Genomic DNA, 57671 nt, shown 5'->3' with positions numbered 1-57671 from the left:
TAAGATCAAAGACGCCATAGAAAAAGACGGTAGCGGAAACCGTACCGGCTGGATCGTAAACCTAAAGAGCCGCAAACAGGCAGTTATCCGGCAGGATACGGAATACGACTTTATGCAGGAGATTATGGGCGGTACCAACAAGAACCTGCCTATCTTGCTGGTTGATGCGATGAACTGTAAAGAAATGGTTAGTTCCGTAGAAAAGGCAAAGGCTGAAATCAAATACCGGGGTAATTCTAAGGTAGTGTTCAAGGTGAAGAAGTCCGAAAAGCTGGCACCGAAAAAACTACCGATGTTATCCACCAATTTCTCCGACGCTTTCAAATACTTACTGATGCGCCCCGGCTGGATAGCTTTAGTACGAGGCAAGCGGACGCTGCAGGCCGACTCGTTTGTGGATCAATGGATAGAGAACAGGCATAAAAGGTAATTGCCTTGTAACGCTGGAAAATCGGTTTTCCGGCGTTTTTTGTGTTACCAGGTTACGGGTACCCCTCCGGGAGAGGTCATATTTCACCTTTTAGGGGGAGGGCAACTGCTTTCCGACTTCTGAGCGGCTCGGTCTTCGGAAGGTGTCATTTTTTTAGTTTTTGAAATTTTCTTTGGTTTTTGGCTGTTTTTCAGTTGTTTATCTGCATTTAGACCAAAATTTTACGCGAAAAAGCGCGTTTTTTATGCGTTTTTGTTTCATTTTTTGCCCATTTTTGGGTGAATTACCGTGTATTTTGGGGCGGTTGCCTTTCATTTTTGATTGATTTTGGGGTAATATTTTTTATAAATGTATATATTTAAGTACTTTTGCAATCGTCAAAATTACACTGCATATATACCGTCAGGACTTACGGGTGGTACAAACTAAAGTACACACTAATTTTAAGTTACTGATATGAAAAGATTTTTTTTAGTTATTGTATTGGCCATACTAACAATGGCAGCCATTGCACAAGAACCGTATAAGGCTTATTGTGAAATCGTGGGTACTGGAAATATAACCGGTACAAAAGTAAAAATAGAAGTAGATTTCGGCCAGAAGGCAAAATGGGCAACACCAAATGCTCGTTTTTTAGTAGATGAAAACGGTGAAAAGATGAATTTTAATTCAATGATAGACGCCGTTAACTATTTGGCTAAATTGGGTTGGGAACTAATACTGGCTTATCCGGTTACACCTACACAAGGAATGAGCAAAGACCCTGTTTATCACTATATTCTTTGTAAAAAGGTAACTTCTGATGAACAGATAAAAGAGGGAATTAATTTAAAAGACAAATAGAATATTAATTATAGTGTGTAACGCTCACCCTTAATCAGGTGGGCGTTTTTTGTTACGAAGTAACGAATCGTAGAGTCGAGAAACTTTCTTTCCTAATAAACTTTTATTAACGTTTTTTTTTTTTTGTTCAGAATTTAATGCCGACATTTGCCCCTGTCAAAGTTAACACCGCTGGTGCGGTCCGGTGAGTCTCGGTTATTGGCTCGAATAAATAACGGGCTTTTTTTATGCCCGATAAGTGCTTGTTTAATACAAGGCGGTTGCCTTTCCCTAAACTTATAACCCGATCTTCGGACGGTTTGCGGTGTTAATTTTGACGAATTAGGGGAAATGGTAACCGCCTTTCCCATGTAAAATAGTCAAAATTAACACCGTTATGAAAAATGAATTTCAATCCGGTACAAGCTATGTACCTTCGTTCCGTACTGGTAGCACGGACGTAAACACAATCCAACATCGTTATTTTCAGGAACCGAAACATGAATGTACTGTTTGTTCAACTTCTGGGGCTTATTACTTATCTGCTATCGCTTGTTTCTGTCTTACTTTTATCTATCCACCGGCTGTCATTGGTGCAGTTATATGTGTGTGTCGTGCCAAGAAAGCGAGGAAAGGAGGCCGAAAATGATATCTTATTTTATAGAGCTTAACGAATATAAACCACAGAATCGAAAATGTGCTGAAATGGCAGAGTTTGCAAACCAGTTTGGTAACACGCTTTGCCCTGATAAAATTTCCTTTGATGCTTTTAAAACTGAACTGGAAGCAAAGGTAAAGGAGCTGAACGAGAAATACCCTAAAACAATGCCGCTGAAAATATCTTCCGGTAGCGGGTTTATTCATATAGATCAGGACACTAAAACACATAATAACGGCTGTGACAAGCCTGTAGCCTATTTTTTCATTTATCGGGTTAAAAGAATATATAGGTTTTCAGAGCGTCCCCAGATAGAAAAGAAAGGAGGTGCCGAATGATATATACTGAATATCAGCAAGTGTTACTTACTCAATTACAAAACAATGATAAAAGGATTGAGGAAATAAAGAAGGAAAAGGAAGAAATACAGGAAATGTTTCTACAAGAAAGTAAATTTAAACCGGGTGATCTGATACAGATTGATTATAAAATAAGCAATGCTACTTTTAAAGTTCGTGGCTGGATTTTCCGGATTACATTCTGGAGGAATCGCCCGTATTATCACCTGAATTTACCCAAGAAAGACGGTTCCCGCGGATTAAGGGTTAAAAGTGTATGCGACGGGGTACTGGAAAGTATAACAAGTATTTCACATATTAAATTAGAAGACTTAAAAGGAGGTGCCAAATGAATACAAATAATCCTGATATCCTATTTTTCGTTAGACGTGAATACGGCGCGCCTTCCATTGAATTAAGAGCCTATAAGGTGGAGAAGGTTAACAATGAGTTTGCTTTCCTTGAACTTGAACGTTTGCGGTTGGTTGTTTTCTCCGGTGATTTTCAGTCTGTATCACTTCATCACGAGTACGGTAAAAACAACTGTCTGTATAATAGTGCCAATAATATACCGGATTTGATGAAAGACATGAAGAGGTGGCAGTTATCGCCCATTGACAAACGTAATTACGAACGGTTTAGGAAAGTCGCCCTCGGGATATACCGGCAGGCCGGAATAATTGATTTCACTACCTTAGAGACTACACCGATTAAAAACGTTTAATGAAAGATTTGTTATGAAAGATATAGAAGTAAACGGCGCACATATAACAGATGAAAGTGCCGAGATTTTGACACAGTGGCAAACTAAGACGGAACCGGTTTCCGCTTGTTACATCGAAGTTATTGAGGACCTAATCGATTTCCTAATAGAGAAAGGAGATGAAAGTACACCAACAAATGAGGTGTTAAGAAGGATTCAATTATTACGTATGATGAAAAAAGACATCGAAAAGTTGTCTAATCCTTAATATTAACAATTTAGCATACCGGCTGAAAAGGCAGCCGTTGGGTTTAAGTCCCAGGTTAGGGTTTGTTTGTGCCGGGGTGGTTCCCGGCACTCTTTTTTATGTCCTTTTCGTCCGTTTCCGTTCTTCCCACCTTTGCAGTAACCAATGATTCAAATTATGAAAATAGGAACGGACAAATGGAAGCATTTCGGAATTAATTACGCTATATGTGCCCTGTTGGGTGATTATGGTGTTCCCTTTGCCCTGGGTGCTTCACTGGGTAAGGAATACGGGGATGAAATGTCCCCCTGTAATAAATGGGACTGGAAGGATATTCTGGCAGACCTGGCCGGGATCGTGGCGGGTTATTTGACGCATGTATGTATCGTCCGGACTATAATGTAACATTTTCAACTCTACTAATATGACGGAAACGATAATTACAGCGATTATTACAGCTCTTTGCACGGGTGGCCTGACTTGGTTATTCACTCTCCGGTATACCCGTAAACAGGCGGAAGCTGACGCCATGAAGTCAGTACAGGAGGTTTACCAGGAACTGATTGAGGATATGAAGAATGACCGTAAGGAATTGAAACAGCGGATCGACGATGTAGAGAGCCAGTACCGGGAACTCCAGCAGAAATGTAACGAAATGGAAAAGGATATCAGGCAGAACGCCCGCGTAATGGATATCATGAAACCGTTTCTTTGCGGGGTGAAAAATTGCCTGAACCGTAAATCTATCACTTTCGACACTAATAACTAAAATCAATTATGAGACATGGAATCGTACACCTACTTATTCTTATTTGTTTTGCAGCTTGTTTTTACGGTTGTCGTTCTCCTCGCTCTGTTACACGAAAAACGGTTACAGAAGCAACTGGAGAAGAAAAACAAACAACTACTGACGGAGTTATTGAACTTGCGCGGAGAGATTCGAGCCATGAGGAGCACGTACTTGACGTTTACCGGGAAGATAGTACGCATATCCGTATCGACTACGACAGCCTCGGAAGAATTAAAGAAATTGATTTCAGTAACCGAAAAACTGAAAAAAGAACTGGAAAGAATCAAAGCAGTTCCCTCCGGGATCATAAGGAAACTACCAGTCAAACGGAAACAGCCGTTACCCGTAAATCCGACGTTAAGCAACAAAGCCAGGAAAAAGAAAAGACTACAAACGGGTGTAGCCTATGGACGTTCCTAAAATTCATGTTTTTCTTTCTATCCTTCTGCTTGGTACATGATAACTGGGCCAGTATTAAAAACTTTATCCGCCGGCTATGGAAAAAATAAACCTTTATGTAGCGGTAGAACAGATGAAGCGGATTACCATTTCCGGGGGTACCTTTTCTATCAAGTTCCGGAAATGGAACCGTCAGACGCGGGACGGCGGCGACATGGTGATACTTACTGCCGCCCGTTTGAGGAAAAAGGCGACGGATGAAAGCATCGAAAATTCAAGCTATAAACTATTCCTGACGGACACCACAACGGGCCGGCCGCTGAATTGCTGGGAATGTCTGGTAATGGAGTTCAACGGGAAAAGAATAACGATTTAAGATTATGGAAATAAGACGAAGTGGCAACTTTGGAATTATAGATACCGGCACCGACAAGGGTTTGATCTCCTTTTCTATCGGTGGCCGCGGTAAAGGTTGGGAACCTTCCAGCATCCAGTTAAACCGGCGGGGGGCTTTCTTTTCGCGAAAGATCAGCGTAAACGGTACCTTTATCGTTCCCATGGGTGACAATAACGACATGCCGGGCGAGGTCATGCGTTTACTGGATAAATTCTACGCCGGTGAAGGTATTATGGGTAAAATAGCCGGTTTACAGTGGGGAGAAGGCCCGCGGCTGTATGAGGATGCGATCGACGAAGAGAATAACCGTTTTTACCGGCGTTGGAAACTCGATCCGGAAATAACCGCCGACCTGGAGTCGTGGGATTACACGACGGTTCTTCACCGCTCACTCGTAGACTTAACACACATGCAGGGCTTTTTTATAAAGTTTGTCCGGAACCGTGCGCCGCGTGTAGGCAATCCCGGGCGTTTGGTACGGCTGGAACATATTCCCTACCAGAAGGCCCGCCTGGTATATCCTCCCGACGGCGAGGATGAACCGCAGGAAGTACTTGTGGGCGACTTTCCTTATCCTGATCCGGCCTATACTTACCGTTACCCGGTCTTTGATCCGGCCCACCCGTTCAAATATCCGGTTTCTGTGAAATATTATAATATCTATTCCTTTTGCAAGGATTTTATGAGTACACCGCGTTTTTTGGGTGCGCTTGACTGGCTGGAGCTTGCCGGCGGTCTGGCCGCTATCCTGATCGCCTATAACGAAAACGCTTCGGCCATTTCCCTGCATATCGAATCGCCGCAGTCTTACTGGGACCGCGCGGAAGCACGTATAAAACAGGTTTGCGAGCGTACGGGCGAGAAATACACGGCCCAGATGCTGGAAGATTTCAAGGACGAAGCTATGGAGAAATTCGCCTCCAACATTACCGGAAGGCAGAACGCCGGAAAATACATGCACACGACCAAATTCTGGAATCCGGAAGCGAATAACTTTGAGGGCTGGACGGTGGAACCACTGGATAAGAAGATAAAGGATTATGTGGACGCCCAGATTAAGATATCCAATAAGGCGGACGCTGCCGCCACTTCCGGCTTCGGTCTTGATCCGGTACTTTCAAATCTGATTATAGAAAACAAACTTTCTTCCGGATCGGAGAAATTATACAGCCTGAAAGTGTATAACGCTTCTGAAACGGCTATTCCGGACATGATCCTTTGTAAGCCGTTACAGCAGTATATTAATGCCAACTTTCCGGGTACCGCAACGAAAGTAGGGCTTTATCGTACCATAGTGGAAGCGGAACAGAACGTTTCACCCTCTAACCGTATGAAAGAAAATGCGTAGTCTGTTTTTTACACCGAAACCGGAAGATGTGCCGGAAGAACCGGTAAGCGACCGGCAACCGGAAGAGAACCGGGCCGATAACACCCCGGATAAGCATATAAAGGCCCGCCGGACGAAAAACGTTCATTTTGACCGGCGGATAAAATCGGAGCTGCACCTGGAAGAGTGTTTGCCCTGGCATTTTGAGAAAGGGGCGTCTTATCACTGTATCAGTCATGGGGACGTTGACAGCCTTACTTATCTTCGTGTGATCGTGAAGCAACAACCGGTGGAATATGTTCTGATTTCTATCTGGTGTATGGCAATTACCGATGTTAAGGAGGTGGAGAAATGGCTGGAGAGAAAAGACATAGGGCACGCGGATTTTTATGTAGGTGAAATCTTTCAAGGTTCCTACGCGGATGTTTATTTATACCTAAAGAAGGTGGCGGAACGTTTCGGATCACGTGTCTGCATCTTCCGTAATCATGCTAAAGTAATGGCCGGTTTTGGTAACGCTTTTGATTTTGTAATAGAAAGCTCGGCCAATGTGAACACCAATCCGCGCACGGAGCAGACCTGTATAACGATAGATACCGGGCTGGCCCGCTTTTATAAGGAGTTCTACGATGAAATAAACAATTTCACAAAGGATTTTGATAATTGGAAACCATATACATTAAAAAGAGACCGAGCAAATGACGAAGTTATTTAATAAAGGCGGTGACGGTGCCGGTGAAATAGTCCGTGTTCTGGGATTGATCGATAATGATCTTGATTTTACCAAGTGGGAACCTATCTTACCGCTGGGTATTCGGGATTTACAGGCTATCATCGGAACGGAACCCATAGACGCGGTAGATAAGTATTACCGTGAAGATCATGCGGACGGTACGGAACCGGACGGCATGGCGGAAACTTTGCGGCTGATGCAGCAGGCGGTGGCAATGTTTACCTGGTTAAAGGTCATTCCCACTTTAGACGCACAACACGGAACGGCCGGACGTGGCAAACACCTTGGAGAGAATGAAACGGGTATGACCGCCTTACAGGAGTTCAAGGATGAAGAGAATATCCGGAACCTGGCTTATGAAGCCGTAGACGCGTTGGTGGAGTTAATGGACCGCGAAAAGTTTGATTTCTGGATGAACGGCATTAAGAAAAAGGCTATAAACCGGCTTCTAATCCAGAATAAGGAAACGTTCGATGAATATTATAATATCGGAAGTCACCGGCTTTTCTTGGTGCTTATTCCTATGATCCGGGAAGTCCAGGACGGGCAGATAATACCTGTTATCACCCGGAACCGTTATAATGAACTGATTGAAGGCGATACCGTTTTAACGGAGAAATTGCTGGAGTATGTACGCCGCCCGCTTGCACTTCTCACCATAAAAAAGGCCGTTGAACGTTTACCGGTGGAAGTTCTGCCAAGTGGAATCGTACAGGTACAGCAGAGCACAACCGTACGGGATAAATTGCGGGCGGAAAAAGAGGCCCGGCAATCGGTTGCTAACAGTCTGGAGCAGGACGCGGCGGCTTATCTGGATGTATTGCAGGATATCATCAGGGAACTGGATGCGCAGTCGGAAACGATGGATTACTATATACCGGGTGTTACCGTACAATCCAAAGGAATAACCTTTTAATGTCCGGACATGGAGAAGTTTACATATAATAGTAAGACGGTGGAGGTTCCTTCCTGTCTGGATGAAGTCAGCAGTGAGCAGTACCGGCAGTTTCTTATATTGTCGGTACTGATGAACCGCGGTACGATCAGCCCCGGACAGTTCCGCGTAAAATGGCTTTCTTTCCTTCTGGGCATGAAAGCGGATTACACCATGTACCGGCGTGAGATCATCCGAGAGCTGGACGGTCAACTGGAAAAGCTGGACGGCTTTTTCTCTTATACAACCGGTAAGGAGGGCGAGCGGATCGTTACGCCTATTCTGAAAACCGGTCGTAACCTGATGCAGGATTTCGGGGGCTGGCATGGTGTCGGTGACATGCTGAACGGTCTTACTTTCGGTAACTTTTGTGATTGCCTGGATTTGTTGCAGCAAAGCAAACAGGCGGCAGCAGAAAAAGACGATCCGGCTATAAATGAATTCTTCCAGGATATCACGTTAAAGCTTTACCGGTACAAGGACCCGGAGAAGACGCCGGCCGTTCCTTCCTTGCTTGCCATTCATGCGGTAAACTTCTTTTCCGCCGTTTGGGAAATGGTTCTTTCCGGACCGGTTTATATCGGTGGTGAAGCTATCGACTTTCGGATATTGTTCCAGAAGCTGGCATCCGAGGACCGGAAGGCGGACGATAAAACCGGCTGGACCGGGATAGTCTTTGAGGTGGCGGCTTCCGGCGTGTTCGGAAATAAGAAGGAGGTGGACGATACACCCTTTTGGGATGTATTGCTTTATCTGTATAAATGTAAGTTTGAGTATTTACACCAAAAACGTAACAAGAAATGAGAACGACAACAGGAACAAAAAACAAGATCAAGAAATTCGAGGGGTTACGCCTGAAAGCGTATGTATGTGCCGCGGGAGTATGTACGATCGGTTACGGTCACACGATCGGCGTAAAACCGGGTGATGTTATCACCGAGGCCCAGGCCGATGCTTTCTTTGAATCGGATATCAGGGCGGTAGAAAACCAGGTAAACGCGCTTCCCCTTCATTTGGGACAGTACCAGTTTGACGCGGTAGTAAGCTTTTGCTTTAATGTAGGTATCGGAAAATTCAAGAAATCAACGCTTTATAAGAAGATCAGAGCAGATGCGTATGATTCATCCATACCGGCAGAGTTTAAAAAGTGGATATACGGGGGCGGTAAGATTCTTCCGGGGCTTGTTACCCGCCGTGAATGGGAGGCGAAACGTTATCAGGGATTGACAATATGATAGATATAAAGGTTTACCGTGAATACTGGGAAGGCGTGCAAAAACGTATTCCTGAAATAAAGAAGGTGCTGCCCGTTACCATTGACGAGGAAATGAGTAAGACGATACAGGGACTATCTAAAGAAGAATGTCCGGTGCTCTTTATTCTGATCCCGTCGGGAACGGGTGCCAGCCTTTCGGCTGACAATGTGAGGGAAAATAATTTATGCGTTATTTTCCTTATGAGCAAGTACGATCCCCAACGGAAAGGGGCTTATGAGACTATCGAAGAGGTACAGCCGGTTATGGAACGTATCAAACAAATGCTGATAGAAGATTCTGCCACCGGTTGCCCTGTCACTAAGGAACTGGATTTAACCAGCCTTTCCACTCTTCCGGAATCCGGCTTTTACCGGACGTTTGCAGGGTGGAGCCTGGCTTTCTCATTTAAAACAAGATTCTAATGGATGCTTTTGCGTGGTTCTGGTTAACTGTCATAATAGGTATTATTACAATAGGTGTAAATGATGTGCTATGTACCTATTGGAAATATAAATATACCTCAAACAAGAAAAATGAAACTGTTAAGGATGAATCCGGGGAAAGGCACATTATTTCCGGATTCTCAAAAAATGAATAACTGAATGGCCGAGAATTTTAAAACGGATTTCTTTACCGACCGGATCGGGCGTGGAATACAGGACATATTTCAAGCCCAATTGGATATCGCTACCAAACGGATTTACCAGAAAGGCCGTGAACGTAAGAAAGTACAGGGAACCGGGGAGATCATCCAAGGGCGATCCGGTGCATTAATGGCCGCACTACAGAACCCGAATTATTCGGTCGTTCCGGACGGCGAGGGGGTAATTGCACATTCTAACCTTCCATTATATACCCGCTTCCTGGATATGAAGAAACACGGTAATTACCAGATTTATAACCGACAGATATACGGGATTCTGTATCATGACACACTCGGGAAGATTAAATATGAATATCAGGATTATGTAAGGGAAAGGATAAAAGAAATGTTTGCCAGTTCGCTAAAATAGGTAATAAAATTAATACCTAAATATTTGTAGGTAATGATTTTATTACCTATCTTTGTTTCAGTAACCAATAAAACAAAGTTTATGCCTGAAATTTGTAGATTCTTCGGTATTATTATATTCCTCTATTGGAAAGATCATAATCCGCCACATATTCATTTTACTTATGGTGATTATGAATGTTCTATTAGCGTATTGGATCGGATTGTAGACGGTCAGGCTCCAGCTAAAGTTATTGCAAAAGTAAATGAGTGGATTAACTTGCACGAGGCAGAAATACTTTCTCTTTGGGAAAAGGCCCAAAAAGGGGAAAAAATAGATAAAATTGAACCATTAAAATAAACGCTTATGTTACGAGTTATAGATGTGGATTATATTAGGAATTACGAGCTTCTTGTTACTTTCAGCGACGGGAGTAAAAAGATCGTAAATTTGGAACCTTATCTTACAGGTGAGGTTTTCGGGGAGTTATTGGATAAGGAAAAATTTGTTCAATATGGTTTAACCCGTGCTACTATTGAATGGGCCAATGGTGCCGACCTTGCACCGGAGTTTTTATATGAAATTGGTATAGCTGCATATTTTTAGACCCTATGAATGATTGTTTAGCTATTCAAGATAAGAAGGAAGAAACTTTCTTATATCGGATTTTTATTTCTCACCCGGAACTAAATGCTTCTGCGGTGGCTCGACGTATGGGAATAAGTCAAAGCCTTATGTCTCAATATATAAGTGGAATAAAAAAGCCCTCACAAGAACGGGAGGCCCTAATAGTAAATACTATTAAAGATATCGGTAAAGAACTAACGATGATTGTATGACATACGAAGATATTTTATTTTTGATCGGCTTTTTCCTGGTAATATTTTTTTTCGTAGGATGTAAGCATAAACCGGCTACTTTATCCGGGTGGCTTGCTTTTGCCTTTCTTTCCTTTATCGTGACGCCTCTTATATCGGTTCCTCTAACCTGGTACATTTGCTGGATGATAGATCGGGCAACAATTAAGGATAAAGAATGTTTTGATCCTTCGGATTTTACCTTTAAGAGATAAAATACTTTCTTCTTAGTATAATAAGCCTGTAGAATGGTTCTACGGGCTTTTTTTGTGTCCTTTTCCGCCACTTTACACCAGGATAATTTTGCCTTATAAAATTTACTCTTATGGCAAAATTAAAACCTGACTATATCGAATGGGTGTTAACCCTGAACGCCTCCGATGCGCAGAAGGAAATACATAATCTTTCAGAAAAGAACAAGGAGCTCCGGGATAGCAATAAGGAGATAAAAAAGGCTATGACCGATTTAATCGCCACAGGGAAAGCTGGTGGTAAACAGTGGAAAAGGCTTGATGAGCAACTGAAAGAAAATAATAAGACGCTCGGCGAGAATAACAAGAAGATTGCCGAATGTGAGAAACGGCTGGATAAAACCACCATGAGTGCCAACCAGCTGGCAAGGAAGGTAAACGCCTTGCGGAAAGAGCTTCGCGATACGGTGAAATCCTTGCAGCCGGAAAAATATGCCGCCCTGGAGAAGGAACTGAAAGAAGTTGAGAAAGCATACGGGCAGGCCACGAAAAAGGCGGAAGGTTTCGGCGGTTCCCTTCTTTCCCTGAATAAGATAAAAACGGTTCTGGCCGGTGTGTTTGTCACTATCGGCGCAATGATAACCGGACAGATTGTCGGCGGGCTAAGGGATGCGATCAGTACTATTATAGAGTTCGAGAAGAAAAACAGTACTTTGGCCGCTATTCTGGGAACCACGAAAAAGAGTATCAAGGATTTAACAGATGAAGCGCGCCGGCTGGGTGCTACTACTTCTTATACGGCCGCACAGGTAACGGAACTTCAGATAGAGCTTGCCAAGCTGGGATTTTTTAAAGAGGATATTAAAGCGATGACGCCTTCCGTGCTGAAATTCGCTAAGGCTGTGGACACTGATCTTGCCTCGGCTGCTACGCTTGCCGGTGCAACATTGCGTATTTTCAACCTTGATGCGGAAGATACGGAACGGGCACTTTCTACTATGGCAATAGGTACAACGTCTTCGGCCCTGAATTTTGAATACCTGAATAGTGCAATGTCTACCGTCGGCCCGGTTGCTAATTCTTTCGGATTCACAATCGAGGAAACGACCGCCCTTTTGGGAGCTTTGGCAAACAGCGGTTTCGACGCTTCATCGGCAGCGACGGCAACACGTAATATTTTGCTTAACCTGGCTGACAGTAGCGGCAAACTCGCGCTTGCTCTTGGCGGTCCGGTTAACAACCTGGATGATCTGGTAAAGGGACTTAAAAAACTAAACAGCGAAGGAATAGACTTGAACAAGGCCCTTGAACTGACCGATAAACGTTCCGTTGCAGCGTTTAACACTTTCCTTAACGGTACCGATACCGTGCTGGCACTTTGCGATGCGGTAACAGGTGCGGAAGACGCCTTTAATGCTATGTCCGAAGAAATGGGTGATAACGTTCAGGGTGCATTAAACCGGCTAAGTTCAACTATTGAAGGGGTAGTTTTACGTTTCTATGAATCAAAGGGTATTCTCCGGGATTTAATAGACCTTGTTACGCTTATGGTGGAAGGTGTGGGTGGTATGATCGACATGTTTAATAAATGGGGTGTTGTCACTTATACCGTTACCGCTTATTTGGTTTCCTACTATGGAGGACTGAAAATCGCTACCATGTGGCACGCCCGTTTTAAAACGGCGACCCTTGCTTCGGTCGTTGCAGAGAAAGCGCACGCCGTACAGCTTTATATCAGCCGGGCGGCTACTCTGGCTTATGCGGCGGCCCAGGCATTGCTGCACCTGAATATTAAAAGATGTACCGCCGCCCTTCGGTTAATGAGGATCGAACTTTTGAAGAATCCATATACGGCCCTGCTCGCGTTACTCGTGGCAGCCGGTGTTGCTATCTACCAGCTTGCAAAGAAGACGGAACAGGCTTCGGCGGCGATGAAGGCCCACCAGGAAGTCGTAAAGAAAGTGAATGAAGAATATGCCAGCCAGGAAGCAAAAATAAAAACTCTTGTAGCTGCTATCAATGACGAGAACCTTTCCAACTACACCCGTAAACAAAGGCTCGCTGAATTAAAAGAACTGATACCGGATTATAATGCGGAATTGAATGAAGAAGGCAGGCTCATAAACAACAACAAGGAGGCTATAGATCAATATTTAGTTTCCTTGGAAAAACAAATCAAGTTGAAAGCTTACCAGGAGGAACTGGAAGAATTGTACAAGAAAAAAAGGAATCTTGAAAGCCAGGAATCAGAGCAAAGCGACGCTTACTGGGACACCCGCCAGCAAAATACATTGTCAGGATATAACCGGAACAGTCTTACCGCTAAAATAAGCCGTTTATTTGGTACGGAAAAAGAGGCTAACCAGTTGAAAGCCCTACAGACGACACAGAAGGATTTGGCCGGTATAGAATCAGCAATCGCCCAGATCAATAATGATATCTTAAAAACAGAGGCGACGGCCACTTCATTAACCGGGACCAATAAAGAAAATATAAATACTGAAACATCCCTTATAAAGAAACTGGAGGCCGAAAAGAAAAAGGTTCAGGAGCAATGGGCGGAAGACAGCGAAGCGAATATCGCCAAGAAAAACAAGGAAATAGAACGTATCGACGCCGAAATAAAACGTTTAAACGAACTGGGGAAGGTCAAAAAGAAAGTGGAAGCAGGGGAGTACAAAAATACGGAAACGGCCGCCACATTAAAGCCTCTGGAGATCGAGCACGAAAAACGTATGCTTCTAATCAAAGAGAACCGGGAAAAGGAAAATAAGACGGAAGCCCAGTATATTCTTGAAGGGACGGCGGAAAACCTTCGCTATTACCGGGAACGTATTGACGCCCTCCAGAAGCTGGAAGCAAAAACGCCGGCCCAAAAGAAGAAGTTACTCGATGAAATCCACAAGCTCGAAACGGAAGCGCAGACGGCCATTTTTACGGAAACCGGCAAGCAGGAGGACGCCCGTATAAAACTGGCACAGGAGAAACGGGATGAACGGTTAAAGATCGAAACTGCCTATTACAACGTCCAGAAGGACACCATGGAAAAAGCGGTATTAAACCAGAGAATAACGCAGGAAGCCGCCGACGCCTATATGCTGGAAGTTGAAGCGGAGCACGCCGCAGAACTTCTGGAGATAAACCGTACTTACCAGAATGATATTGCCGCTTTGGAAATTACCGGCAAACAGAAACGTATAGAAACAGCGACGGAAGCGGCCGACGCCGTGCGTGAGTCTGAAATGAAGTTATTGCGTGATCGGGCGGCCATTGCCCAAAAAGTACGTGAAATAACTTCCGTTCCGGTAGGAATAACCGGTATGCAGGAAGCACACCGGAAGCAGGTTCAGGATGTAGAAACGACTTATAATGCTATAATTGAGATAGCGAGGCAGGCGGGAATTTCTACCGTTGGTTTGGAGAAACAGAAACAGCAGGAAATTAGCCAGCTTGAATTTGAATACCAGAATAGTTTATACCAGATTCAATCCCAGATCGGCGTATCATGGGCACAGGAATACCAGAATGAACTGGCCCTGTTAAAGAATCTGCACGATCAGGAATTAATAGATGAAAAGACATACCAGCGTAAAAAGCTGCAAATGCAGATGAATAACGCTAAAAAATACTTTGACTATTATTCCGGTCTTTCCTCTTCCATGGTGGAAGCCATTCAACAAGCCGAAATCGACCAGGTGGAAGCAAAATACGATGTTCTCATACAGGAAGCCGAGAACAACGGTGAAGATACTGCCGCCCTGGAAGAAGAGAAGGAAAATAAGAAACTGGAGATTCAAAAGAAGTACGCGGATGTAAACTTTGCTATCAAGTGTTCCCAGATCATAGCAGATACGGCCGTTTCGATTATGAAGGCGTACGCGGACCTCGGGCCGATTGCCGGAACCGTTGCTGCAGTAATGCTTGCGGCTACCGGTGTGGCCCAGCTTGCATCGGCCAAGGCAGAACGGGACAGGATTAAAAACATGTCCTTGAAAAACACCACCGGCAGCAAGACCGCCACGGCTGAACGTGTTGTTTCCGGTTCTTCCGGTGGTGGGTATTATGAAGGTGGTTACACCGGTCCCGGCGGACGTTATGAAGTGGCCGGCGTGGTTCATAAGGGGGAATATGTGGTACCACAGCCGGAAATGAATAATCCTAAAGTGATCGACGCCGTTAGCACTATCGAAGCGATCAGGCGGCAGCGTACCAGTGCCAACCCGTTACCACAGAATCCGGGTGAATATTATGAAGGCGGTTACGTGACTTCCCCTGCAGGTGATTCTTCCTACCGGGAGTTCCTGGAAGCGGCAAAGGAGCTTCGCGCCTCCTGTGAGGCTATCAAATTGATAAAGGCCTATATCGTTTACCAGGATTTGGAGAAGGCCAAAGAAACTATAGATAACGCCCGCGACACCTTTACACGCGGAAAATAAGTAATCATTATGCTAAAGATTAAGACGAACAAAGGTTATCTGGACTTAGGGGGTGACTTTACCGTACAGATCGACGAGAAATCCCCCGTCATGAACGACCGGGGATCACAAACCGTACCGGTCACGGTTCCCGTCACTGCCAACAATGCAGGGATAACCGGTTTTGCCCACCGGCTCGACATGGGTGTAAAACCGATGAATGAAGATCAGACATGTACGGTATTGGACGGGGTGTATAAACGTACCGGAAAGATAAATATCGTTTCCGCCGGCAGGACGGAAGGAATTACTTTAAATATCGGTTTTGACAATTCGGAAGCCTACAGCGCCTGGAAAGCAAAGAAACTGAACTCGATCACATTACCCAGCATAAGCGGCGGTACCGTTAGCGGTCTTATGTCCTCTATAAACTGGTTCTTCACGGATTCCCATGAAGATTTTGCCATATTTCAAATAGTAGTCAAAAATGATTCCAAGGACGGCACGTATTACCCGCAATACATAAACCGTATCACTTTGGATTCAAACGGTGAATATGCCTTATGCTATCAGGCAAGGACGGAAACACTACTGATAAATGATACCCCGACCGAAACGAGTTTACCGGAAGGGTACGGCGTGGCCCCCTTCTTATACGTGCACCGTGTCCTGGACTTTATATTTTCAGAATTTGGTTATACTATAACCGAAAATCCTTTTAAGACGGACAAGGAACTTTCCAGCCTGGTAATCCTGAACAATGCCGCCGACTGTTGCGTGACGGGTATCCTCAATTATGCCGATTTAATGCCGGATTGTACGATTGAGGACTTTTTAAACGCGCTGTATGTACGTTTCGGACTGGTTTATAATGTCTCTTCCGATACGAAAACGGCCACTTTAAGACTGATCCGGGATATAATGGAAGATGAACCTGCCGTTGATCTGTCCCGGAATCTGACGGCGGAACCCCTTATCAATTATGAAACGGCCCGTCAGATAAAGTTATCGGCCAAAACGTCTTTTACCGGTGCCGCGCCTTCGGTGGAACGGTACGAGGACTATATCAAGGGGAACGAAAAAATGGTTATCCGTGTAAGCCGTTTCGATCCTTCCCAGGCCTCCGTGTGGCTGAACTACGAGAAGACCACCGGCAACTGGTACAAATGGGATTCGGGCAACAAGAAGCATACGTTATCATCATCCAGTTTCTTTAACTGGGACCGGAAGACGGAAAACGTAGAGGACGAGGAGCTGGCGAGCGATGATGAATGCGTGTTTATGGATTTTGCCCCGAACGGCCTTCTTTCCCCGTATTACCTGGCCGGGTATGTGCACCGTTATACCTACCTGAAAACCTCTTCCGATGATGAAGAGGATTCGGAAAAGGAGGAGACGCCGCTTTCCTTCGCTTTCGCTTTTACAAAGGCCGTTACGGAAAGTACGGATTATTCCTTCGGTTCTATTTTACCATACGCTCCGGACGGCGGAGAAATTACGTTAAAAGACGGCAGCAAACATACGATATCGCTTTTATTCCAGTTTGAAGACGGTCTGTTTGCCAAGTTCTGGCAGAAGTATGACGCCGTATTAAGGCACTCTTTTAACCAGGTGGACACAAACACCCTTTTACCGGTTCACCAGCTTATGAAAATGGATGTCTTGACCCCGGTAGCCCTGCGGGGGCAGTACATGCTTCTGGACGGCCTTTCCTATTCGCTTCCTGCGGGTAAACTGGTACCGGTAAACATTACGTTGCGTTCCCTGCGTCTGATCGGTCCCTATAATCTGGATAATGAACAGGGCATTCCCGTGTGGGGCGGTGCTTCCTACGTGTGGGTCGTATATTCTTCCAATTTGCAGAGTGTACAGGCCGGAAGGGTGGAATATTGGGAAGATTATTACCGTTATCACTGGATGTATGCTGTGTACGGTTGCCGTGTATCGAATACGATATATGACGGGTATGTTACGCCGTCAACGGATGAGGATATATTAAAAAATCCGCCCACCGCACAGGATAACATCATAGAAAAAACTTACAAATGTAAGATAGAGGTTGAAATCGAGGTAAACGAGCGTTCCGGCGCGGCCAACTATTTTTGTTACGAAACGGAAGAAGTCGAATACCAGGTAAGGTTTGTCGCATCGAGGGTGCTTAGCTGATCCCGTCCTTTATTCTTCCTTTGATAAACCCAACTTTTGCAGCATGGAAAAGCAGAATAATATCATCCTTGCCCCGTCATCTTCACAGGTGACGGAGCTTTATAAGCTTTGGAGGGAAAACCATGCGGGGCGGCTCTCGGACTTTTACAAGTTCCTGACGTCTCCCACGGATCAGCGTGATCGTTTCCTTTCCGGACTTGAAAATAAGAGTGAGTTTAACGGAATATTCATCGTTAACACCTTTGAATTATGAGTTTGACAGCAAACATTGATCCGACGGAAAACGCCTTTACCGGAAACCCTGTTTATCTTTCGGTAGAAACTACTTCTATGGCGACTTACAATATAATGTATTTCGTGAACTTTGAATTTATGCGTTCCATATTTACCGGTAACGGTAATGGAAGTTTCAAGGTGAATATCGCGGAGGTCCTGGAAACGCTTTTTGTTGATATTCCCCCGTTAACGGACAGTTCCGAGATGTTGATAAGCCTTTCCGATAAACGGTATAACAAGGCGGTCGTCACGATCACCCTTCAAAATGAGGAGGAAGAAACGGCCACTTTGGTTGTTACTGCCTGGCGTGGCGGTATATCCAAACGGGCTTTTAAGAAATTGCATGAAGAAGGTAATAACATCTTTTCTTTGAAGTTCTTGAATGAATCCTGCAATTTCTTCTTTACCACCCGGAGCAATGACTGGCGTATAACGATGCGCGAGACGGAACTTTACCCGCTCTGTTTCATCTATCCGGAGCACGAGCTGAAAATAACGGAACTTCTTACCGGACAAAGCCTTGCAGTACCAGGCACGGCAGGGAATTTCTACGCCTTGAACCTGGAGGCCGTAAGACTTAAATTCTTTACCGATTACGGGGTACTGGCCAACCTTTTTGACGTGTATAGCGGTGAAACGTTCGCTCTCCGGATCGGGATCGAGCAAAGCCCGACGGTCCGCGAGCGTTACCGGCTCCGGTTCCTGAACAGTTACGGGGTTTACGAGGTGTTTTCCCTGGAAGGCGAGGCGAGCGTAACTCCCGGCATGGATGAAGACGAAGACGCTGTTTTCCGGCGTTACGATGAAATTACCGATGATTATTATTCGGATCGCATACGTACGGAGATACAGGAAGCCGTAACGGTTAAGACGGGATTCAAACGCCCGCAGGAAATACGCTTTCTTCTTGACCTGCTTTCCTCCGATGATGTCTACCTGGCAGGTTACGGCCGGGAAGAGATCAAGGTAATTCCTTCGGCGGAAGAGTTTTCTTACCGTGTCCGTCCGGACGCGCCGCAGAACGTGACGTTAAAGCTCACGTTTGCCGAGAAGGAGTCCAACTGGACGGGAGAAATCACGGAAAGCGGCTACCGGAAACCGCGGGTTCATTCCAAAGAGTTCAGTAAACAATTTAATTAATGTATCTATATGGCAACACAGGAGTATATCGATGATCTTATTATAGTCATTGAAACCGCGGAGGACGCGGAAAGCGTTACCAACCAAATGGTGGCGGCGGTTCTTGGCTTCTTGAACGAACACCTGAAACTGGTTTCCCAGGGTAAGGAAATCGAGGCGGAGGAAGCCGCCCGCATTGCCGCCGATGCAGCCTTGCAGAAGGCTATCGACGCCGTTTCTCTACGTATCGACCGGCTTGTCGGCAACAACGCTTCGCAGGCAATCGACAACTTTAACGAAATTCTTGCTTTTCTGGACGGGCTTAAAGACAGTGATTCGCTGGCCGCATTGCTGGCCGATATCAACGCCCGTATCGGCAGCGAAGACGGTTCACAGAGTGAAGACGGTTCCCTTTGGGGAAAGCTGAAAAGTCTGTCCCAGGATATTAGCAGTTGTTCCGAGGACATAAGCACGTTGCAGGCAGACCGTGACGAAATGAAACAGGAGTTGCAGGAAACTGCCGGGCGTCTGTCTTCCACCTTTACCAATGTAAACAACCTCTTGAACGCCGGCAGCGTTTATAGTGATCTGTCGGGGGTGTTTGCAGCATTGAAAACGGCGGGGAAGATTGACGATGTCCGGAAAAACGGCGTGATCCTTTCTTTCCTCACTGCCGACGGCTGGGTGACGAAACAATTTAAAGGCAATCCGGACACGGATTTTGAGAATGTCGAAAAGTGGGAGGATTTCGGCAGCGGCGGTTCAGGCGGCGGGAATACCTATAATGTAACCGGCAGTGTGCCGCTTACGGAAGGTTTCTATACCCTGGCTTCCGCCATTGCCGCGGTACCGGAGAAGTGGCGCGGCCGGGGGCGTGTCATCACCTTTGAAACATCGCTCGGCAAATGGGAGACGTACCAGTTTACCGGAACCGCCCTGGATGCCTGGGACCAGGAGGCGAGCTGGGAAGAGTTCGGCGGCAAAGGAACGGTAAAGAGCGTAACGGTAAACGGCGAGAAGCAGACGCCGGACGCGGCCGGTAATGTGAATGTAAACGTGGATATCCTGGAAGTGGACGAGACTTTGTCCACCGATTCCACCAATCCGGTAGAAAACAAGGTAGTAACCGCCCGTTTTAACGAGGTGGACGCTTCCACGCTGTTTAACGTAAATGCGGAGGTAAGCGAGGATGAAACATCCGTCCGTCTGTCTTTCCAGAACAAAAGCGGCGCGGAAATTACCGCCGTGGATATCCCGGCCGGTTCCGGTGGAGGTTCCGGCGAAACGGTGGCTACTAAAATTGTCTTGAATGCGGCTGTAGATAACGCCATAATCAAGGAAGGCGGAAACGCCCGTCTTACTTATACATACGATCACCAATACACCACGGGGGATGAAAAGGGGGAATCTACCGGGCAAAAGGCGGATATCACCGTTACGATCAGGCGTGGAACAACTACCATGTATTCCCAGACGGTCAGCGATGTTTCCAAAGGCAGTTACGAACTGGACCTTTCAAGTTACTTGCTTGTTGGGAATACCGATATTTACGTAGTGGCAACCACAACCGATCCGACTACCGGCAAGAAACAGACCCGACAGGCGTTTACATCCGTGAAGGTTGTCAGCCTTTCCCTTACCAGCTCTTACAATCTGGCCGGGGCCATAGCCGCAGGCGGTTATACCCTGGCCGACACGATTAATATCCCTTATGCCGTGAGCGGTTCCGGAACAAAGGTCGTCACGCTTTATCTGAACGGCCGGCAACAGAACGCGCACACCATTACAAGATCGGGAACGACAAACGGCAGTTTCAGTTTGTCCCCCTCTTCGCTTGTGACCGGCCGGAATACCGTTCAAATGGTTGCCGAAATGGAGGCTTCCGCCGATCTCGTGTTAAAGTCTGAAAGTATCTATATTGATATTCTGAAATCCGGAGGATCGGCACCGTTCATCGGCACGATGATGAGTTTTCCGGACGGCCGTATTTTTACGGAGGACCATCTTGTTCCGCGCTTGGAAGCGGGGCAGTACGAACAGGTAAAATTTGACTTTGTGGCTTATGATCCTGACGCAACGCCGGCTCAAATGGACGTTTACCGGGACGGGGTGAAAACGCAGTCTGTCAGTGTGGCCCGTACTACGCAGACATATACCAACCGTTTTACGGAGCAGGGCGAGATCACTATGAAATTTAAGACGGGGGCCACGGAATACCCGTTTTATATCGACGTAACGGAAAGCGGGATCGACTTGCAGGAAACTACCGCCGGGCTTGTACTGAAACTTTCGGCAGCCGGGCGGAGCAACAGCGAATCCGATCCGGGAGCCTGGGATTATGGCGACATACATACGACATTTTCTGGTTTCGACTGGAGCAGCAACGGCTGGACGGGTGACGCCCTGAAACTTACGGGAGGCGCGAAGATTGAAATCGGGTACCGGCCGTTCTCCACGGATGCAACCACTACCGGGGCTACCTATGAAATGGAAATTCTTTGTTCGTCGGTAACGGACCGGCAGGGGGTGATACTGGACTGTATGGCCGGCGATATCGGTTTCCAGATGACAACGGAGCAGGCCCTTATGCGTGTTTCCGGCGGTACGGAAGTAAGTACGAAGTTTGCAAGTGATATGAACCTGAAAATGGCCTTTATTGTCGGGGCCAAGGCCGGTAAGCGGTTGCTGGAACTTTATGTAAACGGAATCCGTTGCGGAGCGGTGCAGTATGGGGCTACCGAAGGATTACTGCAGGCGGAACCGGTGAACATCCGTTTGTTCAGTGATACGGCGGATGTGGAGATCAGGAATTTCCGTATTTATAACCGTGCGCTTACGGATGATGAAGAATTGAACAATTACATGGTAGACCGGACTACGTCGGACGAAATGGTCCTGTTATTTGAAAAGAATGATGTTACGGGGGACAACGGTACGGATATCGACATAGACAAGTTACGCGCCCAGGGAAAGGCGGTTATGCGAATTGTCGGCGATGTGAACCTTGTCAACGCCACCAATAACAAGAAATTCGAGGTACCGGTCGATATCTATTTTTATAGCCCGCAGGGTAAGGAGTACGATTTTGTAGCAAGGAATGTCGGTCTAAGAATACAGGGTACATCATCCACCACTTATCCGCGTAAGAATTACCGTCTTTATTTCTTGCGCCTGGAAAAATACGGTACCACGCTGGAAGTTAACGGCGTGGATGTGCCGTCCCTTGAATACAGTTTCAAACCGGGAGCACGGCCGATCAGTATATTCTGTTTGAAAGCGGACTTTTCCGATTCTTCCGGTACACATAATACCGGTGCGGTGCGTATTGTGAACGACGTTTGGAAGAGGTGCGGGTGGCTGACACCGCCGCAGGCTGCATATAAGGGGGAATATGACGTACGTATAGGCGTGGACGGTTTCCCTATGGACCTGTTTTATGACAACGACGGCACCGGTGCGAATACTTATCTGGGAAAATACAATTTCAATAATGAGAAGTCGGAAAGTGCGATCATTTACGGTTTTGAAGGAATTGAAGGATTCAACGACGAAGCGGCCCTGAACGGGCAGCGTAACAAATGTATCTGTCTGGAGTTCCTGAACAACTCCGAGGCCCTTTGTCTGTTCGGGACTACCGACATGTCTTCTTTTGATGATGCGCTGGAATTTCGTTTCAAGGCGGACACTACCTGGGCGGATGCACACGAGGACGACAAGGCGGCAGTTACAAGGCTTTGGAACTGGATCGATTCATGTAAGGATGATCCCGCCAAGTTCCTGGCGGAATATAACCAGTATTTCGGTAATGACAGCCCGTTTGCATGGTATCTGATTACCGATTACTTTATGGCTGTGGATAACCGGGCAAAAAACATGATGCTGGCGACTTGGGACTCTCTGATCTGGTATTTCCTTCCTTACGATATGGACACGCTGTTCGGTGTGCGTAATGATTCGGTACTGAAATACGAATATACCATTACCCACGAAAGTTTTGACGATAGTATCGGTAGTTATGCTTTTGCCGGCCATGATTCCGTTTTATGGGAACTGGTACGGTCTTGTCCGGACAAATTGCGTGAAGTGGCGGAAACCTTGCGTAGCAATATGAGCCTTGAATATGTCCTGCAAGTATTTAACGAGGAACAAATGGGCAACTGGTGCGAGCGGATTTATAACAAGGATTCGGAATATAAATATATCCTTCCGCTTACCGAAGGGGTGACAACCGGCAGCGGAACCAGTTATTATAATTATCTGTATGCCTTGCAGGGAAGCCGTTACGCGCACCGTACTTATACCATTCAGAACCGTTTCGCCCTTCTGGATAGTCAATACGTGGCCGGTACTTATCGTCGTGACAGCTTCGCGGCTTATTTCGGGTATAAGTTCGGCAGCGATAACCGGAAAATTCGGATTACGGCCTCCGAACGGTATTATTACGGGTACGGTTACACGTCCGGAACACCGCACCAAAGCGCGGTACTTGCAGAAACGGCCGGGGCTGTGGTGGAACTGACAATGGACACGGATTTAATAGTAAACGATCCGCAATATTTCTACGGTGCAAGCCGTATTCGCGGGCTTGATCTGACGGATGTAGCCCACGCCATTGTCGGCACGTTGAACCTGAACAACTGTACGGCCTTGCGTGAACTGAATGTTAGCTGTGAGGCCGGACAGATGACACTTAACGCCCTTCTGGTGGGTAATTGCCGTAACCTTCGACAACTCGACATATCCGGGCTTAAATCCTCTTCCTTTACCGGTATGGACCTTTCAAGCAACACCAAACTTGAAACCTTCCTGGCCGGTGATACATCCCTTACCGGTGTGACATTCGCCGGCGGTGCGCCTCTGGCCGTTTGCGTCCTTCCCGCAACTTTGCAGACGCTGGAGCTCCGGTACCTGAACAAACTGACCAATGCAGGGCTGCAGCTGGAAAGCACGGCAAATATCACGCGCCTTGTGATTGATAACTGTAGCCTGATCGACTGGAACACGTTGTTACAGCAATGCAGCGCGACCAGCTATCTACGAATTACCGGTATAGATATGGACGGGGACGGAAGTTTGCTTCGCGGGCTTATGACAATGGGCGGTGTTGATGAAGACGGGGGAAACGTGCAGACGTGCCGCCTGGTGGGTACGTACCGGCTGACCCAGTCCATGTCGGACGAAGAGTACGCCGCCACCTGTGCGCACTTCCCGGAACTGAATATCATTCAGCCGCAGTTTGTCTGCATAAAAATAGACCAGACGGTAGAGGACGGGGAAAAGATTACAAACCTGGATAACTCTACCGGATATGACTATAATACGGAATTTACCCCGTCTTCCCATATCCTGGAGGTGTTGGCGAAAAGACATTGCGTTCTGGCCAAAAAGACGGCGGAGGGTGAAATGACCTGTTATCCGCTTCATGATGAGAGCCGGAACAAATACGCCGACAGTGACAGCGTGGAGAACGCCACGGATGCAGTATTAACCGGATCGGAAGGCGAAGTTTACGTATATGAGCCTCATTACTGGTACAAGGGAGTAACGGACGTGCTGAACCAATGTCTGTACGGTTTTATTTCAAGCAATGAGGATGCGCCGGCAGCGGCAGGGTACACCAGTGTAAAACTTACCCGCGAAGAGCTGGAGGTAACGGAAGGGATCGGGATTCGTAAGAATACGGATTACACGACCCTTGAAGAGGCGAAGAATGAATACGAATCCGGATCGTTCGCCCTGGTGGACGTGCGGGATTACAAGCAGGTCCGTTTCCCCGGTCTGGCTTCCACTCTTTACGGGGCTGCATTTATAGATGATACGGGCAAAATAGTAAGTCGGGTAAGCGTTTCAAACGCGAACGGTTTTATTAATGGTATGTACCTGTTTTGTGCTGTTCCCGCAGGGGCTACTTTCCTGGCCTTTACTTTCCTTAATTCGGCGGCCTTCGATTTCGTTTTACTCACAACGTCGGAAAGTGTGGAAGCGATCGAGCCGGACTGGGTAGAGCATACGGAATGCCTGGGCGGTGCTTATGAAGCTTACTTGATTGATGATGTATTGCGTTCTGTCAGTGGTGTTTCAAGTGTAGGAACCATTTCACAGAGCCAGGCAATCAAATACGCCCAGAACAGGGGCAAAGGTTTCCAGCTGTTCGACTGGGAGATGCACAAGGATGTGGGTAATCTGCATTTCTTTAAATACGGTAATACCGATTCGCAGGGAGTTTGCGGATATGGAACAAGTAATTACCAAAAAGTGACGGGCCTTACAAATGCACTGGGGATGCGTGATACGGTTTCTTATTATAAGGAAAAAGGCGGTTCCAATCCACAGGCGGAAGGTGCTTACCGGGACGGTGTAAATTATCAGTCCGTCAATGTACTGGGATATGAAAATTTCCAGGGAAATAAGGCGGAATGGTTGCAGTATGTCACGGTAAACAAGACGGCAGCGGACGGAAGGTGGTTTATTACCATGCCGGACGGAACGGAACGCGTTGTACAGGGAATTACTGTTTATAATGCGGATATTTATCCTACCCACATGGTTTGGGGCCGGTATATGGATTTGATTGCAGCCAAAGAAGGCGGTTCCACTTCTTCACATTGGTTCGACAGGTTCTATGTGGGTACCGGGCTTTCTCGTGTGGTGTATCGGTCGAGCTACAGCGCGAGCGCGTTGGGCGGTGTTTCGTTTGCGTTCGCGAGTAACGATTCATCGTACGCGTATGCGAGCATCGGCGTTCGGCTTGCCTTCAGGGGCATAATACGCTGGGCGGGCAGCGTCGCGGCCTTTAAAGCCATAAATCAGGCTGATTAAGATAAAAAAAACAACGTAAAACGTTGTGCGGGTAGCGCAGGCGTCCGGAAGTAAGACGGGTGCCGGTGCTTCCTGAAAGTACAAAGGCGGATTTCCTCATATACACTCGTGTGGTGTATCGGTCGAACAACAACGCGAACGCGTTAGGCGGTGTTTCGTATGCGAACGCGAATAACGATTCATCGAACACGAATGCGAACATCGGCGTTCGGCTTGCAAACAATTAGGATAAAGAAAAAGCGCATAAGCCTTAAAAATTGGCGTACAACAGTGGGGACGTGTCCCCGGCGTGGAGCCAAGAGGAATGAGCCTCGCCAACAGCAGCCGTTTACGGCTGGAAAGGGGAAAAATAAAGCGCAGGGCAATGGGGTTTGGTAGGAACTTTTTTCGAAGAAGCCCGGCCCGGGGAATTGAAGGCTAATTTATTATCATGTGGAGAGAAGATAATATTATAGAAGAGATTGTCGAGGACTCCAATATAGAGGACGCCATAAAAACGGTATTGCGTAAAAGAAGACGAAAGCGCAGCTTTGCCGGGCGTAGAATACTGGCGGATGTCCCGAAGGCAGTAGAGAGGATCAGGAAACGGATCAGGAGCGGGCGGTTCAAGCTCGGAGGATATCGGGAAATGACCGTAGACGACGGGCCGAAGGTAAGGATCGTACAAGCGGTTTCCCTGGAGGACAGGATCGTTCTTAACGCTGTTATGAATGTGGTGGACCGGCATTTGAAAGTACGTTTTATCCGGACTACTTCCGCATCCATTAAAAACAGGGGAACGCATGACCTTTTACAGTATATCGTTAAAGATATAAAGGATGATCCCGAAGGAACCCTGTTCGGGTACCAGTTCGATATAACGAAATTCTATGAGAGCGTAGACCAGGACGTTTTGCTGGATGCAGTGAAAAGGATGTTCAAGGATAAAATATTGATCGGAATCCTGGAAGAGTGCATCCGCATGATGCCTAAAGGCGTAAGTATCGGGCTAAGATCATCACAGGGGCTTTGTAATTTGCTTCTATCCATTTACCTGGATCACCGGTTAAAGGATCAGGAGGCGGTAGCACATTATTACCGGTATTGTGACGATGGTCTGGTGCTTTCCGGTAGTAAGAAATACCTTTGGAAGGTTAGGGATATCATTCATGAACAGACCCGGAAAGCTCGCCTGGAGATTAAAAGCAATGATACCGTTTTCCCGATCACCGAAGGTATCGACTTTCTGGGATATGTAACCCGCCCGGATCATGTACGGTTAAGGAAGCGTAACAAACAAAAGTTCGCCCGCAAGATGCACAAGATTAAAAGCAAGAAACGTAGGCAGGAGTTAACCGCTTCATTTTACGGGCTTACGAAACATGCCGATTGCAAGAACTTATTTTATAAACTAACAGGAAAGAAAATGAAAAAATTAAAAGATTTGGGCTACAAGTACAAGCCTAAAGACGGACGGAAACGATTTACCGGGACAAGGATCAAGTCGCCCGAACTGATGAACAAAGATGTGATCGTACTTGATTATGAAAAGGATGTGCCGACGAAAAACGGAAACCGGACTGTTATAAAGCTGGAACTCGACGGCAAGGAGAGAAAGTATTTTACCAGCCTGGAGGAAACACTTTTCATTTGTGAATCAGCGGCAAAAGACGGAGAACTGCCTTTTGAAGCACATTGCGAAGGTGAAGTAAGTGAAAAAGGATTGATAATTATACATTTTACTTGAAATGATACGAATTTATGCAGACAGCAAGGCGGAACCGGTAAGATGTACCAACCGCCGCCGGGGAATCTGGCGTATTACGTGGGATTACCAGGAAACAGAGACACCCGAAGGAGTGCAACGTAGTTACATGGAAGAGACGTTCGATCATCTACCCGCACTGGCAGAAATCAAGGCGGTTATTAATGAATGGTATAACCGGAAGATAACCGACACGATCGAAAGCGGGTACGTATGGAACGGCCTGAAAGTCTGGCTTTCCATGGAGAACCAGATGAATTATAAGACGGCGTACGATCTTGCCTTGCAGACAGGCGGGGAAAACCTTCCTGTTACTTTCAAGCTCGGGGAAGAAGACAACCCGACGTTTTACGAGTTTGCAAGTATGCAGCAACTACAAGAGTTTTACACCGGTGCCGTGAAACATATACAGGAGACACAAAAGGAAGGCTGGGCACTTAAAAAGGCGATAGACTGGAGCGTTTATACGTTGGAGTAGAAAAGTGAAGGGGGAAGCAGGAAACACGTTTCCCCCTCACTTTTGGGGTTATAACATATCATCAAAGGCGTGTATTCCCACTTCGCGTTCATCCTCCAGAACATGTGCGTAAACCATTGTCATAGTTATAGAACTATGTCCCAAAAGGTGGGATAGTGTTACGATATCATGTGTTTTCTTATAATACAGGGTAGCGAATGTATGCCGGCCGGTTTTTGAACTGATATCCTTTGTTATTCCTACTTTACCGGCTATAGTTTTCAGTACCCGGTTTATATCCTGATCCGTGGGAAGGTTCATAAACAGGTTGCCTTTTGTACGTCCGGCCCGATAATATTCATAGATATAACGTGCCGGGTCCGATAAAGGTACAGTTACCGGTATTTTGGTCTTGCCTCGTGTGTAGTGTAGTTCATTCCCTATGAACTGGTTTATCTGCAATGCTTTTGCATCGCCTATATGCAAAGAAGTAAAACAAAGAAACAGAAAAAAACGGAGTACGTTCTGGGTACATTCTTCCAAGCGGCCGGACCGGTACAAAGCGGTCAGGCGGAGGAGTTCTTCTTCCGTCAGGTATATAACTTCACTTTTGGGGCGACGTATCTTTATGGCCGCGAACGGGTCATGGTCCATATAACCGCCACGTATGGCGGCACCTACATATATTTTGATAGTAGCCATGTTACGCCATGCCGTAGAATCCATGTTACCTATTTTGCGAAGATATGCAAAGAAAGACAGGAGAAATTCGTGGGTAATCTCTGAAAATACAAGGCCGGGTGCGAATGTTTCCAGTTTCTTGATGATAGAAACGTGATGTTTCCAGGTACCGAAAGAAATAGTTTTGCTAATTTGTTTGAGGTAAACCCGTGCAAAATCAAAGAAGGTACCAAAATCGGAGGGATTGTTATACTGGCGGAAGAAACTTTCTTTTGTCAGCGTCTCATTTTTAAGACGGGCACGGACAAATATATCGCTTACTCGTGAACGGATATTGGAGATGATTAAATTTTTATCCTTACTTTCTTTGTCCCGGCCTTTTATCACTTCGTTTTGCTCATCCCATTCTTTAGAGGTGACACTTAACCTTACCGCGATTCTTATTTTCTCGCGGTTGATATAAAATTCCACATACAGGGGGAGCCGGTCGGTTTTGCCTTTTTTGCCTTGTCTTACAACTCTTATTGCCGTCATTTTTATATGCCTATTTTATGCCTGTAGAGGGGATATGCCTACAAATATGCCTACACAGGCAGGTTATTAAAAGTTAAACGGGGCGAAAGTAAAACGTTTAATATCAGCTATTTAAAAGAAAAATCCGATAACATTTAACTGTTACCGGATGTTAATAGTGATTCCGAAGCGATTCGAACGCTTGACCCACGCCTTAGAAGGGCGTTGCTCTATCCAGCTGAGCTACGGAACCAGCCTTATTTGCGGATGCAAAGGTAGTGCTTTTTATGAAAATTCAAAAACTTTCCGGCACTTTTTTATTCATATTTTTCTTTATGGCTATGAATCAGTAATTTATAAAAGAGAAATATTTTGTTTAGTTATATGGTTTGGGATGAATAAATAGGAAAACGTCATTTTTACGAAGAATAACGAAAGTTATATAGGTTTCAAAAAGGTCAAAAAAATAAAATACGGTTGTGTTTTTCTATTATAACTTCTACTTTTGGACGATAAACAACTAAAAAACACATAAAGTTATGAAGAAATTGATTTTTTTATTTGCATTTTGTATTGTAGTGACTAATGTTTTTGCACAAACCGCCCCAGAGCAATTGAAAAAAGAAGGAAATGATGCATTTAATGCTAAAAATTATCCAGTAGCGTATGCGAAGTTCAGCGAATATCTGAAACAGACTAATAATCAAGATTCTGCAACAGCTTACTATTGTGGTATAGCAGCAGACGAAGTGAAAAAGTATGCGGAAGCCGTGACCTTTTTCGATATTGCTATTCAGAAAAAATTTAATATAGGAAATGCGTATGCTCGTAAAGCTTTGGCTTTAGATGCACAAAAGAAGACTGCTGAATATGTAGCTACATTAGAAGAAGGGCTGAAAGTCGATCCTAAGAATAAGACAATGGTGAAGAATTATGGTCTTCATTATTTGAAAGCAGGACTTGCAGCACAGAAAGCTGGAAAAGCAGAAGAAGCAGAAGATTGTTTCAAGAAAGTAATTCCGTTGGATCACAAGCAGTATAAAACAAATGCATTGTACAGTTTAGGAGTTTTGTGTTATAATGACGGAGCTAATATCCTGAAGAAAGCTGCTCCTTTAGCAAATTCAGACGCAGACAAATATGCTGCAGAAAAAGCAAAAGCGGATGGAAGATTTAAAGAAGCATTAGACTATTTGGAAGAGGCTGCTAAGATCTCTCCGGAAAATGAAAATGTGAAAAAGATGCTTCCTCAAGTGAAAGCTGTTATGAAGTAATTTGACCAATCTTGTAAATGATAGAGGGTTGCCGGTATGATACGTCGGGCAACCCTTTTTTATTGCTATCTTTTTCTAATCTATACTTTTTGTGTACATTTGCCGTTCCTAAACGCTGAAATATTTTATGCACTTATATAATAAGGAACAGGCCATCAAACGGATGAATCAGTTTGGACAACACCATCGTCCTTTTGTTTTTATTATCAATTATCTGCAGGATGCATCTTATATAGAAGAGGTTGCTGCTGTTGATTCTACTGAACTTTTGTATAATTTGAATGGATTTACCAATCAAGCTACGTCAACTGAAAAGTATACACCTTCTTTTTCTGCTAAACCAGCGAACTCTATCCATTGGCAGCCTTCTGCAGAATCTTTCTATTCCTATCAACGCTCGTTTAATATTGTCCGACAGAATATCTTGGCTGGAAATAGTTTTCTCACAAATCTGACTTGTCGCACTCCGGTAGATACCAATCTCACTCTGAAAGATATTTATTATCACTCTAAAGCGATTTATAAGCTATGGGTTAAAGACACTTTTACTGTTTTTTCTCCAGAAATATTTGTGAGAATTCATCAGGGAAAAATTAGCTCATACCCGATGAAAGGGACTATTGACGCTTCCATTCCTTCTGCTGCCCAATTATTGATGAACGATCCTAAAGAGGCGGCAGAACACGCTACTATCGTAGACTTGATTCGTAATGATTTAAGCATGGTTGCCAATCAAGTGTCCGTTTCCCGGTATCGGTATATCGATACATTGCAGACTAATCAGGGGGCGATTCTTCAGACAAGCTCTGAAATCCAAGGCATATTGCCGGAAAACTATCCGGAACATTTGGGAGAACTTATTTTCCGACTTTTGCCAGCCGGTTCCATTACCGGTGCCCCCAAGAAAAAAACGATGCAGATTATTCGGGAAGCTGAAACTTACGACAGAGGATTTTATACAGGAATTATGGGCTATTCGGATGGAATTAATCTGGATAGTGCCGTTATGATACGTTTTGTAGAACAGGAAGGAGAAAAAATGTATTTTAAAAGCGGAGGTGGAATCACCTGTCAGAGCGATGCGGAAAGTGAGTATAACGAAATGAAACAAAAAATATATGTACCCATTTATTGAGACTATCCGGATAGAGGATGGACAGATTTATAATCTTGATTATCACACAGAGCGTTTCAATAGAACCCGTTCAGTCTTTTGGAAAGATACTGTTCCGCTTGATTTGCGTGAGTATATATCGCCACCAGTTTTAAACGGGATTCATAAATGCCGGATTGTGTATGGAAAAGAAGTAGAAGAAGTCACGTATGCTCCTTATCAGATGCGGAAAGTGTCCTCTTTGCATCTGATAGAATCCGATACCATTAATTACACTTACAAAAGCACACATCGGGAAGAACTGAACGCTTTGTATGCCCAAAGAGGAATGGCAGATGACATTTTAATCGTGAAAGACGGCTATCTGACAGATACTTCTATTGCCAATATCGCCCTCTACGATGGGCACACATGGTTTACTCCGGCTCATCCGTTACTCCAGGGAACGAAGCGGGCGGAACTTCTGAATAAGCAATTCATTGTTGAGAAAGACATCGCGCAAGTACATTTAAACGACTATTCACATATCATGTTATTCAACGCCATGATTGACTGGGAACGTATTGTATTGCCTATAAATGAGAAACATTTCATTCTATAAACGATAATTAACTGAAATATACAGAGCATTGCTGAACAAATGTCACTTTTGTACTGTTATATTTATGTGTTTTTCATAGTATTAGATATAAGATTAATTAAAGAGATTGTACTCCACTTGTGAAAGCTAAAGTACGTCAGAGACAGAAGAGTCTGTTTTTTTGATAAATGTGTTAAAGCATCGGTTTTACCAGGCCGATGCTTTTTTTATGTCCTTTTACCCCCTTTTGTAGTTTATATGAAATAAAATTTGTACGTTTGTAGAGTAATAATAGAAAATGATAAAGATGAACATACCCGTTATCTTTCAGTTTTTAAAAGATCTTTCCGCGAATAATAATCGTGAGTGGTTTAATGAGCACAAGGCAGAATATGAAACAGCCCGTGCCGAGTTCGACAACTTTTTGGCAACAGTGATTGCCCGTATTTCCCTGTTTGATGAAACTATCCGGGGAATTCAACCCAAAGACTGTACTTATCGCATTTACCGGGATACCCGCTTCTCTGCGGATAAAACACCTTATAAAATACATTTCGGCGGCTATATCAATGCCAAAGGAAAGAAATCCGACCATTGTGGATATTATGTCCACTTGCAGCCGGATGGTTCGATGCTTGCCGGAGGAAGCTTGTGTCTGCCTTCCAATATCCTGAAAGCAGTGCGTCAGTCTATTTATGACAATATCGAAGAATTTGTTGCGATCGTAGAAGATCCGGAGTTTAAGAAATACTTTCCGGTGATAGGGGAGGATTTTCTGAAAACAGCTCCGAAAGGCTTCCCGAAAGACTTCAAGTATGTCGATTATTTGAAATGTAAAGAGTATGTTTGCTCTTATAATGTTCCTGATGACTTCTTTACCCGGCCGGATATGTTGGAACAGATGGACAAAGCGTTCCGCCAGTTCAAGCGGTTTGCTGATTTTATAAATTATACGATTGATGATTTTGAATAAATAATGCCTGGAATATAAACTTTAAAATTTAACTTATATGGTAGTAGATACTTTAGAAAATCTGGAGAAATATGCGTCTTTAAATCCTTTGTTTGCACAAGCCATTGACTTCTTGAAGTCTCATGACCTCCAAGCCATGGAAATTGGTAAGACAGAACTGAAAGGGAAAGATCTGTTCGTGAATATCGCACAAACCAAGCCTAAAACAAAAGAGGAAGCCAAACTGGAAACTCATAACGAATTTATTGACATTCAAATCCCGTTGTCGGGAACAGAAATTATGGGGTATACCGCTGCTAAAGATTGTGTTCCGGCAGATGCACCTTATAACGCAGAAAAAGACATTACTTTCTTTGAAGGATTGGCAGAAACATACGTTACCGTAAAACCGGGAATGTTTGCTATCTTCTTCCCGCAAGACGGTCATGCTCCCGGCATCACTCCGGATGGTGTGAAAAAAGTAATCGTAAAAGTAAAAGCATAATCCTAATTCAATTCTGATATGGAAAAGACACTTAATCTCATAAAAAATGATCCCTGGCTGGAACCTTTTGCCGGTGCTATCACCGGGCGTCATCAGCATGTATTAGACAAGGAAGCTGAATTGACGAATAAAGGCAAACAAACCCTTTCAGATTTTGCATCGGGGTATCTTTATTTTGGATTGCATCGCACCGATAAGGGATGGACTTTCCGTGAATGGGCGCCCAATGCTACTCATATTTATATGGTGGGTACATTTAATAATTGGGAGGAAAAAGCAGCCTATAAGCTGAAAAAACTAAAGAATGGCAATTGGGAAATTAACCTGCCGGCGGATGCCATTCATCATGGCGATCTCTACAAATTGAATGTATACTGGGAAGGCGGACAAGGCGAGCGTATTCCTGCATGGGCTACTCGTGTGGTGCAGGATGAACAGACCAAGATATTCAGTGCACAAGTCTGGGCTCCGGAGAAACCCTATAAATTCAAAAAGAAAACATTTAAGCCCGACACGAATCCACTGTTGATTTATGAATGTCATATCGGAATGGCACAACGGGAGGAAAAAGTGGGCACTTATAACGAATTCCGCGAGAAAATACTTCCCCGTATCGCTGAAGAAGGGTATAACTGTATCCAGATTATGGCCATTCAGGAACATCCTTATTATGGAAGTTTCGGCTATCATGTATCCAGCTTTTTTGCTGCCTCTTCCCGTTTTGGTACTCCCGACGAATTGAAAGCATTGATCGATGCCGCTCATGAGATGGGAATTGCTGTGATTATGGACATTGTTCATTCACATGCAGTGAAGAATGAAGTAGAAGGATTAGGAAACTTTGCCGGTGATCCGAATCAGTATTTCTATCCGGGCGTTCGTCGCGAACATCCGGCTTGGGATTCTCTATGCTTCGATTATGGCAAGAACGAAGTGATTCACTTCCTGTTGTCTAACTGCAAGTACTGGTTGGAAGAATATAAATTTGACGGCTTCCGTTTTGACGGAGTCACTTCTATGCTATATTATAGTCACGGTTTGGGTGAAGCCTTCTGTAACTATGGAGATTATTTCAACGGTCATCAGGATGATAATGCGATTTGTTACCTGACATTGGCTAATGAAGTGATTCATCAGGTAAATCCGAAAGCGATAACCATTGCGGAAGAAGTTTCCGGTATGCCGGGGCTGGCTGCAAAAATAGAAGATGGCGGTTACGGCTTCGATTATCGTATGGCCATGAACATTCCGGACTATTGGATCAAGACAATCAAAGAAAAGATTGATGAAGACTGGAAACCTTCCAGCATGTTCTGGGAAGTAACCAACCGTCGTCAGGATGAAAAGACCATTTCGTATGCAGAAAGCCACGACCAGGCATTAGTGGGAGACAAGACAATTATCTTCCGTCTGATTGATGCTGATATGTACTGGCACATGCAAAAGGGAGATGAAAATTATGTTGTCAACCGTGGTATCGCTTTGCACAAAATGATTCGTTTATTGACCTCTTCAACCATTAACGGAGGTTATCTGAACTTCATGGGAAATGAATTCGGTCATCCCGAATGGATTGACTTCCCGCGTGAAGGTAACGGATGGTCATGTAAATATGCCCGTCGCCAATGGGATTTGGTAGACAACAAGAATCTGACCTATCATTATATGGGTGATTTTGATAAGAATATGCTGAAAGTTCTGAAGAGCGTGAAAAACTTTCAAACGACACCTGTTCAGGAAATATGGCATAATGATGGCGATCAGGTATTGGCATACGGCCGTAAAGACCTTATATTTGTCTTTAACTTTAATCCGAAACAGTCATTTACCGACTATGGATTCCTGGTAACTCCGGGAGCTTATGAAGTAATATTGAATACGGACGACGTTGCATTTGGAGGAAACGGTTTGGCAGATGATTCTGTAGTGCACTTTACTATTGCCGATCCGCTGTACAGTAAGGAAAAGAAAGAGTGGTTGAAACTCTACATTCCTGCCCGTACCGCCGTAGTGCTTAGAAAGAAGAAATAATTTTATCTTTAAATAAGAAGCCCCTGCAACTATCATTGTATATCTGCAGGGGTTTTCTCGTATATTGCGCTATTGAATGATTTAGTTCTAGTTTACCAAAAAGGTACTTGGGCCGAGAATATCATACATATCACTCACATTGCGTGTTTTCAGTAATACTCCTTGTGGAGTATAGAATAACTGATATTTGATGTCAACGTTATCTTGGCCTACTTTAATTACAATAATAGCTTGCCATTTGGGAAACTCTACCATTGTCACATTATCTACCACCCAACTAGCGTATGGCCCGGATACAAAAGCATTATAGACTGCCGGTGACAGACGATCAAGGCTAACAAGGTCAGTCTGTGTCATCACCCATTGCCCCCGGACGTTAAACCACACATTTTTAGTAAATCCGTTCATTACAAAATTGGCGCAATAATATCCGTCATCTTGTGACCAGGCAATGCCGTTTGCTTTGGGATACATTTTCTTGAAAGTTGCCTGTACATTGCCGGGAGGGGTATCTCCAAAAACAGATGTAGATAATAGCCAAAACAGTGTGATCGCACAAATCATAAATTTCTTCATAAGCTTTGAGTTTAGAGAATTAGTTATAACTAAACAGCCTTTGAGAATATTTGTTTGAGCGATGTACATAAAATAATCCTCCGGGCATTATATAAGTGAAATGCCCGGAGGATAAGGAGTATGCGGTTCTTATCTTACTCTTTTTACTTAAAAAGTAATCTTTAAAATTTTTCCGTTATAACCTCCGACCGAAACATCTGTCGGTTTATAAGGTAATAAGCAGATTTCTTCTTTAGCACCGGTCATCAAATCAATGGCCTGATAAGACTCCATTTGAGGAATCTGCAAAAAGTCGAAGGCATGTGAAGGTACGTTGATGGCAACATCTACCAGTTGACTGTCGAAATTAATAACGAAAAACAGAATCTCGTTTTTGTATTTCCGCATAAAAGTATATTGTTTATGCTCATTGAAACGCCATCCGTTTATATTGGCATACATCAAGTCAAAGAATACCCCCTTTTTGATTGCCTGCTCTTCGTTGCAAAGCGTCAGTACTTTTTGATAGATAGAGTAGAGGTGCTTATGTTCTTCAGTAAGCATTTTTCCGTCAAACTTTCCTCCGTTACGCCAACGACGTATAGTATCTACGCTCCAATAATCGAATATGGTAGTCCGTCCGTCTCTTCCGCTGAATCCTTCGCTATCCATGCCCAGCTCTCCGAACTCCTGACCGAAATAGATCATCATAGGATTGGTGTTCATACATGCAGAAACAATTAGTGCGGGAATCCCTTTACGCGGATTACCGGCAAAGAAATCAGATGCGATACGTTGCTCATCGTGGTTCTCCAGGAAGTTGAGCATTTTTTTCTCTATTCCATTCAGGCTTTGCCAGCAATGAGTGATTGCAGTGGCAGATTCATATCCGCAGGCTACATTTCGTAATGTATCATACAATCCTACCTTATCATATAGATAATCAAACTTACCACGGAACAGATAGTTACGATATTCGCTGGGATTATAGACTTCTGCGATGAAAAGTATTTCAGGATAAACCTCTTTAACTTGAGGAATAGCCCATTCCCAAAATTCAACGGGAACCATTTCTGCCATGTCACAACGGAAACCGTCAATGTGCTTTGACGCCCAGAAAAGAAGAATGTCCAGCATCTTTATCCAAGTGTCCGGAGTTGGGGAGAAGTGGCAGGTACCGCCATTCTGATAATCCACTCCATAGTTTAATTTCACCGTTTCATACCAGTCGGTGATATTAGGCGTAGCATCAAAACGATTGTTACCGGTAGCTTTAGCCGGAAATTCCCGGTAAGGCTCTGCTGCACCGTCTTTCATATCGAACTGGGCACGAAGTTCCGCTTGCGGGATATAATAGAAATTATTGTATGGACTGAAAGATTGACTGGGGTCATCGTTAGCCCCCAATTCCGTCGTACCGTCGGGCTGTGCGTCCGAATGGTACTGGCGTGCTACGTGATTAGGTACAAAATCTATAATCACTTTCAAACCTGTGCGATGTGTACGGTGTACCAGGTTCTCAAATTCTTTCATACGTCCCTGTACATCGTTGGCCAGGTCAGGATCTACATCATAATAATCCTTGATGGCATAGGGAGAGCCAGCTTTTCCTTTCACAATGGCAGGATGATCCGGACTGATGTTATAACGGCGATAATCCGCTTGAGTGGCATGTTCGATGATGCCTGTATACCATATATGTGTAGTACCTAATTTTTTGATTTCACCAAGTGCCTTGAGCGTGAAATCAGCCATTTTTCCACACCCGTTGGTGGTAATGTCTCCATTGTAGACACAGTGGTTGTTGTTATTTCCAAACAGACGGGTGAACACTTGATAGATAATTATTTTATTTTCGTCATTCATATAGAGTAGATTATTAATATTCGTATTCATTCTTTTTTCCGATGGATAGGAGGTTACTTCCATATTTTCCCTTTTTCTTCCAACAGTTGATTAAGCACTTCATTGGCTGTATTATATCCCTGTCCGAAGATTTCTTCTGCTTTCTCCAGTTCGGTATTGCTATATCCGTATAAATTGTATGGTTCGATTAATAAATCACACTTTTCCCTTTCTGGAAAAGTATTGGCGCGGAACATAAAATGGAATGAACGCATAGCAATACTTACAATATTCATTTTGTAGTCCTCTGCCATGATGGGGCTTACGTTGACAGCCACCACCTTGTCGCACACTCTACGCAGGGTAGAGACAGGAAGATTCATCATCAATCCTCCGTCTACATAGTTAGTGCCATCTATATTGACTGGTGCGAACATAACAGGCATACAACAAGAAGCTGCGACCCGTTCAGCAATACTGCCGCGGTGAAAATGAACCATGCGTCCATGATCGAGGTCGGTTGCTGTGATAATCAGAGGAAGTTGTAAATCTTCCAAGTTTTTGGCTTTTACGTTGGTTCGGAGAAAGTCTATAAATTCACAAAGGTCAAATAATCCTTTTTTAGGAATTACCAGTTTGGTTAAATCCTGGAATTTATGTCCGGAGAAATAATCAAGAACTTTGTGGGGTTCGTTGCCATCTGCATAAAAGACACCGGCAAGTGCTCCTGCGCTTACTCCGGAGATGATTTCCGGTTTAATATCATGCTCTAAAAGAGCTTGCATAACTCCCAGATGGGCAAATCCTTTAATAAATCCTCCGCTTAGTGCATAGCCAATCTGATATTTCCGGCTATTCCTGTTATTTGTGAATACCTCCATGAGTTGCTTTCTTTAGTTCGCCACGAATTTAGTGAATTTATTGAAAGTAGGAGGAATATAATGAATAGTTTTTTTAAGAGAACGTTATAAGTAGTTTTTTGTTATCCATAGAACACAATAAATGCGGATAACATGGAACTTTAATTGCGTAAGTATAAAGTTTTGTTATCCGCATTTAAATATATCACAATAGAGCACAAATATACGGATGGAATCTTTACACCAGCACTGGGGGCTGATTAGAATCCGAAATCGTCTATCTCCACTTTATGTTCTTCGTTTTCTTTAAAAGGTTTTGCTTCTTTTTGCACTGGATTTCCTTCGATATAGATAGCGCGGAATGGACGGGCAGGACAAACATATTCGCATCCTCCACAACCTACGCATATTTCTTTGTTTACATGAGGGATCGTTAATCCGTCTTTATATGGTACCATTGCCACAGCCTGTGTAGGACAGTGCTCGGAACACGCTCCGCAACTGGTTCCATCAGTATAAACGATGCAATTTTCCTCGATAAAAACAACATATCCCATTTGTGTAAGATGTTTTTGCTCTACACTTATGGGAAGAATTGCTCCATTGGGACAAACGTCTCCGCAAACAGTACAGTCAAAATTACAAAATCCTTTCTCAAAACTGACGGTCGGCTGCATTATGCCTGCCAAACCATACTCCATAAAAGCAGGTTGCAGAACATGAGAGGGGCATTTGCTGACACAAAGATGACAGGATGTACATTGCTGTTGAAAGTGTTCCCGACTGATAGATCCCGGAGGAGTGATTGGATTCTCTTTTTTGTATGCCTTTTTGCCTTCCAGTCTTGCAACGGATTCTTTGGCTTGGGACAGGAGTTTGGGTGCAGCCCCGGCAGTAACAAGACCGGTAACCAAAAAGCGGCGTTTGGATGAATCCGTGTCCGGTGATGATGGCACAGGGGCTTCTACGTTTGCTTGTTGTTTCTTTAAAGAAGGGTTGTAGACCAATGCCTTTTGCTTGCATGCTCCCAGGCAGTCGAAACAATCTACGCAGCGGCTATAATCAATGGCATGTTCTTTACTATTGATGCAGGAGGCTTTGCATTTGGTAGCACAAAGCCCGCATCCATTACATTTCGCAGTATCGATACGGACCTTAAATAATGAAAAGCGGCTCAATAATCCCAATACTGTTCCTACGGGACAAACCGTATTGCACCATGTCCGCCCGTGTTTCCATGCCATTACAAAAATAACTGCCAGAGTGATAATAGCAATGAGAAGAGAAGAAATGCTTAAAACAGAGGTATCTACCTGATAAAACGTATAATTGTCAAACTTGGAAAAGACGGATTCCAACAGATTATTCCCCAACATGTAGATAGGTTTGAATATATGCACTACCACACGTCCATACGCGCTGTATGGATCGAGCAGGCCTACAATAAATGTAAATCCGCATAGAAATCCGATTACTGTCAGTCCGAGTACGCCCCAACGCAATTTGTTTTTCGTGGGACTGTAACTATATCTTTTTTTCTTTTTCCCTGTTGATTTTGAAATGCGTGCAATGACATCCTGCAAAATACCCATAGGGCAAATTGTAGAACAATAAACGCGTCCAAACAAGAGCGTTAACACAATGAGAAATAATAAGATACCTATACTTAGTGAAAGGACAGCTGGAATAAATTGCAAATGTGCCAGCCGATGAAAACTGTTCGGTAATATTTCTGCGAAATCGAGAAAAAAGAAAGAAATCAGCACAAATAAAAGTGCTGATATTCCAATACGTAGCTTTCTTAACATTGTTATTTTACATCTTAATTCGCTTGACATTCAGCTTGTCAATGTTCATAGTTCCTATTTTCAGTGCTTCTCCTTTAGCGAGGTGTCCCACAGTATCTAGTGGCATCTCACGTACTTGATTGAAGAATTTGGCAGCAGCCGTGTCCACTGCTACAATATCCGGTGAAATGAACAGTCCTTTTGCTAATACGACATCCGAGGCAGAACGTCCTCGCGGGCCATTGGTTTTCATGATACGATAAGCGTCCACTACGTTAAGCACAGCTTTCTTTTGCAGTGTGCAGATATCGGCAATACATTGCTGCAAGTCATTCTGGTGGAAAAATCCACGGTCCCAGACAATTCCCATGTGATTTTTCATTGAGATAGTCAGATTGGCACCCCCGTGATTTTTCAGGATGGGAACATTGATCCATACATCGCAATTCAGGATGGCTTCATGTATCTTTGCTTTCTTCATCTTCTGACCGTTGGGTAAGTTTACCGGCTTGTAATAAGACTCCAAATGAGCAGGCATTACTTTTGCTCCGGCAGCTTTTGCCGCCGCTTCGATGCCGCTGTTTTTGTAGCACTTCTGCCAATCGTCACACGTATGGTCGAATACGGTCACTTCTTTAGCTCCGGCAGCAAAGCATTGTTTCACGATTTCAGCAATCAGTTGCGGGTTGGTGTTTCCTGCCAGTTCCGGCACTTTATCCCAACCGATATTAGGTTTTACGACCACCTTCTGTCCCGGTTTGACGAATTGTTTCATACCGCCCAGTTCGCTGATAGCACGGCGGAACATAGCTTCCGGTTCTCCACCCATGACGGCTACCAAGTCCGGATTGCCTCCGTTCGTATTATTAATAGTCTGGGTTAATATCTCCATTGCCTCCGAATGCTGAATACTCAATGCGGCACCGGTTATGGCTACTGTTTTTAAAAAGTCCCTTCTGTCCATTTTTGTTTTTACTTTAGAGTTTTGCAATCGCTTTCAGTAGGGCGTAGCCGCCAAACCATTGAATTAACATACCGGGAATACCAATGCGGAAGTCTTGCACTGCTACATGGAAATTTCCGATGAATGCCCATTCAAAAGCAGTTCCTATAATCTGATAGGAGAGAACGACACCGAGAATAGCCCATAAAGAAACGGATTTCAGTGTTCGTGCAGTCAAGGCGGAAGTACCGGCAAGTAAAGCGGATTTTATCAATATAATGGGGAGTGCAGCTCCCGATGGCATTGCAAATAACAGGTGATTGATGACAGGAGAAAGAATTGCTGTCAGTAATCCCACACGAAAGCCATATTTATAAGCTGCGATCAACGTGAAAAAATAGATCGGCAATAAAGTAGGGCCACCGTATGGTACAAGATGACAGATTTGTGGAAGTGCAATGTTGCCTACCACAAATAGCAGGGCAAAGAGGTAAGTCCTTACATTGCTGTAATTCAGTGAATAGAGTTTAGCAGATGTTTCCATTTTCGTTGATAACTTTAAAGTTTAATAGAACAATAATATATAAAAAAGTAGACTTCTTTCTGCAGAAAAGGTTTAATCCTGGCAAAGAACTATTTGCTTAAGTAACTGTCTAAAATTAGTTAATAGAAAAAAGGAGGCTTCGTTGCGTTTTGAATAACAACTTATAATACGAACTAATTTAAGCATTTACTTTATGATATTAAAAATGGGACAGAAAAGTTTCAAGGCTTGAAACATATTTTGAAACTATTTGGTTTGTACTTTTGCCTTATTCGGTGCCCATTCTTTCCCGGATCTTTCCCCATGCATGCGTATCAAACAGGCAACTTTGGCGCATAGTCCCACACATTTCTCTGAATCTGGACATAGGTATCGTATAACTCAACTTATCCGCTTCAAAGTACGGACGCACCGACGGATCGAAGAAACCGATAAAGGTCCGCTTGCCTCCTTTGCGGTTTTCAAGAGTGGCTTGTGTCACTATGGAACTGCAACCGGAACCGAATAAAGAGACGACACCATCTTCGGCATTATTATCATAGTAAGCCCATGTAGTCAGTCCGGAAAGCATATCAGGATTGGCGATAAACATGACACCTTCCACTTGTTCCAGATTAGCCACTTTGTCTATACGTGCAAAATGAAGGTATTTCTTTTCTGCCCTCGGAACTCCGAGTTGCCGGATAAATTCAATGACCATTTCCGGAGTCTGTTTATATCGTTCTTTTAGTGAGACAAAAGTCGGTACGCGTTCAGGCATTTCTGTAAAACCTGTGTAGAATTTGCCGCCACCGCAACCGATATTTTCTGCATTCAAGCTGATAGTACCACCTTCTCTGACAGTCTTCATGCCTTTAAAGAAGCAACCGTTAATTTTCTCTGCTGTTCCTTCCAGTATATCTGAATACCAAAATACAAGAGGTAATTCGGCATTCTCTCCGAATGCCTCTTTGAAGTTCTGAATAAATGTTTGGATGTCCATAGCTTATCAATTTTAGTTATGTATGTAGGTCTTTGTACAAAGTTAAAATAAAAATAGACATTCATCCTCTTTTTAAACAATAATTACTTATATTTGTCCGGAACAGAATATAAAGAGAAGCGTTATGAAGTATTTACTAATATATATAGGGTTACTTTGTACATCCCTGCAATTGTGGGGACAAGAAACGGTTGCTACAAGAATCGCTCCTCCGACGGGATATGTCAGGGAGGCTTGTGCCGATCATTCGTTTACAGGTTACTTACGTAATTTGCCTTTGATGCCGAAAGGTAGTAAAGTGATGCTTTATAATGGAAAAGAAAAATCGAATCAGTCTGCAGCTTACGCTGTAATTGATATGGAGATAGGTAACCGTGATTTGCAACAGTGTGCCGATGCGGTAATGCGTTTGCGGGCGGAATATCTGTGGAAACATAAACGATATGGAGAAATAAAATTCAACTTCACCAATGGTTTCCCTGCCGGGTACAAGAAATGGGCGGAAGGAAATCGGATAAAAGTCAGCGGCAATCAAGTGCAATGGTATGCTGCGGGTAAAGGAGTGGATTATTCCTATAAAACTTTCCGTAACTATCTCGATATGGTCTTTATGTATGCCGGAACGGCTTCTTTATCCCGCGAGCTTCAGACTGTGTCTTATACTTCCCTGCAACCCGGTGATGTGTTTATTAAAGGCGGCTCACCCGGACATGCGGTCATTGTTGTAGATGTTGCTGTTCATCCGACTACCAAAAAGAAAGTGTTCTTGTTGGCGCAGAGCTATATGCCTGCACAACAGATTCATATTCTTGTAAATCCTGTCAGTCGCAGCCTTTCCCCCTGGTATGAATTAGCGGAAACGGATGCGGGGAAACTATATACTCCGGAATGGATTTTTAGCCGGAAAGATTTAAAACGCTTTAAGGAGTAGAATCTTTTCGTTATCTTTGGCATTTAACAAACCGTTTTAATCATACAACAACGAAAAACAACCGATTATGAATCAAGATTTGTCAATGAATGCTAACCAGTTGGTAGCATTCCTTCAAAAGCCAACTTCAGAGTTTACCAAAGCCGACATTATCTCATTTATCCAGCAAAAAGATATCCGCATGGTCAATTTCATGTATCCGGCGGGAGACGGTCGTCTGAAAACCCTGAACTTTGTTATCAACAATCAAGCCTATCTGGAAGCTATTCTTACTTGTGGAGAACGGGTAGACGGTTCCAGTCTTTTTTCTTTCATAGAAGCGGGCAGTAGTGACCTTTATGTGATTCCCCGTTTCTGCACTGCATTCGTTGATCCGTTTGCCGAGATTCCGACGCTGTCTATGCTTTGCTCTTTCTTCAACAAAGACGGCGAACCTCTCGAAAGTGCACCAGAACACACCCTTTACAAAGCAAGCAAAACTTTTACAGAAGTTACCGGAATGGAATTTCAGGCAATGGGCGAATTGGAATATTATGTAATAGCCCCGGATACAGGTATGTTTCAGGCAACCGACCAACGTGGTTATCACGAATCGGGTCCATACGCTAAATTTAATGAGTTCCGTACTCAATGTATGTCTTATATCGCGCAAACAGGCGGGCAAATAAAGTATGGACACTCCGAAGTGGGTAATTTTACGCTGGATGGCTATATTTATGAGCAGAATGAGATTGAGTTCCTGCCGGTTCCTGTATCGCAGGCGGCAGATCAGTTGATGATTGCCAAATGGGTGATTCGTAATCTGGGATACAGATATGGATATAATGTGACCTTTGCTCCTAAAATTACAGCCGGTAAGGCAGGGTCGGGCTTGCACGTACACATGCGTATCATGAAAGACGGAAAGAACCAAATGTTGAAAGACGGCGTTTTGTCGGAAACAGCGCGTAAAGCAATTGCCGGAATGATGGTGCTTGCTCCTTCAATCACTGCCTTTGGAAATACCAATCCTACTTCTTATTTCCGTCTTGTTCCTCATCAGGAGGCACCTACCAATGTTTGCTGGGGAGATCGTAACCGTTCCGTATTAGTACGTGTGCCATTGGGATGGGCTGCAAAAACAGATATGTGTACATTAGCTAATCCGTTGGAAGCCGAAAGCCATTTTGACACCAGCCAGAAGCAGACTGTAGAAATGCGTTCTCCGGATGGTTCGGCAGATTTGTATCAACTGTTGGCCGGTTTGGCTGTTGCCTGCCGTCATGGCTTTGAAATTGAAAATGCATTGGATATCGCTCAAAAGACGTATGTAAATGTGAATATCCATCAGAAAGAGAATGAAGATAAACTAAATTCACTGGCACAACTGCCAGATAGCTGTGAGGCTTCTGCTGATTGCCTGCAGCAACAACGGGCAATCTTTGAACAATACAATGTCTTTAGTCCGGCAATGATTGATGGTATCATCCGCAGACTTCGCAGTTACGAAGATAAAACGTTGCGTGCGGATTTGGAAGGAAAGCCGATGGAGATGTTAGATCTCGTACATAAGTATTTCCATTGTGGCTAATCTGCAAACTGATATATAAAATAAAAGACTATCTTCTGTTTCAAAGAAGGTAGCCTTTTATTTTCTGATGCAGAATTAACTATAAGTATTTGTTTTTCAAAGAGCTTATAACAAAGAAACTATAGAAGGCTAATCAGATGATTGGTGGCAGATAGTTTGATATAATAGAGTTTAAACGTTAAGTATTGGCCTATTTTCATAAAAAAGATGTTTTGAGAAAAGAAAAAGGAGGGAGTATAGTGCATTATCTCCAAATAATGCTTTCCTTTGTACCAACAACAATAAAGAGGTTTATTACGATTTGATTTTTTTACGTGAATCTTCTCATTTATTTGAGCATATCCATTTCTAATTAAGATCTTCCTAAAACTTTCTTATTGAATTATTAATTTTTTATATTTGTATTTTATGAATTTGTACATTGGAAATCTTAGCTATAATGTTAAGGAATCGGATTTGAGAAATGTAATGGAAGAGTATGGAACAGTTGCTTCAGTAAAGTTAATCACAGATCGTGAAACTAGAAGATCAAAAGGTTTTGCGTTTATCGAAATGCCGGATGATACAGAAGCTAACAACGCTATCAAACAATTGAACGGTGCAGAATATGTAGGTCGTTCAATGGTAGTGAAAGAAGCATTGCCAAAGAACTAATACTGAATAAATAGACAGTAATAGAGAAGGGCGCACTAGGAAACTAGCGCGCCCTTCTTCTGTTAATCCTCATTATTATCTTCTTCATCATCCACCATATTATTGAGTTCCAATTCCAGGTCTACCAGCTCTTGTTCCCATAATTTCAGGATATTCTTCGGTGTATCTTTTGCGGCTTTCTTTATTCTTTCTTGAGCAACAGATACTTCATGCTCTAATTGTCTACGTCTGCTCATATTTTTATTGTTTTGATTATGAAATGATAACAACTCGTGTGTGGAATAGTTCGACAGGCAAAATTAAAAAGTAGTGGGCTGAACTATTCGCAAATAAAGTATGTTTTGTAGTCTGAATCTTTTAAAACATACAATCATGCTCAATTTAATAGCCGTATTCTTAGTCTGTTCAGGTATCGGAATAGCAGTACATATTGCCATAGACCTGACACATCGTCCGCAATCAATGAAAATAATGAATGCAGTTTGGATATTATCTGCATTGTGGGGAAGTTATTTAGCTTTATGGGCGTATAATAAGTTCGGACGGAGCAGTCCGATGAAGATGGAGGATGACGGGATGAAAGGGATGGGCATGTCTGACATGAAAGATATGGATATGTCCGGTATGAAAGATATGAATATGCCTGATATGAAGGGGATGGATATGGGGATGTCAATGGGAGAGATGAGGCGTCCTTATTGGCAATCGGTAGCTCTGTCGGCTCTTCATTGTGGCGCAGGCTGCACATTGGCAGATATCATAGGAGAGTGGTTTACGAATTATGTTCCTGTAACTGTTGCAGGCAGTCAACTTGTTGGGAATTGGGTACTTGATTTTGTATTGGCTTTGATTATTGGCGTTTATTTTCAGTTTTATGCGATTCGGGAAATGGAAAAAATCTCTGTGGGGAATGCGCTGACTCGCGCTTTCAAAGCAGATTTCTTTTCTCTTTTATCCTGGCAGGTAGGAATGTACGGTTGGATGGCAATTGTTTATTTTGTGCTGTTCATCAATGAGCCATTGCCCAAAGATACATGGATATTCTGGTTTATGATGCAGTTGGCTATGCTTTTCGGTTTCTTCTGCGCTTATCCGATGAATGCTCTTCTTATAAAATTAGGTATAAAGAAAGGTATGTAAAATAAATGCAGATTCACTTAAAATGATAAGTATGAAATTACTTATTTTGAGTGAATCTGCATCTGTAATATTACTATTTCTGTTTTTCATTTCTCTTTTGGAGATTACTTTTTCAATAGTTTGGGTATATCCGAAGGCTCTTGTGCCACCCGGATACCAGCTGCTTCCAAAGATTCAATTTTCTCTTTTGCCGAACCGGAACTTCCCGAAATAATAGCGCCCGCATGCCCCATTTGTTTTCCCGGAGGAGCTGATTGGCCGGCAATAAATGCAACCACAGGTTTAGTTACATTATTACGGATATATTCAGCTGCTTGTTCTTCCGCATTTCCTCCAATCTCTCCAATCAGGACGATTGCTTCTGTTTCCGGATCATTCTGAAACATTTCCAGCAGTTGGCGAAAGTGAAGCCCTACAACAGGATCGCCCCCGATGCCGATAGCGGTAGATTGTCCCATTCCATTAGCTGTTAAGTGATATACAATCTCGTAAGTAAGTGTTCCGCTGCGGCTGATGACACCTACATTTCCTTCTAAAAAGACTTGTCCTGGTAAGATGCCAACCATGCTTTTTCCCGGAGAGATAAGTCCCGGACAGTTAGGCCCGATCAACATGGCGCCTTTTTGTTCGGCAAACCGATGCGCCTTAATCACGTCCAGTGTGGGGATTCCTTCTGCAATGCAGACTATGATCCGGATGCCTGCGTCTGCTGCTTCCATGATAGCATCTGCCGCAAAACGTGCCGGAACGAAAATGATGGAGGTATTAGCCTTTGTCTGCTCGACAGCGTCATACATGGTGTTGAATACGGGGATTCCGTCCACATCTGTTCCTCCTTTACCCGGAGAAGTACCCCCGACCACATTGGTTCCATATTCTTTCATCTTCTTGGCATGGAAAAGCCCATCTCTGCCAGTGATTCCCTGCACAATCAAACGGGTGGATTTATCTATTAGTATGCTCATAATTGCTTTATTTTTTAGTGATTTGGTACGTATTATGCTTTCAGAGCCATAAGAGCAGCCTCTTTCATCGTTGTGGCTATTTGGAAACGGCTGTAATTCCGTAACAGTTCCCGTCCGATATGTTCATTGGTGCCTGTAAGCCGGACGATGACCGGGACATTGCTGTTTATCTGCTCGAATGCCTGAAGAAGTCCCATTGCTACATCATCGCAACGAGTGATCCCACCGAAAATATTAATCAGGACCACTTTTACTTTCTCATCCTGCAATAAGAGTTTCATAGCTTCAATAACCTTGACAGGATTGGAGCTGCCACCGATGTCGAGAAAATTAGCAGGCTGACCGCCGTAAAGTTTAATCATGTCCATAGTAGCCATGGCAAGTCCGGCGCCATTTACCATACAACCGATATTGCCGTCCATGTGAACATAACTGAATCCTTTATCTTTGGCATCTGCTTCTACTTTTTCTTCTTCCGTCGGATCAAACAAAGCATGAATCTCCGGATGACGATAGAGCGCATTGTCATCAAAAACAATCTTTGCGTCAATAGCCATTAATGTACCTTTCTTTGTAAGTGCCAGCGGATTTACTTCCACTAACGACGCGTCATTCTCCACAAAGATTCTATAAAGTTCCTGAAGGATGGCAGCCATTTTACCTGCTTGTTCCATTTGGGGGGAAGAGAGCGAAAGCGAAACGCCTTGCCAGATAGTCGGGAAGGCCAATGAACGGATTGATTGAATATCGGATGATTTTCTCCGGTGTCTGACGGGCTACCTCTTCAATATCCATACCACCGGATGCACTCATCATCAGAACGACAGAACGTGTATTCCGGTCGATGGTATAACTGACGTAATATTCTGCAGCAATATCAACCGCTTCGCTGACCAGAACTTGATTGACTGGAAGACCTTTAATGCTCATTCCGAGAATGTTCTTGGCTTCCTGATAAGCATCTTCCGTATTGTTTACCAGTTTTACTCCTCCGGCTTTTCCCCGGCCTCCGGTTAATACTTGTGCTTTTATAACCACTCTGTCTGTTCCCATCCTCCGGTATGCAGCCAGGACGCCTGCGGCAGTACGGCATAAAGTGTGCCTCTCGACAGGTATTCCGTACTTGGAGAAAATCTCTTTCGCTTGATATTCATGTATTTTCATGGCTCATAAATTTGAGTAAATGATTCCTATAATAAAAACAAAAGAAAGATTCGGAAAGTTTGCCGGAAAAGAAAAGTATCAGGGTGTTTTACAACATGTTCGTTTGTATTCCACCTATGGTTTTCATATAAAAAAAGCGTGTTGGCAATAGTTACCAACACGCTCTATATCACTTAAAGATAAAGTCTGCTTACGGATATTTATGCAATACCGTGAGCATTGACAGTACCGTCAATCTTTTTAATCAATCCTTGAAGTACGGCACCCGGGCCACATTCTGTAAAATCAGTAGCACCGTCAGCAACCATATTCTTTACTGATTGTGTCCAACGTACGGAAGCAGTCAATTGGGCAACCAGATTCTTTTTGATTTCTGCAGGGTCAGTGTGAGGAAGCGCATCCACATTCTGATATACCGGACATTTAGGAGTATGTATTTCGGTAGCTTTAATAGCAGCTTCCAGTTCTATTTTAGCAGGATCCATTAATGGAGAATGGAAAGCACCACCCACTTTCAGCGGAAGAGCACGTTTGGCTCCGGCAGCTTTCATCAGTTCGCACGCCTTTTCGATACCCGGTACAGAGCCGGAGATAACGATTTGTCCCGGGCAGTTGTAGTTGGCCGGTACGCAAACTTCACCTTCTGCATTTACTGCTGCACAGATTTCTTCTACTTTTTCATCCGGCAATGCGATAATAGCAGCCATGGTGGAAGGAGTAGCTTCGCAAGCTTTCTGCATAGCCATTGCACGTGCATACACAAGTTTCAATCCATCTTCAAAACTCAATGCACCGGCAGCAACCAATGCAGAGAACTCACCAAGTGAGTGGCCGGCAGTCATTTCCGGTTTGAAGTCGTCGCCCATGCAAAGAGCAGAAATAACAGAGTGAAGGAAAACGGCAGGTTGAGTAACCTTTGTCTGACGAAGATCTTCGTCTGTGCCGTCGAACATGATATCTGTAATGCGATATCCGAGGATATCATTTGCTTTTTCAAACAATTCTTTTGCTAAAGCTGAGTTTTCATACAGGTCTTTACCCATTCCTACAAATTGAGCGCCTTGACCGGGAAATACAAATGCTTTCATATTTTTATTATTTAATTGATTTTTAATTGCGGGTGCAAAGTTACGTATTTTTATGATACAACCGCACAAAAAGTACACATTTGTGCAACGGTGTCCGGAAAATGCCATAAAGGGCCGTTGCCATGGCCGATATTCAATTCTTTTCCTGCGATAATGGCTTGAGTGATATATGTTTTCGCATGCTGGATAGATTCTCGCATGGGATAGCCTTTGGCAAGATAGGTGGCAATAGCAGAAGAGAGGGTGCATCCCGTTCCATGCAGATTATGGCTTTCTATTTTTTTCTCCTCATATATATGGTAGATAAATTCGGACGTATGCAAAAGGTCGCACATATTATCTCCTTCCAGATGCCCGCCTTTTAATAAGATATTAGTCTGATAATCATCCGTTAGCATTTTGGCAGCAGCTTGCATATCCTGAATGTTGTGAATACTTTTACCTGTAAGTACTTTTGCTTCATCAATATTAGGGGTGATTAATGTGACAAGCGGTAAAAGTTCTTTTTTGATTTCTTCTATCGCTTCATCTGTCATAAGTTTCCTTCCGCTGGTAGACACCATTACCGGATCGTAAACGACGTATGCAGGCGAATATTTTTGTAGACAGTCGGAAATTACACGAACGATCTGAATGTCATTTATCATTCCTATTTTGATGGCAACCGGTTGCAGGTCGTCCATCACGGCTTCTATTTGTCCACGAACCATATCCGGAGAAATGGACTGTACGGCACGTACCCCCAGTGTGTTTTGTACGGTGATAGCAGTGATGGCCGATGCTGCATAGCCTCCTAAAGCCGAGATTGTTTTTATGTCTGCCTGAATACCTGCGCCTCCCGAACAATCGGAGCCGGCAATGGATAAAATGACTGGATGACGTTCCATTTTAGATTTTTTAATATTTACCCGACAAAGATAGGATAAAAAACGATAAGGTACAAAATGACATATCGTTTAAAATACAATAAGTACCTTTCCGGGTATCTGTTGGAAAAGATATGAAAAGTACTGATAATAAAGCGTCCATCTAGTTTTTGTACTTTATACAATTACTCACCCGTGGAAATACTAAAATACATATTGTAATTCGTAAGATAACACTAACTATTCATATTGTAGAATGTATGATATGTATTTATATGAAAAACAATGTTTTATAGCATAGTTCTTATTTTTGTTTTGATGGTTTTTAGCCTCTATATTTGCATCGTCTTAAAGAAATAGATATGCAAAATTTACAGAAAAATACACCTTTAGCAAACAATCATATATCAGTAGACTGTGTAGTGATTGGTTTTGACGGAGAACAACTGAAAGTGTTGCTTGTAAAACGTGCAGGTGAGGATAATGGAGAAGTATATCATGATATGAAACTTCCCGGAAGTCTTATCTATATGGATGAAGCTCTGGATGAAGCTGCACAACGAGTTTTGTATGAACTGACAGGACTTAAAAATGTGAATCTGATGCAGTTTAAAGCATTTGGTTCTAAAAACAGAACGAGTAATCCGAAAGATGTACGTTGGTTGGAAAGAGCTATGCAGTCAAAAGTGGAGCGTATTGTTACCATTGCATATTTGTCGATGGTGAAGATAGATCGTACGTTGGATAAGAATCTGGACGATCACCAGGCTTGCTGGGTCGCTTTGAAAGACGTGAAAACACTGGCTTTCGACCATAATCTGATTATAAAGGAGGCAATGACTTATATTCGTCAGTTCGTAGAATTTAATCCTTCCATGTTGTTCGAACTGCTTCCGCGTAAATTTACAGCCGCACAATTAAGGACTCTTTTTGAATTAGTATACGACAAAGCCGTGGATGTGCGTAACTTCCATAAAAAAATAGCAATGATGGAATATGTAGTTCCTTTGGAAGAAAAACAACAAGGAGTGGCTCACCGTGCTGCCCGTTATTATAAATTTGATAAGAAGATATATAATAAGGTAAGAAGGTAAACCCTATTCAAGTATTAAGTATCAAGTAGTAAGTATTAGGCGTTGAATGTTAAAGTATTAATTGTCGGACATTGAGCGTAAATCGTAAATAGTAAATCGTTTAATCGTAAATAAAATTATGTTTCTATTAGGTTATGACATAGGTAGCTCGTCTGTAAAAGCGAGTTTGGTAAATGCGGAGACTGGTAAATGTGTATCCTCGGCATTTTTTCCGAAAACAGAAGCGAATATTATTGCAGTGAATCCCGGATGGGCGGAACAAGATCCTGAAAGTTGGTGGGAAAACTTAAAGTTGTCCACGCAGGCTATTATGACAGAATCCGGAGTTAGTGCCGCTGAAATTAAAGCCATCGGTATCTCTTATCAGATGCACGGATTGGTTTGTGTTGATAAGAATCAGCATGTATTGCGTCCTGCTATCATCTGGTGTGACTCTCGTGCGGTGCCATACGGTCAGAAAGCGTTTGAGACAATCGGGGAGGAGAGATGTCTTTCTCATTTGTTGAACTCACCGGGGAATTTTACTGCTTCCAAGTTGGCGTGGATTAAAGAAAACGAACCGGCCATCTATGAGCAGATTGATAAGATAATGCTGCCGGGCGATTATATTGCCATGAAGTTGAGTGGAGAAATCTGTACAACTGTTTCCGGGCTTTCGGAAGGTATGTTCTGGGATTTCAAGAACAATCGGGTGGCTGATTTCTTAATGGATTATTACGGATTTGATTCTTCTTTGATTGCAGATATTAAACCGACTTTTGCTGAACAAGGACGTGTAAATGCAATAGCTGCCAAAGAGCTTGGACTGAAAGAAGGAACACCGATTACCTATCGTGCAGGCGACCAGCCTAACAATGCCCTTTCTTTGAATGTGTTTAATCCGGGAGAGATTGCTTCTACGGCAGGAACATCGGGAGTGGTTTATGGCGTGAACGGTGAAGTGAACTATGATCCGCAGTCACGTGTCAATACCTTTGCGCATGTCAATCATACCATAGATCAGACACGTTTGGGAGTATTGCTTTGCATCAACGGAACGGGTATTCTCAATTCATGGGTAAAACGCAACATTGCTCCCGAAGGAATATCTTATAATGAAATGAATGTATTGGCTTCCAAAGCTCCTATCGGCAGTGCGGGAATCAGTATTCTGCCCTTTGGTAATGGTGCCGAACGTATGCTGAACAATAAAGAAATCGGTTGCAGTATCCGTGGACTGGACTTCAATGCGCATGGCAAACATCATATTATTCGTGCCGCTCAAGAAGGTATTGTATTCTCTTTTAAATATGGCATTGATATCATGGAGCAAATGGGAATTCCTGTGAAGATGATCCATGCCGGACACGCTAATATGTTCTTGAGTTCTATCTTCCGCGATACTTTGGCGGGAGTCACAGGAGCTACTATCGAGCTTTACGATACGGATGGTTCCGTAGGTGCTGCGAAAGGTGCGGGCATCGGTGCAGGTATCTACAAGGATAACAATGAAGCATTTGCTACGCTTGACAAACTGGATGTGATTGAGCCTAATGTGGCAAAACGCCAAGAATATGCTGACGCGTATGCAAAATGGAAATACCGTCTTGAAAAGTCGATGACCGGTAACATACCGGCTCCGGTTCTGTCTTCAGATAAATAATTAACAATTTAAATAATAACCATTTTAAAAATAAAAGAATTATGGCAACAAAAGAATTTTTCCCGGGAATTGAAAAGATTAAGTTCGAAGGTAAAGATAGTAAGAATCCGATGGCATTCCGTTACTACGATGCTGAAAAGGTTATCAACGGCAAGAAGATGAAAGATTGGTTGAGATTTGCTATGGCATGGTGGCATACTTTGTGTGCTGAAGGTGGCGACCAATTCGGTGGCGGAACAAAACAATTCCCTTGGAATAGTAATGCTGACGCTATACAAGCTGCAAAAGATAAAATGGACGCAGGTTTCGAATTCATGCAGAAAATGGGTATCGAATACTACTGTTTCCACGATGTAGACTTGGTTTCTGAAGGTACAAGCATCGAAGAATACGAAGCTAATCTGAAGGCAATCGTAGCATACGCAAAACAGAAACAAGCTGAAACAGGCATCAAACTGTTGTGGGGTACTGCCAACGTATTTGGCCATGCACGTTATATGAACGGTGCCGCTACTAACCCTGATTTTGACGTAGTAGCTCGTGCTGCTGTTCAGATCAAGAATGCAATCGATGCAACGATCGAACTGGGTGGTCAGAACTATGTATTCTGGGGTGGCCGTGAAGGCTATATGTCTCTTCTGAATACAGATCAGAAACGTGAAAAAGAACACCTGGCAAAAATGCTGACCATCGCTCGTGATTATGCTCGTGCCCGTGGTTTCAAAGGTACTTTCCTGATTGAGCCGAAACCGATGGAACCGACAAAACATCAGTATGATGTAGATACAGAAACAGTAATCGGATTCCTGAAAGCTCATGGCCTGGATAAAGATTTTAAAGTGAACATTGAAGTAAACCACGCAACTTTGGCTGGTCACACTTTCGAACACGAATTGGCAGTAGCAGTAGACAACGGCATGTTGGGTTCTATCGACGCTAACCGTGGTGATTATCAAAATGGTTGGGATACAGACCAATTCCCGATTGATAACTACGAACTGACACAAGCTATGATGCAAATTATCCGCAACGGCGGCTTGGGTAACGGTGGAACAAACTTCGACGCTAAGACTCGTCGTAACTCTACTGACCTGGAAGATATCTTCATCGCTCACATCGCAGGTATGGACGCTATGGCTCGTGCATTGGAAAGTGCAGCTGCTCTGCTGAACGAATCTCCATATAAGAAAATGTTGGCTGACCGTTACGCTTCATTTGATGGCGGTAAAGGTAAGGAGTTTGAAGATGGCAAGTTGACTTTGGAAGATGTAGTTGCTTATGCTAAAGCAAACGGTGAACCGAAGCAGACTAGCGGTAAACAAGAACTTTATGAAGCAATTCTGAATATGTATTGCTAATTAACCCCACCACAGATTACACGGATTGTCACAGATTAATTTTCTTCTCTCTTATTTTGAATTTTATCTGTGTCAATCTGTGAAATCTGTGGTGATATAAATCCAACTACTACAACACTACTTTATCTACTTATAACCATGATTAATACAACGAACGAAGGTAGTAAACTCTACCTATATTCGATAACCTCTGTCGCCATTTTGGGAGGACTGCTTTTCGGATACGATACAGCGGTTATTTCCGGTGCAGAGAAAGGTTTGGAGGCTTTTTTCCTTTCGGCCTCTGATTTTCAATACAATAAAGTAATGCATGGAATCACATCTTCCAGTGCATTAATTGGCTGTGTACTGGGTGGTGCTTTGTCCGGTATATTTGCTTCCCGTTTGGGACGTCGTAATTCTCTAAGGCTTGCTGCCGTACTCTTTTTCCTTTCAGCATTAGGTTCCTATTATCCGGAAGTCTTGTTTTTCGAATATGGAAAGCCGAACATGGATTTGCTGATTGCTTTTAATTTGTATCGTGTTTTGGGCGGTATCGGTGTTGGACTGGCTTCTGCAGTCTGTCCGATGTATATTGCTGAAATTGCTCCTTCTAATATTCGTGGAACGCTTGTATCGTGTAACCAGTTTGCTATCATCTTCGGTATGTTGGTAGTATACTTCGTGAATTTCCTGATTATGGGCGACCATCAAAATCCTATTATTTTGAAAGATGCAGCCGGTGTATTGTCTGTTAGTGCTGAATCTGATATGTGGACTGTTTATGAAGGATGGCGTTACATGTTCGGTTCGGAAGCTTTCCCTGCAGCTTTCTTCGGTCTGTTGTTGTTCTTTGTTCCCAAGACTCCTCGTTATCTTGTATTGATACAGCAGGATGAAAAGGCTTATTCGATCCTTGAAAAGATCAATGGTAAGACAAAAGCACAGGAAATTCTTAATGATATTAAAGCTACTGCTCATGAAAAGACAGAGAAAATCTTTACTTATGGAGTGGCAGTAATTGTGATCGGTATTTTACTTTCTGTATTCCAACAGGCTATCGGTATTAATGCGGTACTTTATTATGCTCCTCGTATTTTCGAAAATGCAGGTGCAGAAGGAGGTGGCATGATGCAGACAGTTATTATGGGTATTGTAAACATTGTCTTTACATTGGTTGCAATCTTCACAGTAGACCGCTTCGGACGTAAACCACTATTGATAATAGGTTCTATTGGTATGGCTGTAGGTGCATTTGCGGTAGCAATGTGTGATAGCATGGCAATAAAGGGTGTTCTCCCGGTACTTTCAGTGATTGTGTATGCAGCATTCTTTATGATGTCTTGGGGACCGATTTGCTGGGTGTTGATCTCGGAAATATTCCCGAACACGATCCGTGGTAAAGCGGTGGCAATCGCCGTAGCATTCCAATGGATATTCAATTACATTGTATCTTCTACTTTCCCGGCACTGTACGACTTCAGCCCGATGTTTGCATATAGTTTATATGGCATAATCTGTGTGGCTGCTGCCATCTTCGTTTGGCGTTGGGTACCCGAAACGAAAGGTAAGACACTGGAAGATATGAGCAAACTTTGGAAGAAAAATAAATAAATTAGGTTAGTGTAACTTCATCATGCCATTATGACTTCGGTTTCTTGGCATGGTTCTATTAAGATTATGACATCGTACCAAATGGTATGGTGTCATAATTGTTTTTATTTGAAGCTTTGGGGAACTACCATAAAGTTGAAAAAACATGAAAACATCTGCCACCTGCAACCAAACGCGTGTAATGCGCTAGCTGATAAGTAGTTGGAGCGTTGCAGATACTGTTGCAGATAGGTTGCAGATCAAAGTATCTGCCACACAGTATAAACCTTACATAAGCTAATTCTCCAGGAGGACAAAAGTTTATTGTATACATTAACTTCCCGTTTCCAGGCGGGGAACTGTCGTTTCCGGCATTAGAAATTACAGTTTC

54 protein-coding genes, 1 tRNA gene and 1 pseudogene (1 of these 56 running past the window's edge) are annotated in these 57671 nt (G+C 43.7%); 42 read left to right on the top strand and 14 right to left on the bottom strand.

Annotated elements, in window-relative coordinates:
- The 28 genes from LPH68_RS11190 to LPH68_RS11055 all read left to right on the top strand — a co-directional run.
- Positions 1–430 carry the end of a hypothetical protein gene (locus LPH68_RS11190; RefSeq protein WP_004318182.1) on the top strand. 1292 nt of this gene lie to the left of the window's left edge, so only the last 430 of its 1722 coding nucleotides appear in the window; its start codon lies beyond the left edge, outside the window; the stop codon is at positions 428–430.
- 456 nt (positions 431–886) lie between these two features.
- Complete coding sequence (locus tag LPH68_RS11185) at positions 887–1273, top strand: hypothetical protein (protein ID WP_004303389.1); 387 nt, start codon at positions 887–889, stop codon at positions 1271–1273.
- Positions 1274–1649: 376 nt separating this feature from the next.
- On the top strand, positions 1650–1901 hold the full coding sequence (locus LPH68_RS11180; protein ID WP_004318183.1) for a hypothetical protein: 252 nt from the start codon (positions 1650–1652) through the stop codon (positions 1899–1901).
- Positions 1898–2248, top strand: a complete 351-nt coding sequence (locus LPH68_RS11175; RefSeq protein WP_004318184.1) for a hypothetical protein — start codon at positions 1898–1900, stop codon at positions 2246–2248. The genes LPH68_RS11180 and LPH68_RS11175 overlap by 4 nt, the downstream gene beginning before the upstream one ends.
- Entirely contained in the window at positions 2245–2601 is a 357-nt protein-coding gene (locus LPH68_RS11170; RefSeq protein WP_004318185.1) for a hypothetical protein, read from the top strand. The genes LPH68_RS11175 and LPH68_RS11170 overlap by 4 nt, the downstream gene beginning before the upstream one ends.
- Entirely contained in the window at positions 2598–2972 is a 375-nt protein-coding gene (locus LPH68_RS11165) for a hypothetical protein (RefSeq protein ID WP_004318186.1), read from the top strand. The genes LPH68_RS11170 and LPH68_RS11165 overlap by 4 nt, the downstream gene beginning before the upstream one ends.
- A gap of 13 nt (positions 2973–2985) precedes the next feature.
- A complete protein-coding gene (locus LPH68_RS11160; protein ID WP_004318187.1) occupies positions 2986–3219 on the top strand; it encodes a hypothetical protein in 234 nt (77 codons plus the stop codon).
- A 156-nt stretch (positions 3220–3375) separates the two neighbouring features.
- Positions 3376–3603, top strand: a complete 228-nt coding sequence (locus tag LPH68_RS11155; RefSeq protein WP_004318188.1) for a hypothetical protein — start codon at positions 3376–3378, stop codon at positions 3601–3603.
- Between the two features lie 19 nt (positions 3604–3622).
- Entirely contained in the window at positions 3623–3967 is a 345-nt protein-coding gene (locus LPH68_RS11150; RefSeq protein WP_004318189.1) for a hypothetical protein, read from the top strand.
- 15 nt (positions 3968–3982) lie between these two features.
- On the top strand, positions 3983–4408 hold the full coding sequence (locus LPH68_RS11145) for a hypothetical protein (protein WP_032837731.1): 426 nt from the start codon (positions 3983–3985) through the stop codon (positions 4406–4408).
- Between the two features lie 76 nt (positions 4409–4484).
- Positions 4485–4763 (top strand): hypothetical protein, encoded by a 279-nt coding sequence (locus LPH68_RS11140; RefSeq protein WP_004318191.1) that lies wholly within the window; start codon positions 4485–4487, stop codon positions 4761–4763.
- 4 nt (positions 4764–4767) lie between these two features.
- Positions 4768–6132, top strand: coding sequence for a hypothetical protein (locus LPH68_RS11135; protein ID WP_004318192.1), 1365 nt, complete (start codon positions 4768–4770; stop codon positions 6130–6132).
- Complete coding sequence (locus LPH68_RS11130; RefSeq protein ID WP_230296933.1) at positions 6125–6826, top strand: hypothetical protein; 702 nt, start codon at positions 6125–6127, stop codon at positions 6824–6826. Before LPH68_RS11135 ends, LPH68_RS11130 begins: the two co-directional genes overlap by 8 nt.
- Entirely contained in the window at positions 6810–7760 is a 951-nt protein-coding gene (locus LPH68_RS11125) for a DUF6712 family protein (protein ID WP_004318194.1), read from the top strand. Before LPH68_RS11130 ends, LPH68_RS11125 begins: the two co-directional genes overlap by 17 nt.
- Before the next feature lie 9 nt (positions 7761–7769).
- Complete coding sequence (locus LPH68_RS11120) at positions 7770–8582, top strand: hypothetical protein (RefSeq protein ID WP_004318195.1); 813 nt, start codon at positions 7770–7772, stop codon at positions 8580–8582.
- Positions 8579–9013: a lysozyme gene (locus tag LPH68_RS11115; protein ID WP_004318196.1), complete on the top strand. Its 435-nt coding sequence runs from the start codon at positions 8579–8581 to the stop codon at positions 9011–9013. Before LPH68_RS11120 ends, LPH68_RS11115 begins: the two co-directional genes overlap by 4 nt.
- Positions 9010–9456, top strand: coding sequence for a hypothetical protein (locus LPH68_RS11110; protein WP_004318197.1), 447 nt, complete (start codon positions 9010–9012; stop codon positions 9454–9456). Before LPH68_RS11115 ends, LPH68_RS11110 begins: the two co-directional genes overlap by 4 nt.
- A gap of 180 nt (positions 9457–9636) precedes the next feature.
- Positions 9637–10047: a hypothetical protein gene (locus tag LPH68_RS11105; protein ID WP_004318200.1), complete on the top strand. Its 411-nt coding sequence runs from the start codon at positions 9637–9639 to the stop codon at positions 10045–10047.
- A 33-nt stretch (positions 10048–10080) separates the two neighbouring features.
- Positions 10081–10386 (top strand): DUF4160 domain-containing protein, encoded by a 306-nt coding sequence (locus LPH68_RS11100; protein WP_004303371.1) that lies wholly within the window; start codon positions 10081–10083, stop codon positions 10384–10386.
- Between the two features lie 6 nt (positions 10387–10392).
- On the top strand, positions 10393–10632 hold the full coding sequence (locus LPH68_RS11095) for a DUF2442 domain-containing protein (protein WP_004318202.1): 240 nt from the start codon (positions 10393–10395) through the stop codon (positions 10630–10632).
- 5 nt (positions 10633–10637) lie between these two features.
- Positions 10638–10865, top strand: a complete 228-nt coding sequence (locus tag LPH68_RS11090) for a helix-turn-helix transcriptional regulator (protein ID WP_004303369.1) — start codon at positions 10638–10640, stop codon at positions 10863–10865.
- Between the two features lie 343 nt (positions 10866–11208).
- Positions 11209–15510, top strand: a complete 4302-nt coding sequence (locus LPH68_RS11085) for a phage tail tape measure protein (protein ID WP_230296932.1) — start codon at positions 11209–11211, stop codon at positions 15508–15510.
- 9 nt (positions 15511–15519) lie between these two features.
- On the top strand, positions 15520–17655 hold the full coding sequence (locus LPH68_RS11080) for a hypothetical protein (protein ID WP_004318205.1): 2136 nt from the start codon (positions 15520–15522) through the stop codon (positions 17653–17655).
- A 43-nt stretch (positions 17656–17698) separates the two neighbouring features.
- Positions 17699–17908, top strand: a complete 210-nt coding sequence (locus LPH68_RS11075; protein ID WP_004318206.1) for a hypothetical protein — start codon at positions 17699–17701, stop codon at positions 17906–17908.
- The gene (locus LPH68_RS11070; RefSeq protein ID WP_004318207.1) at positions 17905–19071 is read left to right on the top strand and encodes a hypothetical protein; all 1167 of its coding nucleotides are present in this window, start codon (positions 17905–17907) and stop codon (positions 19069–19071) included. Before LPH68_RS11075 ends, LPH68_RS11070 begins: the two co-directional genes overlap by 4 nt.
- 9 nt (positions 19072–19080) lie before the next feature.
- Positions 19081–25869, top strand: coding sequence for a CotH kinase family protein (locus LPH68_RS11065; RefSeq protein ID WP_230296931.1), 6789 nt, complete (start codon positions 19081–19083; stop codon positions 25867–25869).
- 430 nt (positions 25870–26299) lie between these two features.
- A complete protein-coding gene (locus LPH68_RS11060) occupies positions 26300–27595 on the top strand; it encodes a reverse transcriptase domain-containing protein (protein WP_008640113.1) in 1296 nt (431 codons plus the stop codon).
- Position 27596: 1 nt separating this feature from the next.
- On the top strand, positions 27597–28091 hold the full coding sequence (locus LPH68_RS11055) for a hypothetical protein (protein ID WP_007760657.1): 495 nt from the start codon (positions 27597–27599) through the stop codon (positions 28089–28091).
- 48 nt (positions 28092–28139) lie between these two features.
- Here LPH68_RS11055 and LPH68_RS11050 read toward each other — a convergent pair whose 3' ends face one another.
- Together LPH68_RS11050 and LPH68_RS11045 are read right to left on the bottom strand one after the other, a co-directional pair.
- A complete protein-coding gene (locus LPH68_RS11050) occupies positions 28140–29285 on the bottom strand; it encodes a site-specific integrase (protein WP_004318212.1) in 1146 nt (381 codons plus the stop codon).
- Between the two features lie 158 nt (positions 29286–29443).
- Positions 29444–29517: transfer RNA gene (locus LPH68_RS11045), tRNA-Arg, on the bottom strand.
- Between the two features lie 286 nt (positions 29518–29803).
- On the opposite strand from LPH68_RS11045, the gene LPH68_RS11040 reads away from it, so the two are divergent.
- The 6 genes from LPH68_RS11040 (at position 29804) to LPH68_RS11015 (ending at position 35720) form a co-directional block, all read left to right on the top strand.
- Positions 29804–30538, top strand: a complete 735-nt coding sequence (locus tag LPH68_RS11040) for a hypothetical protein (RefSeq protein WP_008022494.1) — start codon at positions 29804–29806, stop codon at positions 30536–30538.
- Positions 30539–30665: 127 nt separating this feature from the next.
- Complete coding sequence (locus LPH68_RS11035) at positions 30666–31673, top strand: aminodeoxychorismate synthase component I (RefSeq protein ID WP_118195203.1); 1008 nt, start codon at positions 30666–30668, stop codon at positions 31671–31673.
- Positions 31657–32253, top strand: coding sequence for an aminotransferase class IV family protein (locus LPH68_RS11030; protein WP_008022489.1), 597 nt, complete (start codon positions 31657–31659; stop codon positions 32251–32253). The genes LPH68_RS11035 and LPH68_RS11030 overlap by 17 nt, the downstream gene beginning before the upstream one ends.
- A gap of 277 nt (positions 32254–32530) precedes the next feature.
- Entirely contained in the window at positions 32531–33205 is a 675-nt protein-coding gene (locus LPH68_RS11025; RefSeq protein ID WP_008770653.1) for a DUF2461 domain-containing protein, read from the top strand.
- Positions 33206–33242: 37 nt separating this feature from the next.
- Entirely contained in the window at positions 33243–33689 is a 447-nt protein-coding gene (locus LPH68_RS11020) for a YhcH/YjgK/YiaL family protein (RefSeq protein ID WP_008019991.1), read from the top strand.
- Between the two features lie 18 nt (positions 33690–33707).
- On the top strand, positions 33708–35720 hold the full coding sequence (locus tag LPH68_RS11015; protein ID WP_008640123.1) for an alpha amylase C-terminal domain-containing protein: 2013 nt from the start codon (positions 33708–33710) through the stop codon (positions 35718–35720).
- A gap of 87 nt (positions 35721–35807) precedes the next feature.
- Here the strand turns inward: LPH68_RS11015 and LPH68_RS11010 are convergent, their stop codons facing one another.
- The 7 genes from LPH68_RS11010 to LPH68_RS10980 all read right to left on the bottom strand — a co-directional run bounded on the left by LPH68_RS11010 (position 35808) and on the right by LPH68_RS10980 (position 43236).
- The gene (locus LPH68_RS11010; RefSeq protein WP_151923544.1) at positions 35808–36296 is read right to left on the bottom strand and encodes a PepSY-like domain-containing protein; all 489 of its coding nucleotides are present in this window, start codon (positions 36294–36296) and stop codon (positions 35808–35810) included.
- A 147-nt stretch (positions 36297–36443) separates the two neighbouring features.
- Entirely contained in the window at positions 36444–38141 is a 1698-nt protein-coding gene (locus LPH68_RS11005; RefSeq protein WP_032841723.1) for an alpha-amylase family protein, read from the bottom strand.
- Positions 38142–38194: 53 nt separating this feature from the next.
- Complete coding sequence (locus tag LPH68_RS11000; protein WP_008022480.1) at positions 38195–39001, bottom strand: patatin-like phospholipase family protein; 807 nt, start codon at positions 38999–39001, stop codon at positions 38195–38197.
- Between the two features lie 239 nt (positions 39002–39240).
- Positions 39241–40788 (bottom strand): 4Fe-4S binding protein, encoded by a 1548-nt coding sequence (locus LPH68_RS10995; RefSeq protein ID WP_151923543.1) that lies wholly within the window; start codon positions 40786–40788, stop codon positions 39241–39243.
- 7 nt (positions 40789–40795) lie between these two features.
- Entirely contained in the window at positions 40796–41731 is a 936-nt protein-coding gene (locus LPH68_RS10990) for a DUF362 domain-containing protein (protein WP_004316874.1), read from the bottom strand.
- Positions 41732–41744: 13 nt separating this feature from the next.
- The gene (locus LPH68_RS10985; RefSeq protein WP_151923542.1) at positions 41745–42254 is read right to left on the bottom strand and encodes an ECF transporter S component; all 510 of its coding nucleotides are present in this window, start codon (positions 42252–42254) and stop codon (positions 41745–41747) included.
- Positions 42255–42522: 268 nt separating this feature from the next.
- A complete protein-coding gene (locus LPH68_RS10980; RefSeq protein WP_151923541.1) occupies positions 42523–43236 on the bottom strand; it encodes a DUF169 domain-containing protein in 714 nt (237 codons plus the stop codon).
- 124 nt (positions 43237–43360) lie between these two features.
- Between LPH68_RS10980 and LPH68_RS10975 the strand changes: the two genes are divergently transcribed.
- The 3 genes from LPH68_RS10975 to LPH68_RS10965 all read left to right on the top strand — a co-directional run bounded on the left by LPH68_RS10975 (position 43361) and on the right by LPH68_RS10965 (position 46391).
- Positions 43361–44167 carry a DUF4846 domain-containing protein gene (locus LPH68_RS10975; RefSeq protein WP_151923540.1) on the top strand — a complete coding sequence of 269 codons (807 nt, stop codon included), beginning with the start codon at positions 43361–43363 and terminating at the stop codon, positions 44165–44167.
- Between the two features lie 67 nt (positions 44168–44234).
- Positions 44235–45737, top strand: coding sequence for a glutamine synthetase family protein (locus LPH68_RS10970; protein WP_008022468.1), 1503 nt, complete (start codon positions 44235–44237; stop codon positions 45735–45737).
- Between the two features lie 408 nt (positions 45738–46145).
- Entirely contained in the window at positions 46146–46391 is a 246-nt protein-coding gene (locus LPH68_RS10965; RefSeq protein WP_008640136.1) for an RNA-binding protein, read from the top strand.
- A gap of 62 nt (positions 46392–46453) precedes the next feature.
- On the opposite strand, the gene LPH68_RS10960 is transcribed toward LPH68_RS10965, so the two are convergent.
- Positions 46454–46627: a hypothetical protein gene (locus tag LPH68_RS10960; protein WP_004316403.1), complete on the bottom strand. Its 174-nt coding sequence runs from the start codon at positions 46625–46627 to the stop codon at positions 46454–46456.
- A 136-nt stretch (positions 46628–46763) separates the two neighbouring features.
- On the opposite strand from LPH68_RS10960, the gene LPH68_RS10955 reads away from it, so the two are divergent.
- Entirely contained in the window at positions 46764–47531 is a 768-nt protein-coding gene (locus tag LPH68_RS10955) for a DUF4396 domain-containing protein (protein WP_117811645.1), read from the top strand.
- A gap of 104 nt (positions 47532–47635) precedes the next feature.
- Here LPH68_RS10955 and sucD read toward each other — a convergent pair whose 3' ends face one another.
- The 4 genes and pseudogenes from sucD to thiD form a co-directional block, all read right to left on the bottom strand.
- Positions 47636–48496, bottom strand: a complete 861-nt coding sequence (gene sucD, locus LPH68_RS10950; protein WP_008022462.1) for a succinate--CoA ligase subunit alpha — start codon at positions 48494–48496, stop codon at positions 47636–47638.
- 32 nt (positions 48497–48528) lie between these two features.
- Positions 48529–49660, bottom strand: a pseudogene (gene sucC, locus LPH68_RS10945) (ADP-forming succinate--CoA ligase subunit beta).
- Between the two features lie 200 nt (positions 49661–49860).
- Positions 49861–50748, bottom strand: coding sequence for an ACP S-malonyltransferase (gene fabD / locus LPH68_RS10940; RefSeq protein WP_004316407.1), 888 nt, complete (start codon positions 50746–50748; stop codon positions 49861–49863).
- Positions 50749–50798: 50 nt separating this feature from the next.
- Complete coding sequence (gene thiD, locus LPH68_RS10935) at positions 50799–51635, bottom strand: bifunctional hydroxymethylpyrimidine kinase/phosphomethylpyrimidine kinase (RefSeq protein WP_118407571.1); 837 nt, start codon at positions 51633–51635, stop codon at positions 50799–50801.
- A gap of 341 nt (positions 51636–51976) precedes the next feature.
- Here thiD and LPH68_RS10930 point away from each other — a divergent pair, with 341 nt between their 5' ends.
- The 4 genes from LPH68_RS10930 to xylE all read left to right on the top strand — a co-directional run bounded on the left by LPH68_RS10930 (position 51977) and on the right by xylE (position 57301).
- A complete protein-coding gene (locus LPH68_RS10930) occupies positions 51977–52708 on the top strand; it encodes an NUDIX domain-containing protein (protein ID WP_004295874.1) in 732 nt (243 codons plus the stop codon).
- Positions 52709–52826: 118 nt separating this feature from the next.
- Entirely contained in the window at positions 52827–54350 is a 1524-nt protein-coding gene (locus LPH68_RS10925) for a xylulokinase (protein ID WP_004295875.1), read from the top strand.
- 41 nt (positions 54351–54391) lie between these two features.
- Positions 54392–55708 carry a xylose isomerase gene (xylA, locus tag LPH68_RS10920; protein WP_117811850.1) on the top strand — a complete coding sequence of 439 codons (1317 nt, stop codon included), beginning with the start codon at positions 54392–54394 and terminating at the stop codon, positions 55706–55708.
- A 138-nt stretch (positions 55709–55846) separates the two neighbouring features.
- A complete protein-coding gene (xylE, locus tag LPH68_RS10915) occupies positions 55847–57301 on the top strand; it encodes a D-xylose transporter XylE (RefSeq protein WP_009041295.1) in 1455 nt (484 codons plus the stop codon).
- Positions 57302–57671: the final 370 nt, after the last annotated feature.

The organism is Bacteroides sp. 1_1_30, assembly GCF_020982715.1.
Taxonomy (GTDB): Bacteria; Bacteroidota; Bacteroidia; order Bacteroidales; family Bacteroidaceae; genus Bacteroides; species Bacteroides xylanisolvens.
The sequence above is the reverse complement of the archived record's forward strand: the minus strand, read 5'-3'. Positions and strand labels throughout refer to the sequence as shown.

What these genes read in the sequence shown, in the direction of transcription:
- LPH68_RS11185 (WP_004303389.1), top strand. Translation starts at nt 887, where the DNA reads ATGAAAAGATTTTTTTTAGTTATTGTATTGGCCATACTAACAATGGCA.
- LPH68_RS11180 (WP_004318183.1), top strand. Translation starts at nt 1,650, where the DNA reads ATGAAAAATGAATTTCAATCCGGTACAAGCTATGTACCTTCGTTCCGT.
- LPH68_RS11175 (WP_004318184.1), top strand. Translation starts at nt 1,898, where the DNA reads ATGATATCTTATTTTATAGAGCTTAACGAATATAAACCACAGAATCGA.
- LPH68_RS11170 (WP_004318185.1), top strand. Translation starts at nt 2,245, where the DNA reads ATGATATATACTGAATATCAGCAAGTGTTACTTACTCAATTACAAAAC.
- LPH68_RS11165 (WP_004318186.1), top strand. Translation starts at nt 2,598, where the DNA reads ATGAATACAAATAATCCTGATATCCTATTTTTCGTTAGACGTGAATAC.
- LPH68_RS11160 (WP_004318187.1), top strand. Translation starts at nt 2,986, where the DNA reads ATGAAAGATATAGAAGTAAACGGCGCACATATAACAGATGAAAGTGCC.
- LPH68_RS11155 (WP_004318188.1), top strand. Translation starts at nt 3,376, where the DNA reads ATGAAAATAGGAACGGACAAATGGAAGCATTTCGGAATTAATTACGCT.
- LPH68_RS11150 (WP_004318189.1), top strand. Translation starts at nt 3,623, where the DNA reads ATGACGGAAACGATAATTACAGCGATTATTACAGCTCTTTGCACGGGT.
- LPH68_RS11145 (WP_032837731.1), top strand. Translation starts at nt 3,983, where the DNA reads ATGGAATCGTACACCTACTTATTCTTATTTGTTTTGCAGCTTGTTTTT.
- LPH68_RS11140 (WP_004318191.1), top strand. Translation starts at nt 4,485, where the DNA reads ATGGAAAAAATAAACCTTTATGTAGCGGTAGAACAGATGAAGCGGATT.
- LPH68_RS11135 (WP_004318192.1), top strand. Translation starts at nt 4,768, where the DNA reads ATGGAAATAAGACGAAGTGGCAACTTTGGAATTATAGATACCGGCACC.
- LPH68_RS11130 (WP_230296933.1), top strand. Translation starts at nt 6,125, where the DNA reads ATGCGTAGTCTGTTTTTTACACCGAAACCGGAAGATGTGCCGGAAGAA.
- LPH68_RS11125 (WP_004318194.1), top strand. Translation starts at nt 6,810, where the DNA reads ATGACGAAGTTATTTAATAAAGGCGGTGACGGTGCCGGTGAAATAGTC.
- LPH68_RS11120 (WP_004318195.1), top strand. Translation starts at nt 7,770, where the DNA reads ATGGAGAAGTTTACATATAATAGTAAGACGGTGGAGGTTCCTTCCTGT.
- LPH68_RS11115 (WP_004318196.1), top strand. Translation starts at nt 8,579, where the DNA reads ATGAGAACGACAACAGGAACAAAAAACAAGATCAAGAAATTCGAGGGG.
- LPH68_RS11110 (WP_004318197.1), top strand. Translation starts at nt 9,010, where the DNA reads ATGATAGATATAAAGGTTTACCGTGAATACTGGGAAGGCGTGCAAAAA.
- LPH68_RS11105 (WP_004318200.1), top strand. Translation starts at nt 9,637, where the DNA reads ATGGCCGAGAATTTTAAAACGGATTTCTTTACCGACCGGATCGGGCGT.
- LPH68_RS11100 (WP_004303371.1), top strand. Translation starts at nt 10,081, where the DNA reads ATGATTTTATTACCTATCTTTGTTTCAGTAACCAATAAAACAAAGTTT.
- LPH68_RS11095 (WP_004318202.1), top strand. Translation starts at nt 10,393, where the DNA reads ATGTTACGAGTTATAGATGTGGATTATATTAGGAATTACGAGCTTCTT.
- LPH68_RS11090 (WP_004303369.1), top strand. Translation starts at nt 10,638, where the DNA reads ATGAATGATTGTTTAGCTATTCAAGATAAGAAGGAAGAAACTTTCTTA.
- LPH68_RS11085 (WP_230296932.1), top strand. Translation starts at nt 11,209, where the DNA reads ATGGCAAAATTAAAACCTGACTATATCGAATGGGTGTTAACCCTGAAC.
- LPH68_RS11080 (WP_004318205.1), top strand. Translation starts at nt 15,520, where the DNA reads ATGCTAAAGATTAAGACGAACAAAGGTTATCTGGACTTAGGGGGTGAC.
- LPH68_RS11075 (WP_004318206.1), top strand. Translation starts at nt 17,699, where the DNA reads ATGGAAAAGCAGAATAATATCATCCTTGCCCCGTCATCTTCACAGGTG.
- LPH68_RS11070 (WP_004318207.1), top strand. Translation starts at nt 17,905, where the DNA reads ATGAGTTTGACAGCAAACATTGATCCGACGGAAAACGCCTTTACCGGA.
- LPH68_RS11065 (WP_230296931.1), top strand. Translation starts at nt 19,081, where the DNA reads ATGGCAACACAGGAGTATATCGATGATCTTATTATAGTCATTGAAACC.
- LPH68_RS11060 (WP_008640113.1), top strand. Translation starts at nt 26,300, where the DNA reads ATGTGGAGAGAAGATAATATTATAGAAGAGATTGTCGAGGACTCCAAT.
- LPH68_RS11055 (WP_007760657.1), top strand. Translation starts at nt 27,597, where the DNA reads ATGATACGAATTTATGCAGACAGCAAGGCGGAACCGGTAAGATGTACC.
- LPH68_RS11050 (WP_004318212.1), bottom strand. Translation starts at nt 29,285, where the DNA reads ATGACGGCAATAAGAGTTGTAAGACAAGGCAAAAAAGGCAAAACCGAC.
- LPH68_RS11040 (WP_008022494.1), top strand. Translation starts at nt 29,804, where the DNA reads ATGAAGAAATTGATTTTTTTATTTGCATTTTGTATTGTAGTGACTAAT.
- LPH68_RS11035 (WP_118195203.1), top strand. Translation starts at nt 30,666, where the DNA reads ATGCACTTATATAATAAGGAACAGGCCATCAAACGGATGAATCAGTTT.
- LPH68_RS11030 (WP_008022489.1), top strand. Translation starts at nt 31,657, where the DNA reads ATGTACCCATTTATTGAGACTATCCGGATAGAGGATGGACAGATTTAT.
- LPH68_RS11025 (WP_008770653.1), top strand. Translation starts at nt 32,531, where the DNA reads ATGATAAAGATGAACATACCCGTTATCTTTCAGTTTTTAAAAGATCTT.
- LPH68_RS11020 (WP_008019991.1), top strand. Translation starts at nt 33,243, where the DNA reads ATGGTAGTAGATACTTTAGAAAATCTGGAGAAATATGCGTCTTTAAAT.
- LPH68_RS11015 (WP_008640123.1), top strand. Translation starts at nt 33,708, where the DNA reads ATGGAAAAGACACTTAATCTCATAAAAAATGATCCCTGGCTGGAACCT.
- LPH68_RS11010 (WP_151923544.1), bottom strand. Translation starts at nt 36,296, where the DNA reads ATGAAGAAATTTATGATTTGTGCGATCACACTGTTTTGGCTATTATCT.
- LPH68_RS11005 (WP_032841723.1), bottom strand. Translation starts at nt 38,141, where the DNA reads ATGAATGACGAAAATAAAATAATTATCTATCAAGTGTTCACCCGTCTG.
- LPH68_RS11000 (WP_008022480.1), bottom strand. Translation starts at nt 39,001, where the DNA reads ATGGAGGTATTCACAAATAACAGGAATAGCCGGAAATATCAGATTGGC.
- LPH68_RS10995 (WP_151923543.1), bottom strand. Translation starts at nt 40,788, where the DNA reads ATGTTAAGAAAGCTACGTATTGGAATATCAGCACTTTTATTTGTGCTG.
- LPH68_RS10990 (WP_004316874.1), bottom strand. Translation starts at nt 41,731, where the DNA reads ATGGACAGAAGGGACTTTTTAAAAACAGTAGCCATAACCGGTGCCGCA.
- LPH68_RS10985 (WP_151923542.1), bottom strand. Translation starts at nt 42,254, where the DNA reads ATGGAAACATCTGCTAAACTCTATTCACTGAATTACAGCAATGTAAGG.
- LPH68_RS10980 (WP_151923541.1), bottom strand. Translation starts at nt 43,236, where the DNA reads ATGGACATCCAAACATTTATTCAGAACTTCAAAGAGGCATTCGGAGAG.
- LPH68_RS10975 (WP_151923540.1), top strand. Translation starts at nt 43,361, where the DNA reads ATGAAGTATTTACTAATATATATAGGGTTACTTTGTACATCCCTGCAA.
- LPH68_RS10970 (WP_008022468.1), top strand. Translation starts at nt 44,235, where the DNA reads ATGAATCAAGATTTGTCAATGAATGCTAACCAGTTGGTAGCATTCCTT.
- LPH68_RS10965 (WP_008640136.1), top strand. Translation starts at nt 46,146, where the DNA reads ATGAATTTGTACATTGGAAATCTTAGCTATAATGTTAAGGAATCGGAT.
- LPH68_RS10960 (WP_004316403.1), bottom strand. Translation starts at nt 46,627, where the DNA reads ATGAGCAGACGTAGACAATTAGAGCATGAAGTATCTGTTGCTCAAGAA.
- LPH68_RS10955 (WP_117811645.1), top strand. Translation starts at nt 46,764, where the DNA reads ATGCTCAATTTAATAGCCGTATTCTTAGTCTGTTCAGGTATCGGAATA.
- sucD (WP_008022462.1), bottom strand. Translation starts at nt 48,496, where the DNA reads ATGAGCATACTAATAGATAAATCCACCCGTTTGATTGTGCAGGGAATC.
- fabD (WP_004316407.1), bottom strand. Translation starts at nt 50,748, where the DNA reads ATGAAAGCATTTGTATTTCCCGGTCAAGGCGCTCAATTTGTAGGAATG.
- thiD (WP_118407571.1), bottom strand. Translation starts at nt 51,635, where the DNA reads ATGGAACGTCATCCAGTCATTTTATCCATTGCCGGCTCCGATTGTTCG.
- LPH68_RS10930 (WP_004295874.1), top strand. Translation starts at nt 51,977, where the DNA reads ATGCAAAATTTACAGAAAAATACACCTTTAGCAAACAATCATATATCA.
- LPH68_RS10925 (WP_004295875.1), top strand. Translation starts at nt 52,827, where the DNA reads ATGTTTCTATTAGGTTATGACATAGGTAGCTCGTCTGTAAAAGCGAGT.
- xylA (WP_117811850.1), top strand. Translation starts at nt 54,392, where the DNA reads ATGGCAACAAAAGAATTTTTCCCGGGAATTGAAAAGATTAAGTTCGAA.
- xylE (WP_009041295.1), top strand. Translation starts at nt 55,847, where the DNA reads ATGATTAATACAACGAACGAAGGTAGTAAACTCTACCTATATTCGATA.